Source organism: Actinoallomurus soli (assembly GCF_024055715.1).
In the GTDB taxonomy this organism is placed as follows: Bacteria; Actinomycetota; Actinomycetes; order Streptosporangiales; family Streptosporangiaceae; genus Actinoallomurus; species Actinoallomurus soli.
The window spans coordinates 1-56,973 of the sequence record NZ_JAMXMV010000013.1 but is presented as its reverse complement, the minus strand read 5'-3'; the positions used below and the strand labels follow the sequence as shown (position 1 = coordinate 56,973).

Here is a 56,973-nt window from a genome sequence, read left to right as displayed (position 1 = left end):
CGTGGAGGAGTCGGTCCGCCTGGAGCCCGCCGCCTCGGTCGTGGACCGCTACGCCACCGAGGACGTTCCGCTCGGGACCGCCCGGATCGCCAAGGGCGACCTGGTCCGCGTCTCGATCACCGCCGCCAACCGCGACCCGGCCGTCTTCGCCGAGCCGGACCGCTACGACCCGCGGCGGGCGAACGTCGACCGCCACCTGGCGTTCGCGCACGGCCCGCACTTCTGTTTCGGCGCGCACCTGGCCCGGCTGGAGACCATGACCATGCTGCGGGCCCTCATCCGCCTGCCGGATCTGCGGCTCGCCGGAACGGTCGGGCCCCGGGGTCTGGTCTTTCGGAAACCGCTCACCCTGGAGGTCGCCTGGGAGCCTGTCATCGAAGAAGATGCGTGACAGGCGAGCGCCTTTACATTGTAGATCAGCTAGCTGGGCGGCCTGACGTGCGCTGACGCGTCTCCGCTGGACAACGGACTTTTCGGACCCGATACTTGCGAGCCATGGAGGGGCTTCCGGTACGCGCGTCGGACGAGGACCGCGACCGGGTCCTTCGCGTCCTCCGCGACCGCGCCGCCGAAGGCCGGCTGTCGCACGAGACCTTCGAGCGCCGCGTCGACTCCGCACTGCGGGCCCGCACCCGGGCGGAGCTGTCCCTCCTCGTCGACGACCTGCCGCCGGGCAGCCGGGTCGTACGCGGCCTCACCGGCGCCGTCGCCTCTCTGTCGTCGATGACCGCCCGCATCGAGGCGGCCTGGCGGGCGCCTCGACTCCCCCGATTCACCCTGCCCGGGCTCGACCGGGCGCGCCTGATCATCGGGCGGGCGCCGACCTGCGAGTTCGTCGTCACGGACGTGACCGTCTCCCGGATGCACGCCGAGCTCCGCCGGACCGGCAACACCTGGCTGCTGTCGGATCTGGGCTCGATGAACGGGACCCGGGTCAACGGCTACCGCATCGCCGGCCCCACACGCGTACGCCCGGGCGACGAGATCGCGTTCGGCCGGCAGCGGTTCATCCTGACCGCCGGCTGACCCGCGTACCGCGGCCCCGGCCGACGGTCAGATCAGATGGCCGTAGACGATGACGTTGTCGTCGTAGTGACCGGTGCCGTGGTCGAACGTTCCCCCGCAGGTGATGAGCCGGAGCGCCGGGTATCCGACGCGCCCGTACACCTTCTGTGTCGGGAATGCGGTCTTGGGGACGGCCTCGACCGAGTCGACGCGGAAGGTCGCCGTCGTTCCGTCGCGACGGCCGACGCGGACGACGTCCCCGGGCCGCAGCGCCCCCAGCCGGAAGAACACCGCGGGCCCGCGGGTCGTGTCGACGTGCCCGGCGATCACGGCGGCGCCGGTGGCGCCCGGAACGGGACCGAGGCGGTACCAGCCCGCCTCCTGCGCTCGGGAGAGCGGCGGCACCTCCAGGGAGCGATCGGGGTTGAGGCCGAGGGACATGACGGCCGCGTCGACGCCGATCCGGGGGATCTCCAGGCGTACCGGCGGCGAGGCCCGTAGCGGACGGGCGGGCGGCGACACCGGCGCCGACGGACGCGCGGCCGCGGGCGGCGGCAGCGGGGCGCCCTGCCGGCCGCTGCGAACCGCGCGGGTCAGCAGGATCGTCGTCGCGGCGCCCGCCGCGAGGAGCACCGCGAGGATGGCGAGAGCGCGGCGCACCGTCCATCGCCCGGAGCGTTCCATTGAGGCCCTTGGTCCCTTCCGGTTCGTTCGTGACGGATGGTAAACCTTTCAAGCAACGACAACGTCATAATCTAGACGTTTCCCCACCAAACGGCGCGGTTCCTCCTTGTCTCTGACGCGTTCTCCCACCCCTTCCGTCCGGCCGTCCCCCGTCATCCGCCGACGGCGTGACCGGGACGGACGGCGCAGCCTTCCCCCTTCCCACCCGGCCCGGATGAGGGTGACGGTGCTGATCCCCGCCCACAACGAGGCCGACCAGATCCCAGAGACGATCTCATCGCTCCGCCGCCAGAGACGGCGACCGGATCGGATCATCGTGATCACGGACAACTGCACCGATCTGACGGAGGCCTTCGCCCGGCTCTGCGGCGCGGAGGTCGTCGCCACGCGCGGCAACCGCCACAAGAAGGCGGGAGCGCTCAACCAGGTCCTGAGTCCGCTTCTTCCGGCGCTCGGCCTCGACGACGTCATCCTCGTCATGGACGCCGACTCCGCGCTGGATCCCGGTTTCATCCAGCACGGCCTCGAGTATCTTTCGACCGGACGGTACGCCGCGGTCGGCGGCACCTTCACCGGCAAGCCCGGCGGCGGTCTGGTCGGGATGTTCCAGCGCAACGAGTACGCGCGGTACGCCCGGGACGTACGCAGGCTCAGCGGCAAGGCGCTCGTCCTGACCGGAACCGCCACCCTCTTCCGCGCCCTGACCCTTCAGGAGATCGTCACCGCGCGCGCGTGCGGCCGGCTCCCGGGCCGGGACCAGGTCTACGACGTGCGGGTCCTGACCGAGGACAACGAGCTGACCCTGGCGATCCTGCACCTTGGCCTGCGGATCCTGTGCCCGCCCGAATGCACCCTGACCACCGAGGTGATGCCCACTTGGCGCGACCTGGGCAGGCAGCGGCTCCGCTGGAAGCGCGGCGCGCTGGAGAATCTCGTCGACTACGGGTGGACCCCCGTCACCCGCCCCTACTGGGGCCGCCAGTTGCTGTCCCTGATCGGGATCATCGTGACCTTCACCTACCTGGGGACGGTCGCGTACTCCCTCATCCGGTTCGGCGGGATCCGCCTGAGCCCCGTATGGACGGCGGTGACCGTCGTGTTCATGGCCGAACGCGTGGTCACCGTACGGCGCCGAGGGCCGGCCCAGATGGCCATCGCCGCGCTCCTTCTCGTCGAGATGGTCTTCGACGTGTTTCTGCAGTTCGTTCAGGCCAAGGCGTTCTGGGAGGCTGCCTGGCGCAAGGAAAGGAAATGGTGACGGTGTACAACAATCCCGTGGGAGGCGTCGCCGCCGGCTTCGGCGGCGCGGCGGTGACCGCGCCCTGGCTCGGCATGCAGGCGGTGTGGATCGGCCTGGCGGCCTTCACCCTGGTTTCCGCGGCCCTGGCGGTCAAGCGGATGCTGCCCAAGCGCGAGCACTGACGCACGCCGACCGCGGCGGCGCGGGCGACCGCGCCGCCGCGGGTGCCGTACGCCGCGGGCGAGCCGCTCACCCCCAGGGCGGGACCGGCCGACACGGTCCTCCCGCGACCGACGCCCCCTTGACACGGCACTAGGACGGCTCGACCGCTGCCCGACGGAGCCGCAAGTCCATGAATATCCCTATAAACGTCGATTTGATCGGGCTAGTCGGAGGATGGCGCGGTGCATCTCCGGAGCCGGAGCAGCCTATATCCCGATTCAGCCCGATAGGTCCGATTCCATATCCTCTGCCTTTGTTGCTTACTTACCTGTCAGTTGTCTTGTCCGGAATGAGACGGGGAATGGTATTAGTCACGGTACAGTCCCGAAAATCGGGAAGTGCCGCCTGGAAGGTGTTCTGCGCGGTACCGACTAGAAGGAGACTGACGTGCTGAAGAAGACCTGCGCCACCGGCATCCTGATGCTCACCACCGCCGCGGGCGCCCTGCTGGCGGCCTCACCCGCGTCCGCACAGGCCCCGGCCTGGGGCGGTGGCTGGGGCGGCTGCTGCGGTGGCTGGGGCGGCGGTGGCTGGGGCGGTGGCGGCTGGGGTGGCGGCGGCTGGGGCAGGAACAGCAACTTCAACAACAATCAGCTTTCCAACTTCATCCCCATCCGCGTCCACAACCGGAACAACAACGTCGCCATCGCCACCAACAACCAGAGGCAGGGAGGGCGCGGTCTCGGAGGCGACGGCCTGTTCTCCGGTGGGTTCGGGCTCGATGACGACGACTAGCCCTCACCACGGCCGACCCTGAGCGTCGCCGCGACCTGATCGGCCGGCCTGCCGACGGCCCGCACCTGCCCGCCCTGGAACGAGCGGGCAGGTGCCGGCCTCCCACCCGAGGCACACGATCACCGGCGCGCCCCCGCGCGGACGCGCGGATGATTTGTCCGAACCGCGAGGATAGTCGGGGAATATGCGCATAATGGCTAGCTGATCGCCCCACAAGCTGATGCGTGCAGTCATTGCGCCACGTCTTTGTCGCCATCTTACCTGGCGCATGTCTTGTCCGGATTACGGCGGGGAATGTTACGAATCGCGGCGCAGTCCGCGATATCGGAAAAGCGCCGTCCGCGACGGCTATCGTGCGGTTCCGACAATAAGGAGACTGACGTGCTGAAGAAGACAAGCGCTACCGGCGTCCTGGTATTCGCCGCAGCCGCGGGGACCCTGCTGACCAGTTCACCCGCATCCGCCGGTGGGTGGGGCGGCGGCGGCTTTGGCGGATGGGGCGGCGGATGCTGCACCCGCGTCGCCAGCAATTTCCGGACTTTCCACAACCAGAGGAGCTTCAACTGGAACAACAACAACCTCTGGAACTACATCCCGATCCGGATCCGCAACCGGAACAACAACGTCGCCATCGCGCGGAACGGCCAGGCGCAGAACGAGCGCCAGAACGAGTTCCAGAACCAGCGCGAGAACGAGCGTCAGCGGGCCTTCGGACTGGATGACTGATCCGCACCTTCGCTGACCGCAGACGCTCGCGGCGCCCGGCTCCGGCCACGCCCGCCGGCCGAGGCCGGGTAGACGCGAGAAGCGGCTCGTCGCCTGCCGCCCCGCCCTCCCTCATCGAGGGCGGGCGGGGCGGCGGGGCGAGAAACGACGAAGGCCTCAGGCCGGGTCGTAGGCGAGGTTGGGCCGGAGCCGGCGCTCCACCTCCGCGAGGGGGACGCCACGGCGCCGGGCGTAATCCTCGGCCTGGTCCCGGCCGATGCGGCCCACGGTGAAGTACCGGGACGCCGGGTGGGCGAACAGCAGGCCGCTGACACTGGCCGCCGGGGTCATCGCGTACGACTCGGTCAGGCCCATCCCGATCCGGTCGGAACCGAGCAGCTCGAACAGCGTGCCCTTCTCGCTGTGGTCCGGGCTGGCCGGGTACCCCAGAGCCGGGCGGATCCCGCGGAAGCGCTCGGCGTGCAGGTCCTCGATGGCCGGGTCGGCGTCCGGTTCGTACCACTCGCGCCGCGCCTTGAGGTGCAGGTACTCGGCGAACGCCTCGGCGAGGCGGTCGGCGAGGGCCTTGACCATGATGGCGCGGTAATCGTCGCCCGCGGCCTCGTACCGCGCGGCGAGGTCGTCGGCGCCGTGGATCGCGACGGCGAAGCCGCCGAGGTGGTCACCGGCCGGGGCCAGGTAGTCCGCGAGGCTGCGGTTGGGACGGCCCTCCGGCTTGGCCGTCTGCTGGCGCAGCATCGGGAACCGTACGCCGCCCTCGAGCACGATGTCGTCGCCGTCGGAGTGGGCGGGCCAGAACCCGTAGAGTCCCCGGGCGCGCAGGGATCCGTCCGCGATGATCTGGTCGAGCATGGCGTTGGCGTCGTCGAACAGCTCGCGCGCCACCGGCTGCTCCAGGATCGCCGGGTACTTGCCCTTCAGCTCCCACGCGAGGAAGAGGAACTGCCAGTCGATCATCGCGCGCAGCTCGGTCAGGTCCGGTTCGACGGTCCGCACGCCGGTGAACGCGGGAACGGGCAGGTCCTCGTACGAGACGCGCTCGGCGTTGGCCCGCGCCTGCTCGAGGGTGAGCAGGGGGCTGCGTTGCCGGGTCTCGTGCTGGACGCGCAGCCGCTCCTGCTCGGCGCGGTTCTTCGCGTCCAGCTCCTCGGCCCGGTCGGGGTCGAGCAGGTCCGAGACGACGCCGACGACGCGGGAGGCGTCGAGCACGTGGACCGTGGTGCCGTCGTACGCGGGGGCGATCCGCACCGCCGTGTGCTGGCGCGAGGTGGTGGCGCCGCCGATGAGCAGCGGGATCTTCAGGCCGCGGCGGTCCATCTCCGCGGCGACGGCGACCATCTCGTCCAGTGACGGGGTGATCAGCCCCGACAGCCCGACGGCGTCGGCGCCCTCGGCGACGGCGGTGTCGAGGATGGTGGCGGCGGGGACCATGACGCCCAGGTCGATGACCTCGTAGTTGTTGCAGCCGAGGACGACGCCGACGATGTTCTTGCCGATGTCGTGCACGTCGCCCTTGACGGTCGCGAGCACGACCTTGCCGTTGCCGCGCTCGGCTTCGAGGCGGCCCTCCAGCCTGGCCTGTTCCTTCTCCGCCTCCATGTACGGCTCGAGGTAGGCGACGGCGCGCTTCATCACCCGGGCGCTCTTGACGACCTGCGGCAGGAACATCTTCCCGGATCCGAACAGGTCACCGACGATCTTCATGCCGTCCATCAACGGCCCCTCGATCACGTCGAGCGGCCGCGCGGCCCGCTGCCGGGCCTCCTCGGTGTCCTCCTCGACGAAGTCGACGATGCCGTGCACGAGCGCGTGCGCCAGGCGGTCCTCGACGGGCGCCTCCCGCCAGGACAGGTCCACCGTACGCTGGGTGCCCTTCCCGTTCACCGTCTCGGCGAAGGAGACGAGCCGGTCCGTGGCGTCCGGACGCCGGTCGAACAGCACGTCCTCGACGAGTTCGAGCAGGTCGGCGGGGATGTCCTGGTAGACGGCGAGCTGGCCCGCGTTGACGATGCCCATGTCCAGCCCGGCGCGTACGGCGTGGAACAGGAACGCCGAGTGCATCGCCTCGCGTACGACGTCGTTGCCGCGGAAGGAGAACGAGAGGTTGGAGATGCCGCCGCTGGTGCGGGCGCCGGGGCAGCGTTCCTTGATGAGCGGCAGCGCGTCGATGAACGCCTTGGCGTAGCCGTTGTGCTCGGCGATGCCGGTGGCGACGGCCAGGACGTTCGGGTCGAAGACGATGTCCTCGGGCGCGAACCCGGCCTCCCGCGTCAGCAGGTCGTACGCGCGGCCGCAGATCTCGACCTTGCGCTCGGTCGTGTCGGCCTGGCCCTGCTCGTCGAAGGCCATGACGACCACGCCGGCGCCGTAGTCGCGGATGCGGCGGGCCTGCTGCAGGAAGGGCTCCACGCCCTCCTTGAGGCTGATGGAGTTGACGACGGCCTTGCCCTGCACGCACTTGAGCCCGGCCTCCAGCACGCTCCACCGCGAGCTGTCGATCATGATCGGGATGCGGGCGGCCTCCGGCTCGGTCGCGACGAGGTTCAGGAACGTCGTCATGGCCCGCTCGCTGTCCAGCAGGTCGGCGTCCATGTTGACGTCGAGGAGGTTCGCGCCGCCGCGGACCTGCTCCAAGGCCACGTCCACGGCGGCCTGGTAGTCGTCGGCCTCGATCAGCCGCCGGAACCGCGCCGAGCCGGTGACGTTCGTGCGCTCGCCGACCATCACGAAGCCGGTGTCGGGCGCGATCTCGAACGGCTCCAGGCCGCTGAAACGGGTCCGCCGCGGCGGGGCGGCCACACTGCGAGGTGACAGCCCGGAGACGGCGGCGGCGATCCGCTCGATGTGCTCGGGCGTGGTGCCGCAGCAGCCGCCGACGATGTTGACGGACCCGGCGCCGGCGAACTCGCCGAGCAGGCCGGCCGTCTCCTCCGGCGTCTGGTCGTAGCCGCCGAACGCGTTGGGCAGCCCGGCGTTGGGGTGGCACGCGGTGTAGGTGCCGGCCAGGCGCGCCAGCTCGGTGACGTGCGGGCGCATCTCCGCGGCGCCGAGCGAGCAGTTCACGCCGACGACGAGCGGCTCGGCGTGCTCGATGGAGTTCCAGAACGCCTCGACGGTCTGGCCCGACAGGGTACGGCCGCTCAGGTCGACGATCGTGACGGAGATCCACAGCGGCAGGTGCGGAGCGACCTCGCGGGCGGCCGTGATGGCGGCCTTGGCGTTGAGCGTGTCGAAGATCGTCTCGATCAGCAGCAGGTCGACGCCGCCGTCGGCGAGGGCCTGGATCTGCTCGGCGTACGCGTCGCGGACCTCATCGAAGGACACGGCGCGGTAGGCCGGGTCCTCCACGCGCGGGGACAGCGAGAGCGTCACGTTCAGCGGGCCGATCGAGCCGGCGACGAACCGCCCGCCCGCCTCGTCGGCGGCCTGCCGGGCCAGTTGCGCACCGCGCAGGTTCATCTCCCGCACGTGGGCCTGCAGCCCGTAGTCCGCCTGGCCGATGCTCGTCGCGGTGAACGTGTTGGTGGTCGTGATGTCGGCGCCCGCGGCGAGGTAGCGCCGGTGCACGTCGAGGATGAGGTCCGGGCGGGTCAGGTTGAGCAGGTCCGGGTCGCCGGTGACGTCACGAGGGTGGTCGCCGAACCGGTCGCCCCGGTAGTCCTCCGGGGTGAGCCGCGCGCCCTGCAGCATCGTGCCCCAGGCACCGTCCAGGACCGCGATACGCCGGTCCAGGAGCTCACGCAGAGCCTGGGTCGCGTTCTGCCCGCGCGCCCGGCCGTCGTCGGTAGCGGATCCGTCCACTGGACCACCTCCCGTTGCTGGGAGGCGCCCTTGTGAACATCGCTGGCGGCCGAGCGTGGCGGGCGTGAAACCCGTTGCAGCGCCTCTCGGCCGGTGAGACCGAGAGTATCAAGATCTGGCGGCGGGTTCGACGGACGGCGGGTTGCCGGTGGTGGGCCGCCCGGTGACGTACGCCCGCGCGCGGCCAATCGGATCGCCGGCCTGGCCGAAGCCGGTCGCACGCGGATGATCCGGAGTAGTTCACGCGACGATCACTCGGCATTAGGACGGATCCATGAGGATTCCGCCCCGGCGCCGTATCCACAGCCGCCCTTCGCCGACCGATGAGGACGCCATGTGCCGTGATGGACACCCTGAGCCCGACTCCACTCCTGCGACTCCCGAGACGGGTGACACGGCTCCGGGAGGAGTCGGCCGCCGCCGGCTGCTGATGGCGGCCGCCGCCGGGGCCGCCCTCACGCTCGCGCCGATCTCCTTCACCCGCGGCCGTGCCGACGCCGCCGTCACGGGCGCCGGCACCGCCGGCGACGGTCAGGAGACCCGGGTCGTGACCGGGCACCTCGAGACCGGCGCGGCGGACTTCGTGTACCTCCCGGTGCGGGTCCCGGCGGGCGTCCAGAAGATCGCCGTCGAGTACTCCTATGACAGGCCGCCGGTCCCCGCCGGCACTCCGGGGAACTCCTGCGACATCGGGATCTTCGACGGGCGCGGCACCGGGCTCGACGGCAAGGGCTTCCGCGGCTGGTCCGGGGGCTTCCGCACCTCTTTCGAGATCAGCGACGGCGAGGCCACCCCCGGCTACCTGCCCGGCCCGATCAGGCCCGGCACCTGGCATGTCGTCCTGGGGCCGTACCAGGTGGCGCCGCAGGGCATGGACTACACGGTGCGGATCACGCTCACGTACGGCCGGCCCGGGCCCGCCTTCACGCCCGACTACCCGCCGAAGCGGGCCAAGGGCCGTGGCCGCGCGTGGTACCGCGGAGACGGGCACCTGCACACGGTGCACTCCGACGGCCGGAGGTCGCCCGCCGAGGTGGCGGCCGGCGCCCGGGCTGCGGGCCTGGACTTCATGGTGTCCACCGACCACAACACCTCCTCGTCTCACGGGGTCTGGGGGCAGTACGCCGGTGATGACCTGCTCATCGTCACCGGCGAGGAGATCACCACCCGGAACGGCCACTGGCTGGCCCTGGGCCTGCCGGCCGGAGAGTGGATCGACTGGAGGTACCGCTCCCGCGACGACGCCTTCGGCCGCTTCGCCCGGAAGGTCCGGCGCGGGGGCGGGCTGGTGGTGCCCGCCCACCCGTACTGCCCCTACGTCGCCTGCCAATGGAAGTTCGGCTACGACGACGCCGACCTCGTCGAGGTGTGGAACGGTCCGTGGACCTACGACGACGAGTCCGCCGTGGACACCTGGGACGCCATGCTCGGCGAGGCGGTGCGCAAGGGCAGGCGCTGGATCCCGGCCATGGGCAACAGCGACGCGCACAGCGAGCCCCAGGTCATCGGGCTTCCGCACAACGTCGTGTACGCCGACGACCTCACGACCGACGCCCTCATGGGCGGTCTGCGGGCGGGCCGGTCCTGGATCGCCGAGTCACAGGCGGTGCGGCTGACCTTCACCGCCGCCGGCGACGGCCGGAGCGCCGGCATCGGCGGGACGCTGACCGCACCCGCCGACGCCCCGATCGACGTCCGGCTGGACGTCGAGGGCGTGCCGAACGGCACCGTCCGGTTCATCACCGACGAGGGCCAGCTGCATCAGGAGTCGCTGCCCGCCTCCGGCTCGGGCGGCGTCGTCTGGCGGACGACCACGTCGCTGGCCGCGTACGTGCGGGCGGAGGTGCGCCATCCGATGGCCGACGGCACCCCCGGCAAGGGCAACACCATGGGCCCGAACCTGATGTGGGGCCCGATGGCGGCCCTGACCAATCCGATCTTCCTGCGGCGCTCCGGCTCCTGACGCGGCCGCCCGGCCGCTCCGAGGCCGGCCGCGGGAGCGTGCCCGCGGCCGGCCGCCTCGGCGCCCGTCACGGGCCGCCGGGCGACGCCTCAGAAGTTGATCATGTGGCCGGCCAGGCCGTGCACGGCCTCCTTGACCGCCTCGCCCAGGGTCGGGTGCGCGTGGACGTTCCGCGCGACCTCGTGGACGGTCAGGTCCCACTGCTGGGCGAGGGTCAGCTCGGGCAGCAGCTCGGTGACGTCCGGGCCGATGAGGTGCGCGCCGAGGATCTCGCCGTACTTCTTGTCGCTGAGGATCTTCACGAAGCCGGTCGGGTCGCCCAGGCCGTGCGACTTGCCGTTCGCGGTGAAGGGGAACTTGGCGACCTGGACGTCGAAGCCCCTCTCCTTCGCCTGCGCCTCGGTCCAGCCGAAGCTGGCGATCTGCGGCTGGCAGTAGGTGGCGCGCGGGATCATCACGTAGTCGAGCTCCATCGTCTCGGCGTCCGCGATGGTCTCGGCGGCGACGATGCCCATCGACTCGGCGGCGTGCGCGAGCATCAGCTTGGCGGTGACGTCACCGATGGCGAAGATGTGCGGGACGCTCGTGCGGCACCGGCCGTCGACGTCGATCGCGCCGCGCTCGGTCAGCTGAACGCCGGTCTTCTCCAGGCCGTAGCCGTCGACGTTCGGCTGGAAGCCGATCGCCTGCAGCACCTTGTCGGCCTCGATGACCTGCTGCTGCCCGTCCTTGGAGACGGTGACGCGGACCTTGTCGCCCGACTCGTCGATGCCCTCGACGCGGGTGGAGGTCAGCACGTCGATGCCCAGCTTGCGGTAGCGCCGGGCCAGCTCCTTGGAGACCTCCTCGTCCTCCAGCGGCACCATCCGGTCCATGAACTCCACGATCGTGACCTTGACGCCGTAGTTGCTCAGCACGTAGGCGAACTCGACGCCGATCGCGCCGGCGCCGGCGATCACGATGCTCCCGGGCAGGTCCTCGCTGAGGATCTGCTCCTCGTACGTCACGACCCGGTCGCTCAGCGACGTGCCCGGCAGCAGCCGGGGGGTCGCGCCCGCCGCGATGATGCAGTGGTCGAACGTCACGGTCTCACCGTTCACCTGGATGGTGTTCGGGTCGGTGAAGGTGCCCCGGCCGCTGAACTCGCTGATGCCGTTCTTCTTCATCAGGTAGTGGACGCCCTTGACGCGGCCGTCCGCGACCGTACGACTGCGGCGGAACGCCTCGCCGTAGTCGAAGCGCACCTCGCCGTCGACCTGGATGCCGAACGTCTTCGCCTCACGCGTGAAGATGTGCGCCAGCTCGGCGTTGCGCAACAGGGCCTTGGAGGGGATGCAGCCGACGTTCAGGCAGACGCCGCCCCAGTACTTCTCCTCGATGACCGCGGTCTTGAGGCCCAGCTGGGCGGAACGGATCGCGGCGACGTACCCGCCCGGGCCCGCGCCGAGAACGACGACGTCGAAATGAGTGCTCATGAGCAGTAACGATATTGCCCTGCGCGCGTCCGGCCGACACGGTCCCGGCCCGCCCGGGATCTCGCCGCCGGAGGCGGGGCAACGGCCTCCCGTGTCCGACCGTACCCGGTCATCCGTCCGGCTCGTGGGCCGGGCGACCGGTGTTCACACTGTCGGTCAACCGGCGAGTGGGCTCCTGTCAGGAGCCTCCCTCCGCCGGAACCGATCATCGGCGGGCGTGCCCCCGCGCCCGGAACCGCCGAGGAGGCCGGGATGAGGCTTCAGCGCACCGCGTCACGCCGCGCTCGCCGGTGCGGCATGACGACCGGCCTGGTCGCGGGCCTCCTGCTCGGAGCTCCCGCCGCGCACGCGGCGTCACACGTCCCGCACGGGCCCGTTCCGGCCGCGCCGCTCGCCACGGAGGTGACCGGTGGCGATCCGGTCTGCCGGCGACACCGACGCCCCGTTGTACGACGGCGGCACGGTACTGGGCGTCCTGTCGGGCCTCAGCGGCGACTGCGCCGCCGGAGGCGTGTCGTACTTCGAGCCGATCGCCAAACCGCTCAGCGCGTACGGTGTGTCGGTGTACCGACCCGGCCGGACGCTCAGGCGGCGCGGTAGACGACGAACGACACCGCGATGTACTGCGCGACGTACGCGGCGATCGTGAAGGCGTGGAACACCTCGTGGAAGCCGAACCAGCGGGGTGAGGGGTCCGGACGTCGCAGGCCGTACACCAGGCCGCCCATGCTGTAGAGCAGACCGCCGACGCACACCAGGATGAGCGCCGCCGGTCCGGCGCCGTGCAGCAGCTGCGGCATGAAGCCCGCCGCCACCCAGCCGAGGCCGACGTACAGCGCGGTGTAGAGCCAGCGCGGCGCGCGCACCCAGGCGATACGGAACAGCACGCCCGCGGCGGCGCCCGACCAGATCACCGACAGCACCACGGTGCGCGCCGTGCCGTGCAGGGCCAGCAGCGCGAACGGCGTGTAGGTGCCGGCGATGATCAGGTAGATGTTGGCGTGGTCGAACCGGCGCAGCACCGCCTCGCCGCGCGCGGACCAGTGGCCCCGGTGGTAGAGCGCCGAGATGCCGAACAGCAGCGCCGACGTCACGGCGTACACCGCGGCGGCCAGCCGCGCCGCCAGGGTCGGGCCCAGGGCGACCAGGACGATGCCGCCGATGAGGGCGGCCGGGAAGGCGCCGGCGTGCAGCCATCCGCGCAGGCGCGGCTTGACCGACTGTGCGAACTCCCCCACGCGTGCCGCCGGTCCCCCCATGAGCCCTCCTTCGTGTGCGACGACTTCCCGGGGCTCAGTATTCCGGACGGCGCGCCAGCCGTCTCCCGCCCCCCAGGCGCGAGGTGAAGTCGGTCTCCACCTCCTGGACATCCTCGACGGTTACCGCCACCTCCTCAAGGGTCGGCCGGTCCCGCAGCCGGTCGGCGGCCCTGCGCAGCGCCCGCTCGCCGACGAGCCGGCTCAGCTCCAGGCCGAAGCAGTCCAGCTTGTCGGCGTCGGTGAGGTCGTCGCGTGCTCGCAGGTCGGCGGCGAGTTCGCCGAGCCGCTGCGCCTCGGCCAGGTCGTACCGCCGCAGGGCGTGGCTGCACAGCTCGGCCAGGGCGGCGTGGTCGCGGGCGAAGGACAGCCCGTTCAGGTCGTTGCCGGCGAGCCGGCTGAGCGCCCGCTTGCGGTCCATCGCGGCGTCGACGATCTTCAGCAGGCCGGCCAGGAGGAGGATCGGGCCGATGCTGATGCCCTTGTCCTGGGCGATCATGAAGGAGGAGCGGAACACCGCGGCCGAGCCGATCGCGGCCGCCATGACCTGCGCGACGTCCGCGCCGATGGGCGGAGCGCCGGCGGGCAGCGCGAAGCGCCAGCCCATCGACTCGGCCAGGATGAGGGCCAGCGTCGAGGCGGACGCGTTGACGATGACGTACAGCATCCCGGAGGGGCAGAAGACCGCCGCCGCGGGCTTGTCCTGGTAGCGCCCCACCAGCTCCGCGACGCCGATGACGGCGCCGAGCAGGGCGGCGAAGAGCATCCGCGTGACCACTAGGCCCCCCTCGCGCGTACGGGTTCGAGCCCGGTGGCGATCATCCGGCCGGCCCGTGCCGCCTCCAGGAAGACCAGGAGCCACTCCCCCGGTCCGGTCGCCGTGCCGTGCCAGCGGCGCGGCGGGGCGTCCCTCGCCTGGAGGAACACCAGCAGCCAATCCCCTGTGCCCGAGGCCGTGCCCCGGCGCATTCGCGTAGACATGGCGAGTACTCTCGCGAGCCCGCAGCCCGAAGGCGACGACCCGGCGACCACGGGTTGGCGAACGTGCTGTCCACGGCGTCCACGAGGCTCAGTTGTGGCGAGTCCGTGGCATCACGGCGGATTCTTCGCGGACCGGAGACGGCACCGCCCTTTACAAAGTAAGTCCGCCGCGAGCGCGCGGGGAACGGCCCGGGCCGCCCTCCTCACAGGCGGGGCGGACGGCCCTCGTAGGGGGTGCTCAGGACGACCGTGGTCCGGGTCGAGACGTTCGCGGCGGCCCGGATCTGCTGGAGCAGCTCCTCCAGCGCGAACGGCGAGGCCACCCGCACCTTCAAGATGTAGCTCTCCTCGCCGGCGACCGAGTGGCACGCCTCGATCTCCTGAAGGTGGGCGAGCTTCTCCGGCGCGTCGTCCGGGGCCGCCGGGTCGATCGGCTTGATCGAGATGAACGCGGTGAGCGGCAGGCCGACCGCCTCATGGTCGAGCACCGCCGAATAACCCTTGATCACGCCTCGTTTCTGCAGCCGCCGCACCCGCTGGTGCACGGCCGACACGGACAGGCCCGTCTCCCGCGCCAGGTCCGTGAAGCTCATACGGCCGTCCTCGGCGAGCAGGCCCACGATCTGCCGGTCGATGTCCTCCACGCCTCAGAACCTATCGCGATGGACGGTTTCGCGGCGGAAGTGCCCGCGGCCACTTCCGGGCGGCACGTCGCCGGCCATGCCGCCGCCCCCGGGCCGCGCCACCCCGCGTCACCGCGGATCGGCCAGGTGCCGGCCGATCACCATCCGCTGGATCTGGTTCGTCCCCTCCACGATCTGCAGGACCTTCGCCTCGCGCATGAACCGCTCGGCGGGGAAGTCGCTGACGTACCCGTAGCCGCCGAGCACCTGCACCGCGTCGGTCGCCACGCGCATGGCGGTGTCGGTGGCGAACAGCTTGGCCATCGCCGCCTGCGTGCCGTAGGGCCGGCCGGCGTCGCGGCGGCGGGCCGCGGACAGGTACAGCGCCCGTGCCGCCGCCACACCCGTGGCCATGTCGGCGAGCATGAACCGCATCCCCTGGAAGTCGGCGACCCGCTGCCCGAACTGCCGGCGCTCGCGGGCGTAGGCGACCGCCGTGTCCAGCGCCGCCTGGGCCACGCCCACGGCGCAGGCGGCGATGCCGAGCCGCCCGCCGTCCAGGGCCGACAGCGCGATCGGGAGACCCTGGCCCTCCGCGCCGATCCGGTCGCCCTCGGCGACGCGGACGTCGTCGAAGTGCACCTGCGCGGTCGGCGACGAGCGCAGGCCCATCTTCTTCTCCGGCGGGGCCGCGCGGACGCCGCGTGCGTCGCCGGGAACGTGGAGGCAGGAGATGCCGCGGCTCTTGTCGGGGGCCGTCCGGGCGAAGAGGGTGTAGAAGTCGGCGTGCCCGCCGTGGGTGATCCACGCCTTGGTGCCGTTGACGGTGTACGCACCGCCGTCGAGGTACGCCTTGGTGGCGAGCGCGGCCGCGTCGGACCCCGAGTGCGGCTCGGACAGGCAGTACGCGCCCAGCGGTTCGCCGCCGATCAGCTCGGGCAGGAGCCGTCGCCGTTGTTCGTCCGAGCCGTACGCCGCGACCGGGAAGCACGCGAGCGTGTGCACGCCGACCCCGAGGCCGACCGCGAGCCAGCCCGCGGCCAGCTCCTCCACGACCTGCAGGTAGACCTCGTACGGCTGGCCGCCACCGCCGAACTCCTCCGGATACGGCAGCCCGAGCAGTCCCGCCCGGCCGAGCGTGCGGAAGACGTCGCGGGGGAACCGGGCGGCCTCCTCGTCGGCGGCGGCCCGCGGGGCGAGCTCCGCGGCGACCAGGTCACGGGTCAGCTCGAGCAGCTCATACGCCTCCGGTGTCGGCAGTTCGCGATCAACGCCCATCGTCCACTCGCCTCCGGCATCGAGCCCCTCCACGCTGAGGGGCGCCGCAGAAATAGTAGGACGTCCAACTAAGTGGGCGCTATCACCCAGAGGAGACGTACGGTACGTCCTGGGCTATCACCGGCTGTCGTTCCGGCCGGGTCGAGGAGGCGCGATGCGGGTCCGGCTGGCGTACGGGGAAACGGGGCTGGAGATCGAGCTGCCGGACGCGGCCACGACCGTCGTCACCCCACGGCACCATCCCGCCGCCCCGGACCCGGCCGCCGCGCTGCGGGCCGCGCTGCGCTCACCCGTCGCCGGACCGGCGCTGCGCGACCGCATCCGCCCCGGGCAGACCGTGGCGATCTCCGCCTGCGACGGCACCCGGCCGCAGCCGCGCCACCTCATGATTCCGGCGATCATCGAGGAGCTCGCCGGCATCGTCGACCCCGGCGACGTCACGGTCCTGGTCGCGACCGGCACCCACCGCGGCAACACCGACGCCGAGCTGCGCGAGATGTTCGGCGACGCGGTGGTCGACACGGTCCGCGTCATCAACCACGACGCGCGGGACACCGCGTCCCTGACCTACGCCGGCGTCCACGGCGCCGGTGTGCCCGTGTGGCTGAACAGCGCCTGGATCGACGCCGACGTGCGCATCACGACGGGCTTCGTCGAGCCGCACTTCTTCGCGGGCTTCTCCGGCGGCCCCAAGCTCGTCGCCCCCGGGCTGGCCGGGCTGGAGACCGTGCTGACGCTGCACGACGCCGCCCGCATCGGGCACCCCTCGGCGACCTGGGGCGTCACCCACGGCAACCCCGTCCACGACGACATACGCGCCATCGCGGCCGCCACCGGCGTCACCTTCGGCCTTGACGTGATCCTCAACGGGGACAAGGAGATCGTCGCCGCCTTCGGCGGGGACCTCCCGGCCATGCACGCCGCCGCCACGGCCGCCGCGCGGGAGGCGGCGATGTGCCCGCTGGAAGCGCCGTTCGACGTGGTGGTGACCACCAACGCCGGATATCCCCTCGATCAGAACCTGTACCAGGCCGTCAAGGGCATGTCCGCGGCCTACCAGGTCGTCCGGCCCGGCGGCGTGATCGTCTGCGCGGCGGAGTGCCGCGACGGGTTCCCCGACCACGGGTCGTACCGCGAGGTGCTGGCCTCGGCGCCGTCCCCGCAGGCGCTGCTCGCCGGCATCTCCGCGCGCCCGCGCACGGTCCCCGACCAGTGGCAGGTGCAGATCCAGGCCCGCATCCAGGCGGGCGCCCGGGTGGTGATGCACACCTCCCACCTCGGCGACGAGGAACTGGCCGCCGCGCACCTGGAGCAGACCCGCGACATCTCCGCGACCGTCGCGGACGCCCTCGCCCAGGCGGGCCCCGGCGCACGGGTCTGCGTGCTGCCCGAAGGGCCCCAGACCATCCCGTACCTCACCGGAGGGACGGCCTGAGGATCTCCTGCGGCGGAGTGGTCAGGCGTCGACCACGATGAGGTCGCGGGTGATGTGGTTGACGCTCTCGTGGCCGTCGGCGGTGCACACGACGATGTCCTCGATGCGCGCCCCGTGCGGCCCCGGGTAGATCCCCGGCTCGATGGAGAAGGCCATCCCCGGCTCGAGCGGCTCGGCGTTGCCCGCCACGATGTAGGGCTCCTCGTGCGTCTCCAGGCCGATGCCGTGGCCGGTCCGGTGGATGAAGTACTCGCCGTACCCGGCGGCCGCGATCACCTCGCGGGCCGCGGCGTCGACCGCCTCGGGCGCGACACCGGGACGGACGGCGGCGCGGGCGGCCTCCTGCGCCTCCTTCAGCACCGCGTAGTAGGCGTGGAAGTCCGCCGGCGCCTCCCCCACGGCGTACACGCGGGTCTCGTCGGAGCAGTACCCGCTCGGCATCGTGCCGCCGATGTCGACGACGACGGGCTCGCCGGCCTGGATCACCCGGTCGGACAGCTCGTGGTGCGGGCTGGCGCCGTTGGGCCCGGATCCGACGATGACGAAGTCCACGGTCGCGTGCCCCTCGGCCAGGATCGCCTCGGCGATGTCGCGGCCGACCTCACGTTCGGTACGGCCCGCCTTCAGCAGGGCCGGGACCAGGGCGTGCACCCGGTCGATCGCCGCGCCCGCCTCCCGCAGCGCCTCGATCTCGGCTGCGCTCTTGCGCTTGCGCAGCTCGCCGAGGACGCGGCCCGCCGCGACCTGCTCGACGCCGGGCATGGCGGCGCGGAAGCGCAGGGCCATGACCGCCCACATCCGGTCCGCGACGCCGACCCGGCCGAGGTCACGCGGCAGCCGCCCGGCCGCAAGCGCGTACGGGTCCTCGGTCTCGTCCCAGGGCACCAGCTCCACGCCGAGCCCGCCGGCCGTGGACGCCTGCGCGGCCGCCAGCTCCAGCCGGGGCACGATCAGGAAGGGATCGTCCGCGGCGGGCACGACGAGGCACGTGAGCCGCTCCAGCGGGATGGCGTCATAGCCCGTGACGTAGCGCAGGTCGGGCCCCGGCGTCAGCAGGAGCGCGCCGAGTCCGGCGTCGGCGGTCGCCTGGCGCACCCGGGCGAGGCGGTCGGGCTCGAATAGTGCTGTCGGGCTGGTCACACCGTTCCCTCTCCTTTGAGGATCCACATGTCGGCGGCAATCTACTCCCGCGGGGCCGTCCGAGCGTCACCCGCGTGGGCGTCCCGCCGTCTCCTGACGAGTATCCGCCGGGGCGGGCGGCGCGCGTGCGACCGCCCCCGGGGGACGGCGGCGGCGAGGCGGCCGTGGCGGGGCGGCGGCGATGCACAAGACGCGCACAAGCCCGATGGATGATGCTCGCTGTGTGCGATAACCCCATCACGGACAGCGAAAATCGCTACGATGACGTACACGCTCACGGCGTGCACAAGGCGAGCGCGACGTCTCGCTGGCCTCGTGTGTCACACCGACCTCAATCCACCACAACCTCCTCACCGAAGCAGATCCACCATCGCCCTCGCAGACGATCACAATCGAAAGTGGTCTCCATGGGACTCCCTCACACCACGGGCGACAGGCCCTCAGACGAGCAGGCGGACACGTCGGAGGCGACGATCGAACGGCTCCGCGCCGAGCTCGAGCAGCTGCGTGACAAGCTCCGGAACACCGCCGCGATCGAGCGGGCCAAGGGCGCGCTGGCCGAGCGTCTCGGCTGCGGCGTCGACGCCGCCTACACCCATCTCCTCCAGCTGGCGCGGGACAGCGGCATCACCCCGCTGGACGCCGCGTCATTACTGTTCACCCCGGAGGCGCGCGACGACGACCCGCTTCCCGCGCCCCGCTCCCCCGCCGACGACGCCGACGCCGACGACGACGGCCACGGTGACGGCGGTGACGGGGACGTCGGCCGGCCCGCGTCACCGGTCGCGGGACGGCGGCCGCCGGCGGCGGTCGCGGCGGACGGCCCGCCGCCCGATGGCGGCGTGTGTCCCCGGCCCGTCTTCGACGACCTGGCCGAGCAGTTCGAGCACGCCCAGCGCCTCGGCAACCTCGGCTGCGGGATGTGGGAGCCGGCGACCGGCGCGAGCCACTGGTCCGACCAGGTGTACGCGATCTTCGGGCGTGATCCGGCGGAGGGACCGTTGCCGCTCGACCGGCTCGCCGCGGTCGTCGTGCCCGAGGACGTCCCGCTGACCGCCCACCTGATCAGCACGCTGGTCGACGGCCGGGAGCCCGTCGACAGCGAGATCCACATCCGGCGTGACGGGGAGACCCGTGAGCTGCGGCTGATCGGTGAGCCGGTGGTCGACCGGGCGGGCCGGCCGGTGGCCGTCCGCTGCGTCTACCAGGACGTCACGGGCTGGCGGCGCGGTGAGCGCGCGCTGACGGCGTCACGCCGGCAGCTGGAGCAGTTGCGGGTCGACGAGGAGCGCCGGCAGGCGATCGACATGCAGCGCTCGATCCTCCCCCTGCCCGAGCGCGTCGTCGACAAGCCGGGCCTGCGGGCGGCGATCCGCTATCTCCCGGCCGGGATCCTGTCCCGCGTCGGCGGCGACTGGTACGAGACCAGCGCCATCGACGGAGAGGGCGTCTTCCTCGCGATCGGCGACGTCTCCGGGCACGGGCGGACCGCCGCGGCCGCGATGGCCCGGCTCCGCAACGGCCTGAGCGGGCTCGCGTTCACCGGCGCCCCTCCCGACCGGCTGCTGGCCTGGCTCAACCGCCTCACCCTGCACTGGCCGACGTCGCTGACCGCGACCGCGCTGGCCGGCCGGTTCGATCCGGAGACCCGCACGCTGACGTGGGCGCAGGGCGGCCACTTCCCGCCGCTGCTGATCCGCGACGGCAAGGCCACGACGCTCGATCCGCCCGAGGGAATGCTGCTCGGCGCGATCGATGACGCCGAGTTCGGCGTCGCGACGACGTCGCTGGAGCCCGGAGACCTGCTGCTGCTCTATACCGACGGGCTGATCGAGCGGCGGGACCGCGACCTGCAGGTCGGCCTGGACCTGCTGCTGCGGGTCGCCGAGACGGCGGCCAGCAACGACCCGGAGACCGTCCTGGACCGCGTCCTGTCGGCGTTCGGCGCACCCAACCCGAACGACGACACCTGCGTCGTGGCCATCCAGATCGTCTGATCGGCGGGAGAGATCTCCGGCCCGGGCCACGACGGGCCGGAAGCTGAGAGGATGGCGGCGTGGGTGGACTCATGCTGCTCGATACGCCGTCGCTGTACTTCCGCGCCTTCTTCGGGGTGCCCGAGACGGTGACCGCGTCCGATGGCACGCCGGTCAACGCCGTGCGCGGCCTCCTCGACATGATCGCGCGTCTGGTACGGGAGCGCTCACCGCGCTCCCTCGTCGCCTGCATGGACGCGGACTGGCGGCCGGCCTTCCGCGTGGAGGCGCTGCCGTCGTACAAGGCGCACCGGGTCGCGCCGGACGGTGGCGACCAGACGCCGGACGCTCTGGCCACGCAGGTCCCGGTGATCGAGGAGGTCCTCGACGCGTTCGGGATCGCGCGGATCGGCGCCGCCGGGTACGAGGCGGACGACGTGATCGGCACGCTCGCGACCACGGAGGACGGCGAGGTCGACATCGTGACCGGCGACCGCGACCTGTTCCAGCTCGTCCGTGACGACAAGCCCGTACGGGTGCTGTACACCGCGCGGGGCATCAAGGCCCTGCAGATCGTCGACGAGGCGGAGGTGACGGCGAAATACGGCATTCCCGGTCGTGCGTACGCCGACTTCGCCACACTGCGCGGCGACCCGAGCGACGGGCTGCCCGGCGTGCCGGGAGTCGGCGACAAGACCGCGGCCGCGCTCATCACCCGGTTCGGATCCTTGGAGGGCGTCGAGGAGGCCCTCGACGCGGGAGAGACGGCGGGCTTCCCCGCGGGCAGCCGCCTGAAGCTGGAGAAGGCGCGCGACTACCTCGCGGCCGCACGGACGGTCGTCCGGGTCGCCACCCGCATCCCCCTGCCGGCGTTCGAGGCGGGCGTGCCGCGCAAGCCGCACGACCCCGAGCGTCTCGTCGCGCTGACCGACCGATGGGGTCTGGACAGCCCGGTCGACCGTCTCCTCAGCGCGCTCGCGGACGAGTGAAACGCCCGCCGAAGGTGGAGGACCGGCCTTGCGGCAGATGACCGATCCCCGCGGCAGATGACCGGCCCTGCCGTAGATGACCGTTCTCGCAGGAGGTGACCGACTCCTGGCGATCCCGGCAGGTGACCGCTAGGTGACTGTTTGCATTTCTTGCGTCATTTGGCGCACTCCGGGGGACTATTCGGCGTTCTCATTTCAGTGACAGGGTCGGTGAAAGTTGCGGCCCGCACGGGGAGGAAGGCTGCCCATGACGTTCACTGTCAGCCGCCGAACGCCGGTCTCGCCCGGGGACGACGAGGCCGCGTTCGCCACCGTGACGGAGATGTTCGCCATGACGCAGCGCTCGAACCACGCCACGGCCTTCGCCGGGTGGGTGGTCACGACGAGCGCCATGGGTGTGGTGCTGCAGTGGGACACGATCCGGTCGCTCACCGGGTCGGCTCCGGGCCTCGTCCTGCTCGCCGCTCTCGGCCCCGTGGCCGCCGCACTCGGCTACGTCGTGGTGCTCCTCACACGCGCCCACACCGTCACCGCCGGCGCCCAGGAGGACTTCCACCGCTTCATCGCGAGAACACCGCCGGACGAGCCGGAGTTCGCCGCGCCGGCGTTCCGGCGGCTGCGGCGGCTCACCGCGGCCGCCCGTCACCGCGCGATCCTGACCCGCACCGCTCTGGCCTGGGCGTACGTCGCCGGTGCCGCGTTCCTGACCTGGAGCGCCGCCGCGGTGGCGCTGGCCTCCGGCCACCGCTGACACCCCTCGGCCGGCCGGCGTCCGGGGCACGGAACTCCGCCCCCTCCCCGATGCCCCCGGGCGCCGGCCTCTAGACAGATTTCCCCTTTATTAGGTCCACTGGAGGTAATGAGGTTCAATAGCGAACCTCTGCCGTCACGCGCAGACGGAGACCGGGTGCAGGAGATCCTCGCGAACAGACACGGGTTTTGGCAGGCGTTGCAGGAGTCCGAACGAGCCGCGTTGCGCGCGGCCGGTCGGACTCGTGAGTATGCGACCGGCACGCTGCTGTGCAGCCAGGGCGCCGACCCCGACCACGTCCTGATCATTCTGGACGGGTGGGTGAAGGTGACGGCCGGCCGTGCGGACGGTCAGGAGGTCATGCTCGCCATCCGGGGCCCGTCGGACACGATCGGCGAGAGCGGCTGGCTGAACGGCCGGCCGCGGTCGGCCAACGTCAAGGCGCTGGGCCGGGTCCGTGCCCTCGCGATCCCCGCCGAGCAGTTCGCCTCCTTCCTCAACAGTCACGCGCACGCGGCGCAGGTCCTCGCCCGGGTGATGGTCGGTCGGATGGACGACGCCGACCGCCGGATGACCTCACAGGTGGGCACGAGCGGTCCCAAGCTGCTCGCCCTGCTCCTCCTCGACCTGGCCGAACGCTACGGCGTCCCGGGCGCCGGCGGCGCCGTCACGCTGCCGCTGCCGCTCACCCAGCAGGAGCTGGCGACGATGATCGGCCGGGCACGGGAGACCGTCGCACGCGCGCTGACGGTGTGGCGGCGGGAGGGGATCGTCGTCACGCGCCGGATGCGCATCGTCATCCTGCGCCTGGATGCGCTGCGCGACATCGCCGAGCGCGACGAGGACGCCTGACGCACGGCGAACACGCCCGTGAACGGCGGACGTGTGTCATACGGCACATTCGCCATGCGACCGCCGCGTTAAACTTCAGGACCCCGATCACCCTTCAGCGCTGAGGGGAGCATCCTCGCCAGATGACGAGCGATCGACCGTCAGGCGGCGGATCGGGACGCTCGCGGTTACTGCGCGAGCTGCTCGAGGTCGTCACCAACCTCTGGCAGTTGATCGTCTTCCTGCTCCCCTTCGCCGGTCTCGGCGCGGCCCTCCTCCTGCGACACCTGCGGCAGATCTCGATCGCACTGGCCTGGGTGATCGCCGTGGCGAGTTCGCTGTCCGGCCTCATGATCCTGGCCGGTCAGAAGGACCGGATCACCGAGTGGCTCTCCGGCTGGGCCGCACACACCCGCGAGCAGGTGACGAAGCTCGGCCGGACGCTCCTGGCATTCGTCCTGACGGCCGCCGCGGTCGCCGCCGCCGGCTGGGCCGCCACCGGCGCGGTGGCCGTGCTGGCCGGATCCTGCTCCCCTCCCCTGGACCTGCGCGTCCTGACCGCGCCGGAGAACCTCACCGCGCTGCGGCGGGCCGCCGCGGACTACACCGCCGCGCACTCCTCCCGATGCCGGCCGGTGCGGATCACCGTCGCGCCCTCCGGCAGCGTCCTCAACGTCGCGTCCGGCTTCCAGAACGGCTGGTACTCCGATCCGGGCGCCGGCGAGAACGGCCGCGGAGCCCTGCAGCCCGACGTCCTGATCCCGGCCTCCTCCGGCGAGGCGGACCGGCTCCTCGCGGCACCCCATCCGGGCGTGCGGCTGAAGGACGAAGGGTCGATCGGCAGCTCGCCGCTCGTCGTCGGGATCTCCTCCTCCGCGAGCGGCGACCTGAACAACGCGCTGGCCGGCCAAGACCGTCTCCGCCTCGCCGAACTGCTCGACGCGGCCCACCGCAACGGCGTCCAGGAGATCCTCCGCGCGAGCCCGGACGTCTCAGAGGTCGGCGCCCTGGCCAGCGTCGACCTCTACGCCGGCCGAGCCTTCGGCGGTCCCGGGCCGGCCGAGCACATCCTCGGCAGCGCCGCCCTGCCGCTCAGCGACTCCGCCGCGCTGCTGTGCGCGTTACGGCACCGTCCCGCCTCCGACGAGCGCCTCGCGGTGATCGCCCCCGAGCAGGTCCTGGCCGACTACATGAACGGCCGGGCACTGGGCACCGCCTGTCCCGCCCCCGGCGCGGGAGGGCCACAGCTGACGATTCACCGGGTCTCCGACACGCACTCCTTCGACTATCCGTTCATCCGCGTCTCCTGGGACGGCCAGTCGTCGACGCGCCGTGACCGCCGGATCGACGACTTCCGCCGCTGGCTCGGTCACGGCGGGCTGCGCGGCGAGGCGTTCCGTGACGCCGCCGGCCGCCCGGGCATCGGCGACTCCACCGGCGGCCGTCTCTACCTCGGCACGGCCCCGAGCGTGTCCGTCCGGCCCTACGGGCGCGATGAGATCAACGACACGCTTGCCCGGTTTGCCCTGCTCAGGCCGCCTCTGCACATCATCATGGCCCTCGACGTGTCCGGGTCGATGAGCGGCGGCCGCCCGCAGGGCGGCTCCCGCTTCACCGCCGCCGTGCAGGTCGCCCGCACCGCGGCGCAGACCGTCATCCATGACAACAGGGACACCGTCGAGCTCGGCGCCTTCTCCCGGATTCAGGGCAAGTCCTCGTTCCGCACGGTGGCGCCCCCGGCGGGGCCCGGCACGATCGGTGCCGCGCTGGACGGCCTGACGCCCCAGGGCAGCGACATTCCCCTGTACGACGCGATCCGCGCGGCCGCCGACCGGGTCGCGGCGTACCAGGACGCCACCGTGGTCGTCCTCACCGACGGAGGGTCCGAGGAGGCCGATCCGCGCGACCGGGCCGCGGCCCTGCGCCGAGTCCTCAAGACCCGGCCGATCATCGTCCTGACGGGGACCGTCACCTGTGGGGCCTCCGCGGCGCTCAAGGCGCTGGGGCCGTCGGTGCGCTGCGTGGACGCGGGCGACCAGGAGCCGACCGACGTGGTGACGGCCGTCTTCGACCCGGCGACGCCCGCCGGTGGAGGGTGATGCGGATGCTCGGAGGCCGTCTCCGCGGACACCGCACCGCCATGCTGGCCGGTCTGGTGGTCGGCGTCGCCGCCGTCCTCGTGCCACGGGCGCCGTGGAGCGACTCGGCCGGCCGCACCCCCTGCCCGGGTCACGCGGGCATCGTCGTCGCCGCCGGCACGGACGTCAGCGCGGGGGCCGAGCGCCGGGCGCTCGTCCGCGAATGGAACCTCCGGCATCAGGACGACCCGGATCTGCAGGCCCGCATCGTGGAGATCTCCAGCCTCGCCGACCTGCAGCGCAGCCAGCTCGCGGCGGTCTCCGAGGGACGCGGCTGCGACTATGACGTGCTCACGCTCGACGCGCCCTGGACCGCGGAGTTCGCCGACCGGAAGGAGATCATCCCGTTCCCGCTGCCCCACGGCTGGGACGACGACTTCCTGCGGGAGCTCCGGCCGTCGGTGACCCGGCATGGCACGGTGTACGCGCTGCCGTTCAACGCCGACGTCGGCCTGCTGTACTACTGGAACGACGCGCGGCGGCAGGCTCCCGTGGGCCTGCCGGACCTGCTGGGCCAGGCCGCCGAGGCGGTGACCGCGCACGGTTTCCAGGCCGGATACTCCCTCCAGCTCGCCGACTACGAGGGCGCCACGGTGAACGCGCTGGAGCTCATCTGGGGTTTCGGCGGCGACGTGGTGCGGGACGACCGGGTCGTCATCGACACGTACGCCGCCCAGGTCCGATCCGCCCTGGCGGCCGTGCACGCCAACCTGCCGCCCCAGGTCGCGGGCATCGACCCGACCGCGGGTGACGCGACCGAGGAGTCGAGCATCCAGGCGTTCGAGGCACACCGTGTCGCCTTCATGCGGAACTGGCCGTACGCCTTCCGCACTCTCGCCGCCGACCCGCGGATGCGCTCGGGCGGCCGGTTGCGGTTCGGGGTGTCCCCGCTGCCGGGACCGAGCGTCCTCGGCGGGCAGAACCTCGCCATCTCGTCGTACAGCCGGAAGAAGGAGGAGGCGCGCCGCCTCATCGAGTTCCTGACCGACCGGGACGCGGAGAGCCGGTTGTTCGCCTGCGGAGGGTTCGTGCCGGCCCGCGAGTCGGCGTACCGGGCACCCCGGCCCTGCGCGGACGCATCGCCGGGCGAACAGCCGATCGGCCAGGCCGATCTCACCCAGCTCGCCGCGCAGATCCGGCAGGCCATCGCCAGGGCGCGCCCACGCCCGCTGACCCCGGCGTACCAGGAGTTCAGCGAGGTGTTCCGGCGTTGCCTCCGCGCGGCGGCGTTCGAGGCCGGGGAGGTGGACGTCGACTTCGGCGCGTTCGCCCGGCTGCTGAGCGCGGCCTACTCCGGGCGGCCGGTCCGCACCGAGCCGGACCGGCCGTGCGGATGACCGGACCGGCCGTGCGGATGACCGGACCGGCCATGCGGATGACCGGACCGACCCCGCCGGACGAGCCGGCGCGGGCCTGCCGTCCCCATGGCGCCGAAACGCGCGGCCGGTGACCCGACCGCCCCGGCGGGCCGGAACGAGAAGCCGTCCCGGCGGCCCGGTGAGCGGCCCATCCCGGTCGGCCGGTGCGAGGAGCCGTGCCGGTCAGCCGACGGAGGAGTAGGCCACGACGCCGCGCCGGATCGCGTCCATCGCCCGCCCCGCGATGTCCCGGACCCCGCCGCCCGGTGGGGCCGCGTCCGCGATCTGGCCGAGCATGTCGAGCAGCTGCTTCATCTGGCGCACGAAGTCACCGGCGGTCAGGTCGGTGTCGACCAGCACGACGTCGAGCGGGGTGCCGCTCGCCCAGCGGTACGCGGCCCAGGCGAACCCCAGGTCCGGCTCGCGCAGGAACGCCACCCGGTGATCCTTCTCGACCTCCTGCAGGTCGCCCCACAGCCGGATCATCTCGGTGAGCGCCTCCCTGACCGGTCCGGCCGGCACCCGTGGCGCCCGCCCGTCCTCCGGCGCCCGCGACTCGTACACCAGCGCGGACACGGTCGCGGCGAGCTCCGCGGGCCCCAGGTCGTCGAAGAGCCCGTCGCGCAGGCACTCGGCGGTGAGCAGGTCGAGCTCGGTGTAGATCCGCCCGAGGCGGCGCCCCTCGTCGGTGACCCGCTCGCCGTCGAGGTAGCCGAGCTGGTCGAGGACCGCGCAGACCCGGTCGAACGTCCGGGAGATCACCTGGGAGCGGCCCTCCACGCGGCGGCGGAGCGCCGTCGTCTCCTTCTCCAGCCGGAAGTACCGCTCCGCCCAGCGCGCGTGGTCCTCCCGGTCGGCGCAGCCGTGGCAGGGATGCTCGCGCAGGTGCCGCCGCAGCTCGGTGATCTGCGGGTCCTCGCGCGTCGCGTCCGGGCGTTTCTGCGGGCGTGGCTTGTCCAGGTGCGCCGTCTTGTTGCGCAGTGTGGAGGCCAGGTCGCGGCGGTGCTGCGCGGACCTGCGGTTGAACCACTGCGGGATCTTGATGCGCTCGACCGGCTCGACGGGGCCGCGGAAGTCGGCCAGGGCGAGCTGCTTGACCTGCCGGTTGATGGTCAGGACGAGCGGCGACGGGTCGTCGGAGCGCTTCGCGGAACCCGGCTCCAGGACCACGGCCGCCCCGGCGAACCGGCCGTGCGGGATCATGATGACGTCGCCGAACCGCAGCCGCTCCAGCGACCGCGCCGCCTCGGCGCGCCGGGCTCCCGACCGTTCACGGGACAGCTCGCGCTCGCGTTCGGTGAGGCGCTGCCGCAGGCGGGCGTACTCCATGAAGTCGCCGCTGTCGCAGGTGGCCGCCTCCAGGTAGCCCTCAAGGGCCTCCTCGTTGCGGCGCAGTTGCTTGGCGAGCCCGACGACCGCGCGGTCCGCCTGGAACTGCGCGAAGGACTCCTCCAGGAGCGTGCGGGCGCGTTCGCGGCCGACCTGGCCGACGAGGTTCACGGCCATGTTGTACGACGGGCGGAAGCTGGAGTTCAGCGGGTACGTCCGCGTGCCCGCCAGGCCGGCCACCGCCGCCGGGTCGACGCCGGGCACCCACAGGACGACGGCGTGGCCCTCCACGTCGATGCCGCGCCGCCCGGCTCGCCCGGTGAGCTGGGTGTACTCGCCGGGGGTCAGGTCGACGTGCATCTCGCCGTTCCACTTCACGAGACGCTCGATCACGACGGTGCGGGCGGGCATGTTGATGCCCAGGGCGAGCGTCTCGGTGGCGAAGACGGCCTTGATCAGGCCTTCGGTGAACAGCTCCTCGACGACCTCCTTGAAGGTCGGCAGCATGCCCGCGTGGTGTGCCGCCAGCCCGCGCTCCAGCCCGGCCAGCCAGGTGCCGTACCCGAGGACGTCGAGGTCGGCGCGCGGGATGTCCGCGGTGCGCGCCTCGACATGCGCCCGGATCTCCTGGGCCTCCTCCTTGGAGGTGAGCCGCAGCCCGGAGTACATGCACTGCTCGACGGCCGCGTCACAGCCGGCCCGGCTGAAGATGAAAGTGATGGCGGGCAGCAGCCCGGCACGGTCCAGGCGCTCGACCACGTCGGCGCGCGACGGCGGCCGGTACCGCTCGGGGCGGCGTTCGCGCCGCCGTCCGGAGCGGCGGCCCTGGTTGACCCGCGTGCGCCGCAGGTCGTCCAGTGCCCACCGGCGCAGGTCCGGGTTGACCTTGGTGTGCTCGTCGTCGACGAACAGGTCGTACAGCCGGTTGCCGGCGAGCATGTGCTGCCACAGCGGCACCGGCCGCTCCTCGTCGACGATGACGGTGGTCTCGCCGCGGACCTCCTGCAGCCACTCGCCGAACTCCTCGGCGTTGCTGACCGTCGCCGACAGCGCCACCAGCCGCACCGACTCGGGAAGGTGGATGATCACCTCTTCCCAGACCGCGCCGCGGAACCGGTCGGCGAGGTAGTGCACCTCGTCCATCACGACGAACGCCAGCCCGGCCAGCGTCGAGGACCCGGCGTACAGCATGTTGCGCAGGACCTCGGTCGTCATGACGACGATCGGCGCCTCACCGTTGATGGCGTTGTCGCCGGTGAGCAGGCCGACCTTGCCCGCGCCGTAGCGGCGGACGAGGTCGGCGTACTTCTGGTTGGACAGCGCCTTGATGGGCGTGGTGTAGAAGCATTTGCGGCCGCCCGCGAGCGCCAGGTGCACGGCGAACTCGCCGACGACGGTCTTGCCCGACCCGGTGGGCGCGGCGACGAGCACGCCGTGGCCCTCCTCCAGCGCACGGCAGGCGTCGACCTGGAAGAAGTCCAGGTCGAAGTCGTACAGGCTTTGGAACTCGGTCAGCGCGGGCGTGAAGAGCGCCATGCGCTGCCGGTGCGCCGCGTAGCGCTCCGCGGGGGTGGTCATGGCTCAAGCCTACGGACCACCGCCGACCGAAACGGTGGCACTCCGTGGATTATGGACCCCGTCGGTCCGGATCGCGGAACCGGCGGAGACGGCCGCCTGCGGCCCGCGCCTACACGCGCTCGCCGTCCTCCAGCTCGCCGTCGGGCAGGTCCAGCGGGGAGGCCTCGTCGTCCGACAGGCCCGCGTACGGGTCGGGCCGGGCGGCCTTACGCCGATCGTGGATGTAGGCGATGACCTCGGCGACCTCGAAGAGCACGACGGTCGGCAGTGCCAGCGCCAGCATCGTGAACGGGTCCTGGCTGGGGGTGGCCACGGCGGCGAACACGAACAGCCCGAAGATGATCAGGCGGCGGGACTTGCGGATGCGGGCGTGCGTCAGCACCCCCGCCAGGTTGAGGATCACGACGAACAGCGGCAGCTCGAACGTCACGCCGAAGATCAGGAGCATCGCGACGGCGTAGCCGAGATAGCTCGAGACCGTGATGAGGGCGGTGGTGCCGTTCGGGACGAAGCCGAGCAGGATGCCCAGCCCCTTGTCGAGCGTCACGTAGGCCAGCGTGGCGCCGCCGACGAACAGCGGAACCGAGGCGGCCAGGAAGGCGTACGTCCAGCGGCGCTCGCGCTGGTACAGCCCCGGAGCGACGAACGCCCAGAGCTGGTACAGCCAGATCGGAGAGGAGATCACCACTCCGACGATCAACGAGATCTTGAGCTCGAGGAAGAAACCCTCGGTCAAGCCGTTGACGACCAGGCCGCACCCCTTGCCCAGGCGGTTCTTCTCCGGGAGCTGGCAGTACGGCTGCTGTAGGAACTTCCAGATCGGGTCGAAGAACCACAGCCCCACGCCCGTGCCCACCAGGATGCCCAGCAGGGCCTTGAGCAGGCGGTTTCTCAACTCGCGGATGTGCTCGATGAGCGGCATCCGCCCATCGGGGTTCGTGTTCCGCGACGGTCTGATCGTCATGGTCGTCGATTGTGCCGGACGGTCAGGACTTCCTGCCGGGCTCCGTCTGGGACAGCGGCACGCCGCTGACGGTGGTGCCGTCGTCGGCCGGGGCGTTCAGCTGCGGCTGCTGGGCCGCCGCCTGCTGCTCCAGCAGCGCCGCCTGCTCGCGGAGCCGGGCCGCCTGCGCGCGGGCGTCCTGCGGCTGTCGCGGCTGGTCGTCGTCGTCGCTGATCAGACCCTTGGTCTCGGACTTGAAGATCCGCATCGACCGGCCGAGCGAACGAGCGGCCTGGGGCAGCTTGGCGGAACCGAACAGCACCAGGATGACGACCGCGATGATCGCGATCTCCCACGGACCAAGATCCATTTGAAGTCCTCTTCAGCAGGAGGGGTGTTACTCCCCCCGATCGTACGCCGTCGAGCCGGATGTCTCACTCCCCTGATCGTTCCAAACGGTGCAACTCACGGGCGAAGGCCTCCTGTTTCGGCTCCAGACGCGCCCGCGTCCGCCGCAGTTCACGGCCCAGACCACGGACCGCCAGGCCCACCTTGACCGCGCACACGCTCAGAACCACCAGCCCGGCGAAGGCCAGCCCGACGTACAGCATCATCCACGGCACACGCCGACCATAGCGGGGTTCGCCGACGCGGGCGGCGTCACGGTCCGCCGGCGGTCACGCGTCGTACAGCTTCAGGGCGCGGGCGGCGTCCTCGCGTACCTGGGCGGCCAGTTCGGCGGGCTCGACGATGCGGCCGCTGCCGGCGAGCCGCAGCGCCAGCCGGCGCACCCAGCGCACGTCGCGGGTCCGCAGCACGACGCGGAGACGTCCCTCGCCGAGCTCCGCGACGCTCTCGCAGGGGTAGTGGTCGGCGACCCAGCGCCCGGCCGGGGACAGCTCCAGCGTCACCCGTACGTCCTCCGGCGAGGGACGGAACAGCCCGGCGTCCAGGTCGAGCGGCTCGGCCTCCTCCGGGATGCTGGCGGCGACGTCGAGGACCCGCAGGTCCACGATCCGGTCCAGGCGGAACAGCCGGACGGCCTCGGCACGGCGGCACCAGCCCTCCAGATAGGACCAGCCGTCGACGAGGAGCAGCCGCATCGGGTCGACGTCGCGCACGGTGTTCTCGTCCCGGCCCGGCACGTAGTAGGTCATCCGCAGCCGGCGGCCCTGGTCGAGGCCCGAGCGCACCTGGACCAGGACGTCCGGGCGCACGTCGAGCTCGACGGCGACCTGGCTGCTCGGCCGCGCGGCGGTGCCCGCCGCGTCCTCCAGCTTGGCGATCACCCGGCTCACGGCGTCGCCGTGCTCGGGGAGCCCGGCGATCGTGCGCAGCGCGACGAGGAGGGCGGCGGCCTCGTCGACGTCGAGCCGCAGCGGCCGGCTGATCGACTCCGCCTCGCAGACCACGATCTCGCCGCCCTCGTACGACAGGTCGATCGGGCAGTACGGGTCGGGCGCGCGGAGTTCGACGCACCACAGGAGGTTCAGGTCGTCGATGATCTGCTTCTCGGTCACGCCGAACGCCTCCGCGGCCTCCTCGACGCTGACCGAGCTGCGGTTGATGACGTACGGGACGAGGGCGAGCAGCCGCCGCAGCCGTTCCGAGGAGCTCACTGGCACACCGCCTTCAGGTGCTGGATCATCGCGTCGCGCACGTCCGGCGGCTCGATCACGACCACGTCGTCGGCGAACCCGGCGAGGTGGTCGGCGAGCTTGTCCACCTCGGCGAACGTCAGCTCCGCCAGGTCCCACTCGTCGTCGTCGCGGCGGATGTTCGCCGCCCAGCGCCGGATGCCGTCCGCCGCGCCGCGCCGCAGGCGCACGGTCGCCGTACGCCGCCCGGGCGCTGGACCGCCCATGGAGGTGACGACCTCCCGCACGTCGACGCCGTCCGGAACGGTCACCGTGCCGGCGGGCCCGTCGGCGACGACGTCGCCCCTGATCCGGCTGAGGCGGAAGACCCGCGCCTCGCCGCGGTCGCGATCGAGGCCGGCGACGTACCAGCGGCCGTGCCTGCTGACCACTCCCCAGGGCTCCAGATGGCGGCGCTGCGGCGCGCTCCGGCCCACGCCCTGGTATTCGAAGGCGACCGGCCGCCGGTCCCGTACCGCGCGCCACAGGGCCGGGAAGGCCGGCTCGTCGGTGCCGACCCTGGGCTCGATGCCGAGGGAGGCCGCCTCGTCGGTGTCCACGCCCGCGGCCCGCAGCTTCAGGAGCGCCCCGGAGGCCGCCTCGGCCAGGCTGGCCCGCTGCCACACCCGGGCGGCGAGCCCGAGGACGGCGGCCTCGTCGCGGGCCAGCTGGATCTCCGGCAGCTCGTACGCCTGGCGCTGGATGCGGTAGCCCGGCTCCTCGTCGCCGTCGCTGCCCATCTCGAGGGGGATGCCGAGCTCGCGCACTTCCTCCTTGTCGCGCTCGAACATCCGCTTGAACGCCTCGTCCCCACCGGGATAGCCCGGTACGGCCTGGCGGATCTGCTCAGCGGTGAGGTACCGCCGGGTGGCCAGCAGGCACACCACGAGATTGAGCAGCCGCTCGGTCTTGCGGCGCGACATCGTCCACTCCTTCTGGCCCGTCCCCGTGGCCTCCGACGCTACCGTTGGCGGGTGATCCGATGGCGCAAAGGCACGGTTGTCAAGATACGCCGCGAATGGCCCGGAGCGGTCGAACTCGACGTCATGATCGACGACGAGGGCGAAGCCCGCGCACTGGCCTACCCGGCCCTGGTGGGACGGCCCCGGCCGGGCGACGCCGTGCTGCTCAACACGACGGCGCTCGCGATGGGGCTCGGCACCGGAGGGTACGCCATGGTGGTCGCGGTCCCCGACCGTTTCCCACCGGATCCGTCCGGCCCGGGCCATCTGGTGAAGGCACGCTACACCCCTCTGCAGGCCACCGTGCTCGGCGCGGACGAGCAGGACTCCGCACATCACGAGGTCCTGCGCGACGCCGAGTCGATCGACGGGATGCCGGTGGTCGTCGCCGACCTGCACTCGGCGCTGCCGGCGATCATCGCCGGGCTGCACCTGGACCGCCCCGGCACCCGCGTCGTCTACGTCATGCCGGACGGCGGCGCGCTGCCCGCCTGGTTCTCCCGGACGATCGCGACGCTGCGGGAGACGGGCGCGCTGACCGCGACGGTGACGGTCGGCCAGGCGTTCGGCGGCGACCTGGAGGCGGTGACTCTCCACACCGGCCTGCTCGCCGCCCGTCTGGTGCTCGGCGCCGAGGTCGCCATCGTCGCGCAGGGCCCGGGGAACCTCGGCACGGGCACCCGCTGGGGCTTCTCCGGGGTGTCGGCGGGCGAGGCGGTGAACGCCGCGGCCGTCCTGGAGGGCCGTCCCGTGGCGTCCCTGCGGGTCAGCGAGGCCGACGCGCGCGAGCGTCACCGCGGGATCTCCCACCACAGCCTGACCGCCTACGGCCGCGTCGCCCTGGCGCGGGCCCAGGTGGTCGTGCCGGATCTGCCGGGGGAGTTCGGCGACCGGGTACGGGCCGAGGCCGGGCCGCTCGGCGCACGGCACGAACTCGTCACCGTGCCCGTGGACGGCCTGGAGAAGGCGGTCCGCGACTCGCCCGTGCGGGTCTCGACCATGGGCCGCGGGCTGGACCAGGACCTCGCGGGCTTCCTGGCGGTCGCCGCCGCCGGACGCCACGCCGCGGGTCTGCTGAGCCGGCGCCCCGACGGCGCCGATCGATAGCCCGGGACCGCCGACCTCACGAGAAATGCCCTGGTCGTTACCGTTCGCTTGCTCTACCGGGAACGTCGCCGAGGATCCTTGGAAGCGGGAGGCGAGGAAAGGCGATCGCGGGCTGCTCACGCCCTTCTCGTCTTCGGCAACGAGGAGATCATCGTGCTCAGCAGGACACGCGTCTCTGCCGGCCTCGTCGTCGTCGCCGCAACGGCCGGCGCGGTGTTCGCCACTCCGCCCGCGTCCCACCAGAGCGTCCCCGCGGCGCACGTCGGCGCGGCCGTGGCGCGGGTGAGCGCGAGCACCTCACCCCGCGACGGCCGGTGGCGGCACGACGGCCACATCCGGCACCAGAGCCACCGGCACGACCGCTTCCAGCGCCACCGCCTCGACTCGCGGCACTTCGGTCATTCACATCGCGGGCGCGTGCATCGCCATGGCGGTCACGAGGGGAGCTTCGTCCGGGCCGTGGAGATCGTCGTGCACGGGGGTTGAGACGGAGACACAGACGCCGGAGCACGCGCTCCGGCGTCTCGTCGTGATCGCCTCGACCCCCGGGCGGGCGCACGCGATCAGGAGTTGAGCTGCTCCAGTGTCCGGCCCTTGGTCTCCACGGCCGCCAGCGCGACCAGGGCGCCGATCATCGAGGCGATTCCGAGGACGGTGAACACCGAGGCGATGCCCTCGTTCCGGTCGAGGAGCGCTCCGACGACGATCGGGCCGACGATGACGCCGAGACGGTTGGCGACGCCGCCGAGCGAGGCGCCCAGGGCGCGGTTCTGCGTCGGGTACAGCTCCGGCGTGTAGAGGTAGAGGCTGACGTTCGTGGCGTAGACGAACAGCGACGTGACCGACGCCCAGACCGCGACCTGCCCGCCCGAACCCGTCCCCCACGCGGCCAGGACGAGCAGCGCCACGCCGGCCCCGCCCAGCCCGATGGCGAGAATGGGCCGGCGGCCCAGCCGGTCGACGAGCAGTGCGACGACGAGGCACCCGACCAGGCCGGCGACGTTGCTGACGACGTTGTAGGTCAGCGCCGTCTGCAGGTCCAGCTTGAAGACCTTGGTGTAGAGCGCGGGCAGCCAGGCCGTGATGCCGTAGTTGACGAAGTAACCGAAGAACCACAGGACCGCGACGACCACGGTGCGGCGCAGGTACCGGCCGGTGAAGAGGTCGCCCAGGCCGCCCCGGGTCACGGGCTCCGCCACCGTGACCGCGGGCGGTGCGCCGAGCGGCTCGCCGGTGCGTCGGGTCACCTCCTCCTCGATCCGGGCGATGACCCGCCCGGCCTCCTCCAGGCGGCCTCGGGCCGCCAGCCAGCGCGGCGACTCGGGAACGTCGCGCTGGAGCAGCGCCACCAGCAGGGCGGGAACCGCGCCGATGAGGAACATCGCCCGCCAGCCCCAGTGCGGCACGACCCACGCGGCGACCAGCGTGGCCACCGTGAGACCGGCGGGGAAGATGAGCTCGTACAGCAGGACGAACCGGCCGCGGTGACGGCTCTTGGCGATCTCGTTGACGTAGGTGGCGGCCACCGGAACGACACCGCCGATCCCGAGGCCCTGGACGAACCGCAGCGCGGCGAAGTACGCGAAGCCGGGCGAGAACACCAGCGCCAGGCTGGCCAGCGCGGTGACGACGACGCCGAGGGAGACGGTCCGCACCCGGCCGATCCGGTCGCCGAGCCAGCCGGCCGCGAGGGCGCCGGCGAGCATTCCCACCGAGCCGCTCGTCACGGCGAACGTGGCCTGGCCGGTGGTCAGGTGCCACTGCTTGATCAGGACGGGCAGCGCGGACGAGACCAGCAACTGGTCGAACGCCTCGAAGAAGGTGACCGCGCCGATCAGGCTGCGGACCTTCAGATGCCAGCGGGAGTTCGGCAACCGCTCGAGCCGAGCGGCGATGGATGCGAGGGAGGGTCCGGCGGCCACGGTCGTCATGGGGTTCCTTCCGTCCAGCGGGTTGCCGCGACCCTACGAGGAGATATCTTAGTGGTCAATAGATTAGGACAAAGGTTTTTTCTCCAGGAAGCACCCGATCCTACGCCGGATCTCCGCGGCCGCGTCTGGATCATGTTCGGGGTGGCCGCTCCGGTAGAAACCGTGCCCGGCCCCGGCGATCACCTCGACGGCGGCCGCCGGGCCCGGCAGCCGCGCCGCCATCTCCAGCAGGCCGACGTCCACCCTGGAGTCCGCGCCGCCCACGACGCCCAGCCACGGCGTCCTCCGTTCGGCGATCAGGAGCTCGGCCGGCGGCACGCCCGGCCACGGGGACGCCCCGACGCCCGACGGGCTCACCGCGACCACCGCCGCCAGCTCGTGCCGGGCCGCCGCCCACGTCGCCAGGTGGGCGCCCATGCTGAACCCGACGACGAGCACGGGGCCCGCCGTACGGGCGCGCAGGTAGCCCAGCGCGGCGTCGATGTCGGCGGCCAGGTCCTCGGCGGCCAGCTCCGCCATATGGCCGCGTGCGGCGCCCAGCTCCTCGGCGTCGAAGGCCGGACCGCCCCGCTGGTAGTACAGGTAGGGGGAGACCGCCAGCCGGCCCGTGCGGGCCAGCGCGCGGCAGACGTCCTCGGCGTATTCCGTGACCCCGAAGACGTCGTGCAGGACGACCGCGCCGCCCCGGGGCTCACCGTCCGGTTCCCGCACGAAGAGGGGCGCCGCCATGGTCAGCACCCTCCGCCCGCGGTTCGCGGGCCCGTGCCCGTGGCTCACGGCACCTCCACCGGCGGCACGAACGGAACCGGCGTCGGGCCGATCGCCGTCACGTCGACCTCCACGACGTACGGCGCGCGCGCCGCCACCGCGGCCGCGAACACCTCCTCGAAGCGGTCCGCGGAGCCGACCAGGGAGTACGGCAGCGCGAGGGAGGCCGCGAGCGTACGGAAGTCCGGCGTGTAGAGATCCACACCGGAGCGGCGGCCGGAACCGGCCTCCTGCATGTTGCGCAGCACGCCGTACCCGCCGTCGTTGAACACCACGAGCACCAGCCAGGGGGCCTCCTGGGCCAGCGTCGCCAGCTCCCCCAGGTGCACCGCGAGGCCGCCGTCACCGGCGATGACGAGCGTCGGAACGTCCGGACGGGCCAGGGCGGCCCCGATCCCCATCGCCAGCCCCTGCCCGATCCCCCCGCCGAGCGGGAAGACGTTGGTCGCCGGGTCGAGGATCGGCAGCAGCCGGTTGCCCCACTGACTCGACGGGATGGTGACGTCCCGCGCGACCGGAGATCCGGCCGGAAGGTGTCTCCGCATGGCGTCGCAGATGAGGGCGTAGTCGCCGATGTCAGAGCGCAGCCTGGCGCGGACCGCCGACCGCGTGGCGACGGCGCGCTGCCGCCAGCCGTCCGCGACCGCCGGCTCGCCCAGGGCCGCCAGGAGCGCGGTGAGCGTGGGCGCCGCGTCACCGCACAGCCCGGCGGTCGCCGGATACACCCGGCCGATCGCCGCCGGATCGACGTCGATCTGCAGGTGCCGGGCGGGCAGCGTGAGACGGTAGTGCCGGGTCTCGTTCGACCGGAAGTGCGTGCCCACACTGATCAGCAGGTCCGCCTCCGCCAGGAGCGGCGCGGCCGCCGGGTTGACCGCGAAATTTCCCACGACCAGCTCGTGGTCCTCTTCGATCACGCCGCGGCCCGCGTTGGAGGTCAGCACCGGCGCGCTGAGGCGTTCGGCCAGCTCCCGCACCTGCGCGCGGGCCTCACGGGCACCGCCGCCCGCCCAGATGACCGGCCTGCGCGCGCCGGCGACCAGCCGGACCGCCGCACCGACGTCGGGGACCGGGATCGGCTCGTGCCGTTCCGGCTCCTGTGGTGTGGGCGTCTGCGCGGCGTACTGCAGGTCGATCGGCCACTCGACGCTGACCGGCCCGTACGGTACGGCCAGCGCGCGGCGGGCGGCGTCGCGCAGCACGCCGGGCGCCGCCTCGGCCGACGGCACGGTGACGGCGAACTTCGAGACCGCCGTCAGCATGCCGAGCTGGTCCTTGGTCTCGTGGATCACGCCCCGGCCCTGGCCGAGATGCCCGCTGTCGATCTGCCCGGTCACGTGCAGGACCCGGCTGCCCGCGGTGAGCGCCTCGACCAGCGATCCGGCCGCGTTGCCGGCGCCCGTTCCGGTGCTGGTCAGCGCGCAGCCGAGCCCGCCTCGCACGCGGGCGTGGGCGTCGGCGGCGTTGACCGCCGCCGCCTCGTGGCGGACCGCGACGAACCGCAGCCCGCGGTCCACGGCCTCGACCAGCGGGAGGTTGTGCACGCTGACGACACCGAAGACGGTGTCGACGCCGTGCTCGCGCAGCACCTGGACCAGCAGGTCCCCTCCATCAGACATATCTGGCAACTCCTCCACCGACGTCGAGCGTCGCGCCGGTGACGTAGGACGCGTGCGGGGACAGCAACGCGATGATCGGATAGGCGATCTCCTCGGCCCGGCCGAACCGGCCGAGCGCGATCCCCCGGTCGGCGGCGATCCGCGCGGACCACTCCGCGTAGCCCCGCCCGTCGGCGGCGGCCTCGTAGCGCCGCCGCCACTGCCCGGTGTCGATCAGGCCCAGGGCCACCGAGTTCACCCGGATGGGGGCGAGGTCGGCCGACAAGGTCTTGGTGAGGTTCAGCAGCGCCGCGCGGGCGGCCGAGGTCGCGCCCAGCCGCGGCTCGGGCTGACGCGCGAGGATGGCGTTGACGTTGACGACGGCCGGGGCGTCGGACGCCCGCAGGTACGGCCCGGCGGCGCGGACCGTGTTGAGCACGCTGAAGATCTTCAGCTCGAACTCCTCCCGCCACTGCTCTTCGGTGGTGTCGGCCACCGGCGCCATGAGCGACCGGCCCGCGTTGTTGACCACCCCGTCGAGACGGCCGAGGCGCGCATGCGCCGCCGCGGTGAAGTCCGCGACCGCCGCGCCGTCGACCACGTCGCACGCGCCGACATGCGCCTGCGCCCCGCCCGTACGCGGCAGCCGGTCGAGCGCGTGGCGCAGCCGTTCCCCGTCGCGGGCGCAGGCCGCGACCGAAGCGCCCTCCCGCAGCAGCGCCGCCGCCGTGGCCAGCCCCACCCCGGAACTGGCGCCGGTGACGAGGTAGACGCGGCCGCTCAGACCGAGATCCATCGCGAAGCCCCCTCGATCAAGTCAGTTGAAGACGAATCCGCCGTCCACCACGAGCGTCTGCCCGGTGATGTACGACGCGGCGTCCGACAGCAGGAACAGGACGGCGCCGGTCAGGTCGTCCGGGCGCTGCGGACGGGTCAGCGCCCGGTTGATCCGGTACAGCTCGTGCCGTTCGGCCGGGATCAGGTCGGCCGCGTCCCCTTCGGTGAGACCGGGCGCGACCGCGTTCACGGTGATCTCGTGCGGCCCGGCGTCGCGGGCCATCGCACGGGTCATCGCCATCACCGCGCCCTTGGAGGTCACGTAGTGCGCGAGCCGCGGCGAGCCGTAGATCGCGGCGTCGGAGGCGAGGTTGACGATCCGGCCGGGCCGCGCCAGGTGCGGGAACAGCGCGCGTGAGACGAGCCACGGGCCTCGGACGTTCACGGCCATCAGGCGGTCCCACTCCGCCACGTCGATCTCGTGGAACGGCTTGCCGCCGACCCCGTCGGCGAGGGCCGCGTTGTTGACCAGCCCGTACGCCCCGCCGAGGTCACGGACCGCGTCGGCGAGGGCGGCGACCGAGTCCGGATCGGAGACGTCGGTGTCGATCCGGTGCGCGGTGACGCCCGCCCCGGTCAGCTCTGCGTGCGCGGCGGCCGCCCGCCCGGGGTCGCGTTCGGCGATCACGATCCGGGCGCCGGCCTCGCCGACCGCCCGTGCGATCGCCAGGCCGAGCCCGCGGCCCGCGCCGGTGACGACGACCAGCCGATCCTTCATCGGATACCTCCGGGGAGACCCCCGCCTTGAGGCGGGGGAGGAATCGAACCTCTGCGGAGCAAAGCAGGGATCGGAAATCCGCCTGGGTGGATTTCCGCGACCTTCCGCCCCGCTTGTGAGCGAGTGCTAGCGTGAGTGCCGCTCGGCGGGCGGAGACCAAGCTCGCCGGGTCTACCGCCGGGCTGGCGGGATGTCAGGTCTGTGGAGCTTGTGTAGGACCGATGGGCGGCACTCCGTCCCTCGCCGGTGATCCGGGTCGGCAACGGGCCGCGAAGCAGAAAGCTCAACCCGCGAGGGGTGGATCCCCCTGCTTCAGCTGGGGGAGAGGTCAAGTCAGGAACTCCAGGAGGAGACGGTTGAACGCCTCGGGGCGTTCGACGTTGGACAGGTGCCCGGCGCCCGCGATCACCTCGAACCGGGCTCCGGGCACGGCCGCCGCGATGGCCTCGCTCTCCGCCACCCCGGTGACGACGTCACGGTCGCCGGCGACGACCAGCGTGGGGACGGAGATCCGACCGAGCACCCCATCGTGATCGGTCTCGGCCATCGAGGCGGCCGCGTAGGCGTAACCGGGCAGCCGTATCGACCGCGCCATCGCGGTCGCGACCCGGTCCACCAGCTCGTGGGGGGCCTCGGCGGACACCAGCTTGGGCGCGCGGGCGCGGGCGAACGCCTCCGGCCCGGCCGCGGCCAGTTCGCCGGCGCGCCGCCGCATGCCCGCGGCCTTCTCCTTCGTACGGCCCGAGCCTCGCGTCGAGTCGGCGAGGACGAGGGTCCGCACGAGCTCCGGGTGGTCGAGTGTGAGGCGGGTGGCGATGACACCGCCCCAGGAGACGCCGACGACGTGTGCCGGTGAGGCTCCCCGCTCACGCAGCAGCGCGGCGGCGGCCGCGGCGTAGCCCGCCATGCCGGGGGCGTCCGCCGGGTCGGCGGACCGCGCGTAACCCGGGGCGTCCCAGGCGAGCACCCGGTGCCGGGCCGCGAGCGCGGCGAACTGGTCGGCGAAGGAGTCGGCGCTGCCGCCGATCCCGTGCAGCAGCAGGACCGGATCGCCGGACCCACCGTGCTCGGTGACGTGCACTCCACCGCCCGTACGGACCGTCACCGGAGCGCCCGGCCCGCCGTGCTCGGTAACGTGCACTCCACCGCCCGTACGGGCCGTCATCGGGCCAGGTCCCGGAGGGTGGCCAGCACCGCGTGCGGGACGACCTGGCTGCTGGCCGGGTTCGCCGCCGACGGCCGGTTGCGGATCTCGAAGCGGTACTCCCCCGCCGGTCCCGACGCGGTGATCACGTGGGAGGTCAGCGTCGCGGCCGGGTCGGCGACGACGACCGCCTCCACGACGTCGAAGGAGCCGACGGCCAGCGCGACCGCCGCCGCGACGTTCGTGGACCTGGGGAAGGCCGCGGCGACCTGCCGGGCGGGGCCGCGCATGACCTCGACCGGGCCGGTCGCGTCCGGCACGCCGAGGGTGGCGGGCTTCTTGGTGGTGACGATCCGCACCTGGTCCAGCGGCGCCATCGCCGCCGCCGCGCGCAGCAGGTCCAGGCCCCCGACCGCCCCGGAGGTCAGGAACAGCCGGCCCGGCCCGCGGCGCAGCCGCTCATGCAGCGCGTCGTCGGTCAGGGCGCCGATCGAGACGACGAGCAGGTCACGGCCTGCCGCGATGACGTTCGGGCCGTGTTCGGCGAGCGCGGCCTGCCCGGCGCACTCGACGACCAGGTCCGCCACGGCGAGCGCGTCCGCCAGGGGATCGCCGAGGTCGACGACGGCCGTGAGCCGGGCGCCCGGCACCTCGCCGCGTTCCAGCGCGCCGATGACGACTCCGCCGATCGCGCCCCGGCCGATGACGGCGACGCTCCTCACTTCTCCCACCACCGTCCGGTGTCGGGCACGCCGGCCATGTGCGACCGGACGTCCGCCGAGGGCGGCCCGGCGGTCCCCCACAGGTCCGACAGCTCGGGCACCCGCCGCCACACCCGGCAGAGCCAGGCGTCCTCGTCGACCTGCTCCACCTCGGAGGTGTACTCGCAGACGAGTCCGGCGGGGTCGGTGAAGTAGGAGAAGGTGTTGTTGCCGGGACCATGCCGCCCCGGCCCCCACTTCGGCGTGATGCCGTGGTGCCGGAGGCGGCCGATGCCGCGCATGAAGTGGTCGACCGACGGCAATTCGTACGCGACGTGGTTGAGCGACGTCCAGGGCGCCTGGTTGAACGCGATGACGTGGTGGTCGCCGTTGCACCGGAGGAACACCATCTGGTGCTCCGACCAGTCCGACACGCGCATGCCCAGGACGTCGGTGTAGAAGGCGCAGGCCGCGTCGATGTCGGTGGTGTTGAGCACGACGTGGGCGAGCTTGCGCGGGACCGCCTCGTGGCCGCCGGCGTCCCGGGGCGTCACGGCCTCGACCTGGGTGGACACCTCCACCAGACGGCCCTCGGGGTCGGCGAACCGCAGACCGTACCCGCCGCCGGCCTGGTCCAGGAGCCCGGGCTCGGTGACCAGCGGGATGCCGCGGGCCGCGAGGCGGAAGGCCGCCTCGTCGACCTCACGGGGAGTGGCCACGGCGAAGGCGATCTTGCCGAGGGCGTTCCGCTCGGCCTCGCGCACCTCGAGGATGTGGTGCTCGGGGCCGCTGCCGCGCAGCCAGGCGACGCCGTGGTCGCCCTCGATCCGCGACAGCCCCCACACGTGCTGGTAGAACTCGGCCGCCTCACTCGCCTCCGGGGTGCGGAGAGCGACGCTGCGCAGCGTGCGCAGGCGGGCGATCGGCTCCTGGGACGCCTCGGTCACGCCCGCACCTCCGCGCCCTGCTTCGCGTGCTCCTCGCGGGCGGCGAGCTGACGCTGGGCCTCGGCGCGGATCGCGCGGCGCAGCCGGACGAGCGCCAGATCGTGCTGGTAGAGGGTCTCCCGCGACCAGGCGTCGAGCGGCATCGCCTCCTCCATCAGCCGGTCCTGTTCGAGCACCGCCCAGTGCCGGGCCTCCAGCCGCGCCTTGTACAGGAACCGCCAGGTGTCGCGCTCCCAGCCGGTCACCTTCCGGCAGCGCCAGAAGAAGGCCGCGTGCTGGGTCTCGTTGATCGGGGTGGCGGTGCAGACGATCGTGAACGGGCCGCCGGGACCGGCGGTCGCCGGGTAGGGGATGTCCAGCCGCACCCACGGCGTGCCGCCGGCGATCCACTCCGACCAGTCGAAGTTCACGCCGGCCTGGTCGGTCTTCTCGAAGACGAACCCGGTGTCGGTGTCGCGGATCTGGAACAGCGCCTCGCGCCTGCCGCCGCTCATCGTGTGGGACTTGCGGTGCAGGAAGGCGCCGTGCATGGGGTCCATCAGGTTGTCGAGGGAGTAGATCCAGGGCGCGTCCCACTCGACGTAGGCCAGGAAGTGGTCCCATTCCGGCGACGCGAGCTGCTCGGGCACCTCGAACGGCAGCGGCTCGGCGTCGTCGGGATCGCCGAACCAGGCGAAGACCGCCCCGCCGTGCTCCCGCGCGGGAAAGGTCCGCAGGGCCCGCCGCCCCTCCAGGGCGCAGCCGGGCACGCCGGGCACGGACACGACGACGCCCTCGGCGTCGACCTGCACGCCGTGGTAGTTGCAGGCGACCCGGTCGCCCATGTGCACGCCCTGGGTGAGCCGCGCGCCGCGGTGCGGGCAGCGGTCCTCCTGAACGTGGACGGCGCCGTCGGCGTCGCGCCAGAGCATCAGCTCCTCGCCGACGCGGTCGAGCCGGATGAGGCCGCCGGCCGGGACCTGGTCCGACCGGCACAGGGCGTACCACTGGTTGCGCAGACCGAGCCGGATGAGCCCGTCGACGGTGTCGAGGGCGGCGTTGGCCGGATGTCTCGTCATTCTGGCGCTCCAAGTCGGGCGATCTCGGCGGTGAAGGATTCCTCGGTCCAGTCGGCGCCGCCGGCCGGGCGCACGCCGGTCTCGTTGAGCGCGGCGACCAGTCCGGGCAGGTCGTGCACCCCCCGGCCGAAGATGGCCTCGAGCTCGTCGGCCAGCGCGTGTTCGTAGCTGGTCAGCTCACGTTGCCGGGACTGGACCGGCTGCAGTCTCAGGGTCATGACGCTCCCTTCCGGGATCGGGGCGGACCGGACGGCCGCCGGACGAGGGTGGACCGGACGGCCGCGAGGGCGGACCGGGCGGTCGGGTCAGGGGCGGACCGGGCGGCCGCCGGGGCGGGCGGCCGGGGGCGGCCGCCGTCAGAGGTCGAGGACGAGTTCGGGGCCGCGGGAGCGGGAGACGCACAGCATCATCGAGCCGCCCGCCGCCCGTTCCGCGTCGGTGAGCAGGAAGTCGCGGTGGTCGGGCTCGCCGGTCAGCACCCGTGTCTCGCAGGTGCCGCAGATGCCCTCCTCGCACGAGGACGGCAGGTCCATCCCGGCGGCGCGCAGCGTCGCGAGGACGGAGACGCCGGGTTCGACGGTGAGGCTGCGCCCGGACCGGCCGCAGGTCACCGTGAACGCCGTGTCTCCTCCGGTCTTCGGCGGCTCGGGCGCGCGGAACCGCTCGACGCGCAAGCGCGTGGGATCGGCCATGGCCGCCTCGACCGCCTGGATCAGCGGTTCGGGGCCGCAGCAGTAGACCAGGGCGTCGGCGGGAAGCCCGGCGAGCACGGCGGCGAGGTCCGGCGGGCCGCCCGCCTCGTCGTCGGCGTGGACGACGACGTCGCCGAGCGCGCTCAGCTCGTCGGTGAAGGCCATCCGAGCACGGGCGGCGCCGCAGTGGAACAGCCGCCACCGCGCTCCGCGGGCCGCGAGCGTCTCCGCCATCGCCTTGATCGGGGTGATGCCGATCCCGCCCGCGACGAGCACGTACGCCGGTGCGTCCTCGAGCGGGAAGTCGTTCTGCGGCCCGGCCACCTCGACGAGGTCGCCGACCCGCAGCCTCTCGTGCACGCAGGCGCTGCCGCCGCGCGAGCCCTTCTCCCGCTGCACCGCCACCGCGTAGCGGCGGCGGTCGCCCGGGTCGCCGCACAGGGAGTACTCCCGGGTCAGGCCGTTCGGCAGGCGCAGGGACAGGTGGGCGCCGGGCTCCCAGGCCGGCAACTCGGCGCCGCCGGGGTCGGTGAACTCGAGCCGCACGACGCCCTCGGCCAGCCAGGTCACCTGGGTCAGGCGGAGCTCACGCATGTCAGTCCCGCGTGATGCCGTGCATCGGGGAGGTCGGCGGGTAGGTCGGGACCTGGGGCTTGCGCGTGCCGATGATCACGCAGAAGAGCGCGTCGGTGTCGCCGATGTTGCGCAGGCTGCGGGGCACCCCGGCCGGCACGCGGATCAGGTCGCGGTAGCCGAGCACGCGGCTCGCGGTCTTCGTGCCGTCCTCGACGTCGTGGACGGTCACCTCGAGGGTGCCCTCGAGGACGAAGAACGCCTCCTCCGCGTCGTGGTGGGTGTGCTCGGGGCCGACGGCGCCGGCCGGGAGCCTCATGTTGGAGAAGGTGAAGCCGCCCGACGGGATGATGCGGCTGTCGGTCTCGTGGTTCCCGGTGGCGCCGGAGCCGATGTAGCGGATCTGCGCGCGCCGGAACTCGTCGCCGGCCTTGGCCTGGAAGCCGAGGGTGTCCCAGTCCTCGTACCGGCTGTCCTTGCTGGCGATGCAGGAGTCGATCAGGGCTTCCAGGTCGGTCGCGCCGGTGGTCGGTGTGTCGCTCACTGCCCTCTACCTCCGTTGTTGTGCGGAAAAAATCTTAGCGCAAAGATATCACGCGATGAGCATCTGAGCACTAAGTAAATTTGGCTCTCCCGATCTAGCGGGTCTGGAGCGCGTCGAACACCCGCTCCGGCGACAGCGGCAGGGTGCTGATCCGCGCCCCCGTCGCGTCGTGCACCGCGTTCGCTATGGCCGCGGCCACCGGGACCATGGCCCCCTCGCCGGCGCCCTTCGCGCCGAACGGCCCGGGGCCGTGCCCCTGCTCCTGGGTGATCGAGACGAACCGCTCGGGCAGGTCCTCCGCCATCGGCACCCGGTAGTCCAGCGCCTCGCCGTTCAGCAGGACGCCGTCGTCGAAGCGCATCTCCTCGAAGAGCGCCTGGCCGAGGCCCATCACCGCCGCGCCCTCGTCCTGTCCGCGGCAGACCAGCGTGTTGACGGCCTTGCCGACGTCCCCGCTGGCCACCAGCTGCAGCACCGTGACCTTGCCGGTGTCCGGATCGACCTCGACCTCCGCGCCCGCCCAGCCGATCTCCCAGAACACGCACGGCGCGTCCAGCGGCGCCTCGCGGGAGTTGGGCGCCTTGAAGAAGCCCGAGCCGGAGAACTCGAAGCCCGTGCCGCCGAAGACGGCCGTGATGAGGCCGGGCAGCGGTGTGACCTCGTCGCCGCGCCGCACCGCCCAGTCCCGCAGGGTCAGCTCGGCGGCCGTACAGCCGAGCCGCTCCGCCGCGAACTCCAGCACCTGCGCGCGGACCGCCTCGGCCGCGCGCAGGACCGCCTGCCCCATCACGGTCATTCCCGAGGAGGCGTTGGTGCCCTGGTCGAAGGGGGTGACATCGGTGTTGATCGGGGCGTAGACCACCCGCCGGAGCGGGACGCCCAGCACCTCGGCGGCGACCTGGCACAGCGTGGTGGACGCGCCCTGCCCGATCTCCACCGTCCCGCAGCTGACGTACACGTCGCCGGCCGTGGAGACCTTCACCCGGGCCTGCGCCGGCTTGTTCACGCCGCCGCCGTCCTTGAACCCGATGGCCAGTCCCATCCCGCGGTTCGGCGTGCGCGGGCGCGCGTGGTAGCCCAGCGCGCCGGCGACGACCTCCAGACCCTCGGCCAGGTCGCTGTCGATGCCGCTCTCCCCCGGCACGAACGGCTCACCGAGCGCTTTGAGGTTCTTCATCCGCAGGTCGTACGGGTCCATGCCGAGCCGGCGGGCGATCATGTCGACCTGGCTCTCGCTCGCCCAGGTCGACTGGGTCGCGCCGAAGCCGCGAAACGGACCGGTGGGCGTCGTGGTGGTCATCACGCACGCGCAGGACGACTCGACGCGCTTCCAGCGGTACGGCCCGGGCATCCGGTAGGCGGCCTTCTCCGCGACGAGCGGGCTGCCGTCGGAGTAGGCGCCCGCCTCCAGCAGCACCGTGCTGTCCCGTGCGACGAACGTGCCGTCGGCCCGCACGCCGGTCCGCACCGTCAGCACGGCCGAGTGCTGGCTGAGGGTGAGGAAGCCCTCCTCGGTCGTGAGGCAGTAGCGCACCGGGCGCCCGGCCAGGCGGGACAGGAGGATGGCGATCGGCTCGGTCTTGCAGTTGTGCTTCGCGCCGAACCCGCCCCCGACGTACGGCACGTGCACCCGGATGCGGTTCTCCTCGACCTGGAGGACCCGGGCCAGCTCCCTGCGCAGCGGGAACGGGTTCTGGGTCGAGGTCCAGATCTCGATCTGCTCGCCGCGCACGTCGGCGACGGTGACGAACGGTTCCAGGTGGAAATGGTTCATCCGGGAGAAGACGAACGTGTCCTCGAAGACGTGGTCGCATTCGGCCCAGGCGTCCTCCGGGCCGGTCTCGTAACGGAACTCGTAGCAGACGTTCCGGCGCGGCCGCAGGCGGCCCGAGGCGCCTGTGCCGTACGGCGGGACGATTCCGGGCGGCGCGTCCTCGAACAGCTCCGGCGCGTCGGCGGCGAGCGCGGCGTCGATGTCCGGGACCGCGGGCAGCGGCTCGTACACCACGTCGATCAGCTCGAGCGCGCGCAGCGCGACCCGCTCGTCCACGGCGGCGACCGCCGCGACCACGTCACCGACGTAGCGGACCCGGTCGATGGCCACGACGGGCTGGTCCTTGATGAAGTAGCCGTACGTCGGGGACAGCCCGCCGAGGTCGTCGCGAGTGAGGACGGCGTGCACGCCGTCCAGCGCCCGCGCCCGCCTCGCGTCCACCGACACCACCCGGGCGTGCGCGTGCGGGCTCCGCAGCACCTTGGCGTGCAGCATCCCCGGCAGCCGCACGTCGGCGGTGTACCGTGCCCCGCCGGTCACCTTCGGGGCGGCGTCGCTCCGGCGCGCCCCGGTGCCGACGACGGCGTGCCGCTCGCGCTGGGCCGTCCCGGTGCCGACGACGGCGTGTCCCGCACTCATCCGCGCTCCTCACGGACCAGCTCGGCCGCCCGGCGCACCGAGTCGATGATCATCTGGTATCCGGTGCAGCGGCAGATGTTCGAGGAGATCCACGACCGGATCAGCTCGTCGTCGGGCTCGACGTGCTCCCGCAGCAGAGCGGTGGTCAGCATGACCATCCCCGGCGTGCAATAACCGCACTGGAACCCGCCGCATTCGGCGAAGGCCCGTTGCACCGGGCCGAGATCGTCCGCGCGGCCCCGGCCCTCCACCGTCTCCACCGACGACCCGTCCACGCTGAAGGCGAAGACGCCGCAGGACGCGACGGGCACCCCGTCGATCAGGGTCGTGCACGCGCCGCAGACCCCGCGCTCGCACGACGCCTTCACGCCGAGCCGGCCGCAGCGGTCGCGCAGCAGGTCGAGCAGGACCGTGTTCGGCGCGATGCGCTCGCGCCTTCGCTCCCCGTCCAGGCCGAACTCGATGGTGATCGGATCGCTCATCCGAGGTGCTCCTCTCCGGCGGTGAACCGTTCCAGCAGCCGGCCGAGCAGGACACCGGCCGCGTGCCGCCGGTATCGCGCGCTCCCGGCCGCGTCACCGATCTCCTCGGGCAGCATCGCGGCGATCTCGGCGGGCGCGGTGCCGATCGGCGCCTCGACGGCGTACGGACGCGTGTACTCCGAGCCCACGCTCATCCGGACGGTGTCCCGGCGGACGGCGGCGGCCACGGTCAGCAGCGGCCGCAGCGAGCGCTCGTAGCCGAACCACGTGCCCGGCACCTCGGGGATCCGGATGGTGTGCAGCAGCGCTCCCCGCGGCTCGCGCCGGTGCCACAGGTCGGCGGGGGCGAGCGTGTGCCCGCCGTCCGGCGCGGCGAACGACAGCTCCGCGCCCAGGGCGTCGAGCATGATCGACATCTCGTAGCGCGTGCGCCGGGCCATGAGATTGCCTCCGATGGTGGCCCGGAGCCGGATGCGGTGGTTGGCGATGCGCCGCCAGCCGGCCGCGAGGCCGGGCAGGGCCGCGCGCACCGCGGCGTCTCCGGAGCCGGCGTGGTGCCCGACCCCCGCGCCGATCTCCAGCGTCCGGCCGTCCCAGCCGATCCGGGTCAGCTCATCGATGTCCGCCAGCCAGACGAGGGAGGAGCAGTCCAGTCCCTCGCGGAACCGCGCGAACAGGTCGGTGCAGCCCTGGGCGTAGACGGCGCCGTCGGCGGAACCGGTCTGGACCGCTTCGGCGATCGTGCGCGGCCGCCGCAGCCGGAAGTCCGGGATCGTGCGCTGCGTGGGAGCCACGAGCCCGGTGGAGAGCACGCGCATCGCTGTCGCCTCCTGGGGGGATTCGTCCGGGCGCGCAGGTCGGTCTCGGTCGCGACGACCCGATTAGACTTAGCGCTAAATAGTTTGTCGCTAAGGTTTTTAGCATCGTGGCGAGGCGCGCACAAGGTTTCGCACCTGCCTCCCCCGCCTCCCGGTACGTTGGGCACTGGCTTTCACACCCCTCAGATGCCTCACCGGAAGGAGGAGGGAGAGGAGCGCCCGCGCCCGTCTTCCCGACCGACAATGACGAGCAGACCATCGGGACGACCTGACGCGGTCGACCTGATCTTGGAGCAGTGGGAGCGCGAGCTGCCCTCCATCGACGCCACGCCCATGGAGGTCCTCGGGCGGCTGCATCGCAGCTTCATCCGCTACCAGGGCCTGCTGGCCGATCTGTTCGACCGCTACGGCATCAACATGGCCGCCTTCGACGTGCTCGCGGCCCTGCGCCGCTCCGGCGCCCCCTACCGCAAGACGGCCGGCGAGCTCGCCGAGATCGCACTCGTCACGACCGGCGGCATCACGCTGCGTCTCGACCGCCTGGAGAAGTCCGGCCTCGTCATCCGGGAACGCGACCCGGACGACCGGCGGGTCGTCTACGCCCGGCTGACCGACAGGGGCCTCGAAGCGATCAACACCGTCGCCGCCGCCCATTTCGCCAACGAGAAGCGGATGCTGGCCGGGCTCACCGACGCCGAACAGCGCCAGCTCGGACGGCTCCTCCGGAAGCTGGAGCGCTCCCTCGAACTGGCCGAGCAGACACCGCCCGAGACCGGACCGGACCAGCCCTGAGCTCCGCCGCCGGGCGCGGCCGCCACCCCGGTCAGACGCCCGCCCAGGGAAGCGGTTCGGCGGTCAGGCCCCAGTAGAGGCTCTTCTGGCGCGTGTAGGCGCGGATCCCGTCCCGGCCCTTCTCCGTGCCGAGGCCGCTCGCCTTCATCCCGCTGAACGGGGTGGAGATGCTGAACTGCTTGTAGGTGTTGATCCAGACCGTACCGGCCTCGATCCGGCGGGCCACGCGCCACGCCCGCCGGTGGTCACCGGTCCAGATGCCGCAGGCGAGGCCGTAGACCGTGTCGTTGGCCTGCGCGACCAGGTCGTCCTCATCGGCGAACGGCAGCGCCACGAGCACGGGCCCGAAGATCTCCTCCTGGCAGGTGGCCGAGTCGTTCGGCAGGCCGTCGAGGATGGTGGGCAGGTAGTAGGCGCCGCGGCGGAACTCCGGCCCCTCCGGCGCGCGGCCGCCGCACAGCACCCGGGCGCCCTCCCGCCGGGCACGGTCGACCATCGCCGCGACCCTGTCCCGGTGCGCGTGCGTCACCAGCGGGGCCACCTGGGTGGCGGGGTCCGTCCCCGGCCCGACGCGCAGCCCGCCGGCGTGGCGCACGAGCCGCTCCAGCACATCGGCGTACACGTCGGCGTGGATGAAGACACGGGAGCCGGCGATGCAGCTCTGGCCCGAGGAGGAGAAGATCCCGAACAGCACCCCGGCCACCGCCTGGTCCAGGTCGGCGTCGGGGAAGACGATCGTCGGCGACTTCCCGCCGAGTTCCAGGGAGACCGGCATGATCTTCTCGGCGGCGGCCGCGCCGATGCTCCGCCCGGTGGCCGTGCCGCCGGTGAAGGTCACCTTCCCGACGCCGGGGTGCCGGACGACGGCGTCGCCGATCACACGCCCCGGGCCGGGCAGCACCGACAGCAGCCCGGCGGGCAGCCCGGCGTCCGTGATGAGCCGCCCGAGCGCGAGGGAGACCAGCGGAGTCCACTCGGCGGGCTTCAGCACCACCGCGTTCCCGGCGGCGAGCGCCGGCGCGATCTTCTGCGCGTCGCTGGCGATCGGGGAGTTCCACGGAGTGATCGCGCCGACGACGCCGATCGGCTCGTGCAGGCTCATGGTGAGGTACGGCCCGCGCGGCGGGGTGAGCGCCTCCTCCATGGTCTCCAGCGCCGCGGCGAAGTAGCGGAACGTCCCCGCCGCGCTGGACACGAGGGCGCGGGTCTCGTTGATCGACTTTCCGGTGTCCGCGGTCTGCAGTCCCGCCAGGGCCTCCGCCCGCTCGGCGATCAGGTCGGAGATCCGGACGAGGTACCGCGCCCGTTCGTGCGGCAGCAGGTCGCGCCAACCGGCCGCGGCCGCCGCGCGCACGCCCTCCGCCACCGCGCACTCGACGTCCTCAGGGCTCGCACCGTGCACGCGGGCGATGACGTCTCCGGTGGCGGGATCACGGGTCGCGATGACCTCACCGCCGCCCTTCCGCCAGTGGCCCCCGACGAGGATCTCATCTGCGACGTCCAACACCGGATCCGCTCCCACCACTCGGCGACAAGGCGGATATATCTTAGCGCTTAAATTTCTACCGTCACACCCGCCGGGTCGTACACCTCCCGGAACGTGAACGCCTCCGGCCCGGGGCCCTCACGCCGCACGCGCTCCAGACGGTCCCGCGCCTCCTCCACCGACGGGATCCGGCCCGCCGGCACCCACCACATGACGATGGAGGGCTCGGCCATGCGCAGGAACCATTCACGGCGCCGGCGCAGCACGTCGAGGTGGCCCGACCGGTAGGTGAAGTTCCACAGCGCCTCGCGCGACTCCCAGACCGACATGTTGATGATGACGTCGTCGCCGTACGGGCGGATGGTCGTCGCGTCGTCCGCGTCCCCGTCCGTCAGCCGCCAGACGAAGCCGGGAGCGGAGTCGGCCAGGGCGTTGACGGGCTCGAACAGGGCCAGGAACTCGGCCATCGACGGGGCGTCGAGGGGCTCGCGAAGGCGGGCGACGTTGAGCTGCGCCAGGTGGTGTTCCGTCATGCCCGCCAGCAGATCATCGCCTCTGCCTCTATGTCAACTCTCATTGTTTTTAGAAACCAGCACCACGCAGCACTCCCCCGGCCTCGGATCCATGCGCGCCGCCACCCCCGTCGTTCCCAGCCCCTCGATCAGCCCTTCCAGCAGCGCCAGGTTCATCCCGCAGACGACAGGGGGGAACTCCACGGCCAGCGCGTGGAACGGGCAGTTGCGCAGCCGCAGGTCCGTGCCGTCGCGGTACGGCTCATAGCCCCGCGCCCGCAACGCGGCCGCCATTCCCTCGTCCTCCAGGCCCTCATCCGCGCGGGGACCCGCCTCCCCGGCGGCGGCCACTCCGGCCGACCGGCCGCGGCGCCGCGCCAGCCGCTCCAGGATCTCCTCGCCGCCGGCCTCCTCCACGACCTCGGCCAGCAGCTCCGCCGGCACCCGGTAGTCGCGCGGTGGCACGCTCACCACCCGTTCCGCCGCCGAACGCCGGTACAGCTTGGCGGGCCGGCCGGCGCCCGGCCCGCTCCGCCCGGCGGGCCGCCGGAAGACCGCGTCGAGAAGGCCCGCCTCGGTCAGGCGGTCGAGATGAAAGGCGGCCAGGGTGCGCTGGACCCCGGCCGCGTCCGCGGCCTCCGCCCGGCCCACCTCGTGATCCTGCGCGGCCACGTAGTCGTAGAGCCTCCGGCGTACCGGATCCTGCAGGGCCGCGATGGCATCGACATCGTCCACGTCGCGAGTCTAGGGACGCGGCTCCGGCCGGCCGCCTCAGGACGCCGCGAGGACCTCGACGACGAACGGCCGAGTGGCTCAGAACACGCGGCGAGGACCTCGGTGACGAACGGCCGGCCGGCTCAGTAGGCGGCGAGAATGTCGATCACGAACGCGAGCGTGTCGTTCTTCTTGATCCCCGAGGCGGCGTGTCCGTTCGCCCCGTAGCCGTCCTTCGGCGGGATCACGACGAGCACCCGGCCGCCGACCCGCTGCCCGACCACGGCCTTGTCCCAGCCCTTGATCATCTGGCCGGCTCCGGCCATCGCCGAGTCGGGACGTCCGCGGGCGCGCGTGGACTCGAAGACCTTGCCCGTCCGCCAGATCTGCCCCAGGTCGTGGAAGACGACGAGCTGATGCGCCTGGACCGGCGGCCCACCGCCCTGGACGATCGTCTTGACCCGCAGCCCTCCGGGAGGCGCCGTCGATGGGATCTTCATCGTCGGCGTGGCCCCCGCGGTGACCTGCGGAAGCGTCCGGTCGTTCTGCGGCTGCGGCTGCCCGTGCGCGCTCGCTCCGTTGTGGTACGTCGCGAGCACGTCGAGCACGAACACCATGGTGTCCCCGGCGCCGATCTGCCACGGCGCGTACCCGCTCGGCCCATACCCCTGACCCGGCGGGATCACGGCCAGCACCCGGCCGCCCGGCCGCTGGCCCGCGAGGGCCTTGTTCAGGCCCGTGACCAGACGGCCGTACGGGAAGATCGCGGGCCGGCCCGCCTCGTAGCTGCTGGCGACCAGCTTGTGGTCACCACCGTTCCAGCGGTACCCGACGTAATTGGCGACCACGAGGTCGCCGTCGGTCACCTCCGAGCCCTTCCCCTTCCGCAGGGTCTCGACCTTCAGCCTCCCCGACGGGGCGGACGCCGGGATCGTCACCGTGGGCCGGCGGCCCACGATCCCGGCGACCTTCAGCCCGTCGGGCAGGCCACCCCCGCTGCACGCCGTGGCGGCGACCAAGGGGAACAGGGCCAGCGCGGCGACGCGCCGCATGCGCGAACCTCCGAACACCGGGCGATCAGTACGAACCGAGGACGTCGACGACGAACACGAGCGTGTCGGTGCCCTTGATGCCGCCCTGCGGCGAGCCCTTCGAGCCGTAGCCCTCCTTCGGCGGAACCACCAGGAGCACCCGGCTGCCGGCCTTCTGACCGACCAGGCCCTTGTCCCAGCCCGGGATGACCTGTCCGACGCCGATCGGGAACGACGCGGGCGCGCCGCGCTGCCACGACGAGTCGAAGACCTTGCCGTTCCGCCACAGCACGCCGTGGTACTGCGCGATCAGCGTCTGGCCCTTCTGCACCACCGGGCCGTTGCCCTGGATCAGCGTCTTGACCTGCAGCGTGCCGGGAGCGTCCGCGGACGGGATCTTGACCGTCGGCGCCTTGCCCGCGTCGGCGGTCACCGTCGGCAGCTTGGGATCGTCGAGCTTCTGCGGCGTGCCCTGCGCCGAGGCGGTCTTGCCGAAGCTGTTCAGCACGTCGACCGTCACGACGAAGTCGTCGGTCTTGCCGAGCTGCAGCGACTGGGCGATCTGGTCGCCGACCGCCTGGTACGGCAGGGTCATCACCAGCCGCGTCCCCGCCTTACGCCCGGTGATCGCCTTGTCGAGCGGGGCCAGCCCGGTCAGCTGACCCGCCTGACCGACGACCGGCTGCTTCTTGGTGTAGGTGTTCAGCAGCTCCTTGCCGCCACCCTTGGCGCCCCACTTGTAGGCGACCAACTGCGCGACGACGAGGTCGCCATTGGCCACGGCATTGCCCGAACCGGCCACGACATCCTTCACCTGCTGCTTCACGGGCGGCTTGTCCTTGGGCACCTTGATCGCCGGTGCCTTGCCGAACGCGCCCGTCACCTTCACCGACGGCGCCGGGCGGGTCTCGTACCAGACCGCCGCGCTCGTCGCCAGCGCCACGAGCACGACCCCGGCCGTCGTGAAAAGGATCTTGCGGCGTTTCGCCTGGGCTCGGGTGCCCGAGCGGGGAGCGCCACGACCCTTGGCGCCCAGCGCGTGCGGCGTGAACTCGTTCCGCGTGATCTCCTGGGCCGCCGGGATCTTCAGCTTGATCGGATCCGGGTGCGCGAACCGGCTCTTCGGCTCGTCGCCGGAGTCGCCCTCGGCCGCGGCCTCCTCGGCGGCAGACGTCTGCGTCCCGTTCGCCGCCTTCCCGGGGTCCTCGCCCTCGTCCTCGGCTCGCACCTCGCCCGACTCGGCGTCCTTCCCGCCGCTCACGGCCGCCTCGGTGTCCTCCGTCTCGGGCCGCTCGGCGGCTCCGGGCTCACCGCTCGCCGTGAGGTCCGCCGCGGAGGCGTCCCGCCCCTCGGCGTCCTGCGGCTCGTCCGTCCGCGTCTGCTCGCGGCCTTTGACTTCAGACATCTTCTCCACCGTTTCGCGGGTCGACGACGTTCGCGACAAGCACCCCACCCTGTCAGCGGGCATCTAAAGGTAGCGTGAGAACGCGCTACATTCCCGCGATCAGCTTGTCGACGCGGTCATCGACCGACCGGAACGGGTCCTTGCACAGGACCGTCCGCTGCGCCTGGTCGTTCAGCTTCAGGTGCACCCAGTCGACCGTGAAGTCCCGCCGCTTCTCCTGCGCCTTGCGGATGAACTCCCCGCGCAACCGGGCCCGCGTCGTCTGCGGCGGCACCGACTTGGCCTGGAAGATGTCAAGGTCACGGGCGACCCGCTCGACGGCGCCCTTGCGCTCCAGCAGGTAGTAGAGGCCCCGGCCGCGGTGCACGTCGTGGTAGGCCAGGTCGAGCTGGGCCACCCGCGGCGAGCTCAGCGGCAGATCGTACTTGTGCCGGTACCGCTCGATCAGCTGGTACTTCGTCACCCAGTCGATCTCACGGGCCACCAGGTCCAGATCGCCCGTCTCCACGGCGCGCACGGTCCGCTCCCACAGGTCGAGCACGCGCAGCACCACCGGATCCGCGCCCCGCCGGTCGATGAACTCCCGCGCCTTGTCGAGGTACTCCTTCTGGATCTCCAGCGAACTGGCCTCCCGGCCGTTGGCCAGCCGCACCTTGCGCCGGCCGGTCATGTCGTGGCTGACCTCCCGGATCGCCCGGATCGGGTTCTCCAGCGTCAGGTCGCGCATCACGACCCCCGCCTCGACCATGCGCAGCACCAGGTCGGTCGCGCCGACCTTGAGCAGCATCGTCGTCTCGCTCATGTTCGAGTCGCCGACGATGACGTGCAGCCGCCGGAAACGCTCGGCGTCCGCGTGCGGCTCGTCCCGCGTGTTGATGATGGGCCGCGAACGCGTCGTCGCGGACGACACGCCCTCCCAGATGTGCTCGGCGCGCTGGCTCACGCAGTACACCGCGCCGCGCGGCGTCTGCAGTACCTTGCCGGCGCCACAGATGATCTGCCGCGTCACCAGGAACGGGATCAGCACATCGGCCAGCCGGCCGAACTCGCCGTGCCGCCCGACCAGGTAGTTCTCGTGGCACCCGTAGGAGTTGCCGGCCGAGTCGGTGTTGTTCTTGAACAGGTAGATGTCGCCCGCGATGCCCTCCTCGCGAAGGCGCCGCTCGGCGTCGACGAGCAGACCCTCCAGGATCCGCTCCCCCGCCTTGTCGTGCACGACGAGCTCGTCGACGCTGTCACACTCGGGCGTCGCGTACTCAGGATGACTGCCGACATCGAGGTACAGCCGTGCCCCGTTGCGCAGGAACACGTTGCTGCTACGGCCCCACGAGACGACCCTGCGGAAGAGGTACCGGGCCACCTCATCGGGTGACAACCGCCGCTGCCCGCGAAAGGTGCACGTTACGCCGTACTCGTTCTCCAACCCGAAGATGCGCCTATCCACATCCGCAAGGCTATGCGTCCGGAGGCCGCGGTTGGTAGAGATCAGGTTGCGGTATGCGGCCACCCGCTCCCGCGTCCGGCCGGTACGGCGACCGGACGACCGCGCCCGTACGGCGCGTCGTGGCTCCGCCGCCGGCAGGCGACACGCCGAAGCGGCGGCCGGCGCGACCGCCTTTACGTTGTAGATCAACAAGAGCCGCGCC

At 72.3% G+C, this 56,973-nt stretch carries 53 protein-coding genes and 1 riboswitch (1 of these 54 only partly in view); of the genes, 17 read left to right on the top strand and 36 right to left on the bottom strand.

Annotated elements, in window-relative coordinates; all coding sequences use genetic code 11:
* Together NDW01_RS28090 and NDW01_RS28085 are read left to right on the top strand one after the other, a co-directional pair.
* Positions 1–391, top strand: the 3' portion of a protein-coding gene (locus tag NDW01_RS28090) for a cytochrome P450 (RefSeq protein ID WP_252825987.1). It extends 770 nt beyond the left edge of the window; only the last 391 of its 1,161 coding nucleotides appear in the window; its start codon lies beyond the left edge, outside the window; its stop codon occupies positions 389–391.
* Between the two features lie 104 nt (positions 392–495).
* Positions 496–1,026: a DUF1707 and FHA domain-containing protein gene (locus NDW01_RS28085; protein ID WP_252825985.1), complete on the top strand. Its 531-nt coding sequence runs from the start codon at positions 496–498 to the stop codon at positions 1,024–1,026.
* A gap of 27 nt (positions 1,027–1,053) precedes the next feature.
* Here the strand turns inward: NDW01_RS28085 and NDW01_RS28080 are convergent, their stop codons facing one another.
* Complete coding sequence (locus NDW01_RS28080; RefSeq protein ID WP_252825982.1) at positions 1,054–1,689, bottom strand: class F sortase; 636 nt, start codon at positions 1,687–1,689, stop codon at positions 1,054–1,056.
* Positions 1,690–1,915: 226 nt separating this feature from the next.
* Between NDW01_RS28080 and NDW01_RS28075 the strand changes: the two genes are divergently transcribed.
* From NDW01_RS28075 to NDW01_RS28060, 4 genes are all read left to right on the top strand, one after another.
* Complete coding sequence (locus tag NDW01_RS28075) at positions 1,916–2,947, top strand: glycosyltransferase family 2 protein (protein ID WP_252825980.1); 1,032 nt, start codon at positions 1,916–1,918, stop codon at positions 2,945–2,947.
* On the top strand, positions 2,941–3,111 hold the full coding sequence (locus NDW01_RS28070) for a hypothetical protein (RefSeq protein WP_252825967.1): 171 nt from the start codon (positions 2,941–2,943) through the stop codon (positions 3,109–3,111). The genes NDW01_RS28075 and NDW01_RS28070 overlap by 7 nt, the downstream gene beginning before the upstream one ends.
* Positions 3,112–3,538: 427 nt before the next feature.
* Complete coding sequence (locus NDW01_RS28065; RefSeq protein ID WP_252783512.1) at positions 3,539–3,886, top strand: hypothetical protein; 348 nt, start codon at positions 3,539–3,541, stop codon at positions 3,884–3,886.
* Between the two features lie 381 nt (positions 3,887–4,267).
* Positions 4,268–4,612 carry a hypothetical protein gene (locus NDW01_RS28060; RefSeq protein ID WP_252825959.1) on the top strand — a complete coding sequence of 115 codons (345 nt, stop codon included), beginning with the start codon at positions 4,268–4,270 and terminating at the stop codon, positions 4,610–4,612.
* Between the two features lie 156 nt (positions 4,613–4,768).
* Here NDW01_RS28060 and metH read toward each other — a convergent pair whose 3' ends face one another.
* Positions 4,769–8,413, bottom strand: coding sequence for a methionine synthase (gene metH, locus NDW01_RS28055; protein WP_252825957.1), 3,645 nt, complete (start codon positions 8,411–8,413; stop codon positions 4,769–4,771).
* Positions 8,414–8,428: 15 nt separating this feature from the next.
* Positions 8,429–8,507: riboswitch (S-adenosyl-L-homocysteine riboswitch) on the bottom strand.
* 240 nt (positions 8,508–8,747) lie between these two features.
* Between metH and NDW01_RS28050 the strand changes: the two genes are divergently transcribed.
* The gene (locus tag NDW01_RS28050) at positions 8,748–10,376 is read left to right on the top strand and encodes a CehA/McbA family metallohydrolase (RefSeq protein ID WP_252825943.1); all 1,629 of its coding nucleotides are present in this window, start codon (positions 8,748–8,750) and stop codon (positions 10,374–10,376) included.
* A gap of 89 nt (positions 10,377–10,465) precedes the next feature.
* Here NDW01_RS28050 and lpdA read toward each other — a convergent pair whose 3' ends face one another.
* From lpdA to NDW01_RS28020, 6 genes are all read right to left on the bottom strand, one after another.
* The gene (lpdA, locus tag NDW01_RS28045) at positions 10,466–11,851 is read right to left on the bottom strand and encodes a dihydrolipoyl dehydrogenase (protein ID WP_252825942.1); all 1,386 of its coding nucleotides are present in this window, start codon (positions 11,849–11,851) and stop codon (positions 10,466–10,468) included.
* A gap of 584 nt (positions 11,852–12,435) precedes the next feature.
* Positions 12,436–13,110 carry a PAQR family membrane homeostasis protein TrhA gene (trhA, locus tag NDW01_RS28040; protein WP_252825941.1) on the bottom strand — a complete coding sequence of 225 codons (675 nt, stop codon included), beginning with the start codon at positions 13,108–13,110 and terminating at the stop codon, positions 12,436–12,438.
* A 34-nt stretch (positions 13,111–13,144) separates the two neighbouring features.
* The gene (locus NDW01_RS28035) at positions 13,145–13,885 is read right to left on the bottom strand and encodes a hypothetical protein (RefSeq protein ID WP_252825940.1); all 741 of its coding nucleotides are present in this window, start codon (positions 13,883–13,885) and stop codon (positions 13,145–13,147) included.
* Positions 13,885–14,088, bottom strand: coding sequence for a hypothetical protein (locus NDW01_RS28030; protein ID WP_252825939.1), 204 nt, complete (start codon positions 14,086–14,088; stop codon positions 13,885–13,887). Before NDW01_RS28030 ends, NDW01_RS28035 begins: the two co-directional genes overlap by 1 nt.
* A gap of 203 nt (positions 14,089–14,291) precedes the next feature.
* On the bottom strand, positions 14,292–14,732 hold the full coding sequence (locus tag NDW01_RS28025) for an Lrp/AsnC family transcriptional regulator (RefSeq protein ID WP_308206120.1): 441 nt from the start codon (positions 14,730–14,732) through the stop codon (positions 14,292–14,294).
* A 108-nt stretch (positions 14,733–14,840) separates the two neighbouring features.
* Complete coding sequence (locus tag NDW01_RS28020; protein ID WP_252825938.1) at positions 14,841–15,989, bottom strand: acyl-CoA dehydrogenase family protein; 1,149 nt, start codon at positions 15,987–15,989, stop codon at positions 14,841–14,843.
* Between the two features lie 154 nt (positions 15,990–16,143).
* Between NDW01_RS28020 and larA the strand changes: the two genes are divergently transcribed.
* Positions 16,144–17,424, top strand: a complete 1,281-nt coding sequence (gene larA, locus NDW01_RS28015; protein WP_252825937.1) for a nickel-dependent lactate racemase — start codon at positions 16,144–16,146, stop codon at positions 17,422–17,424.
* Positions 17,425–17,445: 21 nt separating this feature from the next.
* On the opposite strand, the gene NDW01_RS28010 is transcribed toward larA, so the two are convergent.
* Positions 17,446–18,564: a M24 family metallopeptidase gene (locus NDW01_RS28010; protein ID WP_252825935.1), complete on the bottom strand. Its 1,119-nt coding sequence runs from the start codon at positions 18,562–18,564 to the stop codon at positions 17,446–17,448.
* A 407-nt stretch (positions 18,565–18,971) separates the two neighbouring features.
* On the opposite strand from NDW01_RS28010, the gene NDW01_RS28005 reads away from it, so the two are divergent.
* The 6 genes from NDW01_RS28005 (at position 18,972) to NDW01_RS27980 (ending at position 26,586) form a co-directional block, all read left to right on the top strand.
* Positions 18,972–20,561: a SpoIIE family protein phosphatase gene (locus tag NDW01_RS28005; RefSeq protein WP_252825933.1), complete on the top strand. Its 1,590-nt coding sequence runs from the start codon at positions 18,972–18,974 to the stop codon at positions 20,559–20,561.
* 59 nt (positions 20,562–20,620) lie between these two features.
* Positions 20,621–21,529, top strand: coding sequence for a 5'-3' exonuclease (locus NDW01_RS28000; RefSeq protein ID WP_252825931.1), 909 nt, complete (start codon positions 20,621–20,623; stop codon positions 21,527–21,529).
* A gap of 247 nt (positions 21,530–21,776) precedes the next feature.
* Positions 21,777–22,280: a hypothetical protein gene (locus tag NDW01_RS27995; RefSeq protein WP_252825929.1), complete on the top strand. Its 504-nt coding sequence runs from the start codon at positions 21,777–21,779 to the stop codon at positions 22,278–22,280.
* A gap of 222 nt (positions 22,281–22,502) precedes the next feature.
* Positions 22,503–23,132 (top strand): Crp/Fnr family transcriptional regulator, encoded by a 630-nt coding sequence (locus NDW01_RS27990; RefSeq protein WP_252825926.1) that lies wholly within the window; start codon positions 22,503–22,505, stop codon positions 23,130–23,132.
* A gap of 122 nt (positions 23,133–23,254) precedes the next feature.
* Positions 23,255–25,210: a vWA domain-containing protein gene (locus NDW01_RS27985; protein ID WP_252825924.1), complete on the top strand. Its 1,956-nt coding sequence runs from the start codon at positions 23,255–23,257 to the stop codon at positions 25,208–25,210.
* Positions 25,210–26,586: an extracellular solute-binding protein gene (locus NDW01_RS27980; RefSeq protein WP_252825922.1), complete on the top strand. Its 1,377-nt coding sequence runs from the start codon at positions 25,210–25,212 to the stop codon at positions 26,584–26,586. The genes NDW01_RS27985 and NDW01_RS27980 overlap by 1 nt, the downstream gene beginning before the upstream one ends.
* A gap of 204 nt (positions 26,587–26,790) precedes the next feature.
* On the opposite strand, the gene NDW01_RS27975 is transcribed toward NDW01_RS27980, so the two are convergent.
* From NDW01_RS27975 to NDW01_RS27950, 6 genes are all read right to left on the bottom strand, one after another.
* Complete coding sequence (locus NDW01_RS27975) at positions 26,791–29,514, bottom strand: DEAD/DEAH box helicase (RefSeq protein ID WP_252825920.1); 2,724 nt, start codon at positions 29,512–29,514, stop codon at positions 26,791–26,793.
* 109 nt (positions 29,515–29,623) lie between these two features.
* Positions 29,624–30,478 carry a twin-arginine translocase subunit TatC gene (tatC, locus tag NDW01_RS27970; protein ID WP_252825908.1) on the bottom strand — a complete coding sequence of 285 codons (855 nt, stop codon included), beginning with the start codon at positions 30,476–30,478 and terminating at the stop codon, positions 29,624–29,626.
* Between the two features lie 22 nt (positions 30,479–30,500).
* The gene (gene tatA / locus NDW01_RS27965; protein ID WP_252825905.1) at positions 30,501–30,827 is read right to left on the bottom strand and encodes a Sec-independent protein translocase subunit TatA; all 327 of its coding nucleotides are present in this window, start codon (positions 30,825–30,827) and stop codon (positions 30,501–30,503) included.
* A gap of 64 nt (positions 30,828–30,891) precedes the next feature.
* A complete protein-coding gene (locus NDW01_RS27960; RefSeq protein WP_406567078.1) occupies positions 30,892–31,080 on the bottom strand; it encodes a hypothetical protein in 189 nt (62 codons plus the stop codon).
* Positions 31,081–31,134: 54 nt separating this feature from the next.
* Complete coding sequence (locus NDW01_RS27955; RefSeq protein ID WP_252825903.1) at positions 31,135–32,076, bottom strand: helix-turn-helix transcriptional regulator; 942 nt, start codon at positions 32,074–32,076, stop codon at positions 31,135–31,137.
* Positions 32,073–33,017: a helix-turn-helix transcriptional regulator gene (locus NDW01_RS27950; RefSeq protein WP_252825891.1), complete on the bottom strand. Its 945-nt coding sequence runs from the start codon at positions 33,015–33,017 to the stop codon at positions 32,073–32,075. The genes NDW01_RS27955 and NDW01_RS27950 overlap by 4 nt, the downstream gene beginning before the upstream one ends.
* Positions 33,018–33,068: 51 nt before the next feature.
* Here NDW01_RS27950 and NDW01_RS27945 point away from each other — a divergent pair, with 51 nt between their 5' ends.
* Positions 33,069–34,163, top strand: a complete 1,095-nt coding sequence (locus NDW01_RS27945; protein WP_252825889.1) for a DUF3866 family protein — start codon at positions 33,069–33,071, stop codon at positions 34,161–34,163.
* A 153-nt stretch (positions 34,164–34,316) separates the two neighbouring features.
* Positions 34,317–34,649 (top strand): hypothetical protein, encoded by a 333-nt coding sequence (locus NDW01_RS27940; RefSeq protein ID WP_252825886.1) that lies wholly within the window; start codon positions 34,317–34,319, stop codon positions 34,647–34,649.
* 77 nt (positions 34,650–34,726) lie between these two features.
* On the opposite strand, the gene NDW01_RS27935 is transcribed toward NDW01_RS27940, so the two are convergent.
* From NDW01_RS27935 to NDW01_RS27865, 15 genes are all read right to left on the bottom strand, one after another.
* Entirely contained in the window at positions 34,727–36,094 is a 1,368-nt protein-coding gene (locus tag NDW01_RS27935; RefSeq protein ID WP_252825884.1) for an MFS transporter, read from the bottom strand.
* 63 nt (positions 36,095–36,157) lie between these two features.
* On the bottom strand, positions 36,158–36,823 hold the full coding sequence (locus NDW01_RS27930; RefSeq protein WP_252825882.1) for a dienelactone hydrolase family protein: 666 nt from the start codon (positions 36,821–36,823) through the stop codon (positions 36,158–36,160).
* A 44-nt stretch (positions 36,824–36,867) separates the two neighbouring features.
* Complete coding sequence (locus NDW01_RS27925) at positions 36,868–38,481, bottom strand: thiamine pyrophosphate-binding protein (protein ID WP_252825868.1); 1,614 nt, start codon at positions 38,479–38,481, stop codon at positions 36,868–36,870.
* The gene (locus NDW01_RS27920; RefSeq protein ID WP_252825866.1) at positions 38,474–39,256 is read right to left on the bottom strand and encodes an SDR family oxidoreductase; all 783 of its coding nucleotides are present in this window, start codon (positions 39,254–39,256) and stop codon (positions 38,474–38,476) included. The genes NDW01_RS27925 and NDW01_RS27920 overlap by 8 nt, the downstream gene beginning before the upstream one ends.
* 21 nt (positions 39,257–39,277) lie before the next feature.
* On the bottom strand, positions 39,278–40,015 hold the full coding sequence (locus NDW01_RS27915; protein ID WP_252825863.1) for a 3-oxoacyl-ACP reductase family protein: 738 nt from the start codon (positions 40,013–40,015) through the stop codon (positions 39,278–39,280).
* Positions 40,016–40,343: 328 nt separating this feature from the next.
* Positions 40,344–41,180, bottom strand: coding sequence for an alpha/beta fold hydrolase (locus NDW01_RS27910; RefSeq protein ID WP_252825861.1), 837 nt, complete (start codon positions 41,178–41,180; stop codon positions 40,344–40,346).
* Positions 41,177–41,881, bottom strand: coding sequence for an aspartate dehydrogenase domain-containing protein (locus tag NDW01_RS27905; protein WP_252825859.1), 705 nt, complete (start codon positions 41,879–41,881; stop codon positions 41,177–41,179). Before NDW01_RS27905 ends, NDW01_RS27910 begins: the two co-directional genes overlap by 4 nt.
* Entirely contained in the window at positions 41,878–42,807 is a 930-nt protein-coding gene (locus NDW01_RS27900; RefSeq protein ID WP_252825857.1) for a VOC family protein, read from the bottom strand. Before NDW01_RS27900 ends, NDW01_RS27905 begins: the two co-directional genes overlap by 4 nt.
* Positions 42,804–43,865, bottom strand: a complete 1,062-nt coding sequence (locus NDW01_RS27895; protein WP_252825853.1) for a Rieske 2Fe-2S domain-containing protein — start codon at positions 43,863–43,865, stop codon at positions 42,804–42,806. Before NDW01_RS27895 ends, NDW01_RS27900 begins: the two co-directional genes overlap by 4 nt.
* A complete protein-coding gene (locus NDW01_RS27890; protein ID WP_252825851.1) occupies positions 43,862–44,083 on the bottom strand; it encodes a recombinase-like helix-turn-helix domain-containing protein in 222 nt (73 codons plus the stop codon). The genes NDW01_RS27895 and NDW01_RS27890 overlap by 4 nt, the downstream gene beginning before the upstream one ends.
* Before the next feature lie 138 nt (positions 44,084–44,221).
* Positions 44,222–45,151 (bottom strand): PDR/VanB family oxidoreductase, encoded by a 930-nt coding sequence (locus NDW01_RS27885; protein WP_252825849.1) that lies wholly within the window; start codon positions 45,149–45,151, stop codon positions 44,222–44,224.
* A gap of 1 nt (position 45,152) precedes the next feature.
* Entirely contained in the window at positions 45,153–45,674 is a 522-nt protein-coding gene (locus NDW01_RS27880) for a cupin domain-containing protein (RefSeq protein ID WP_252825847.1), read from the bottom strand.
* Positions 45,675–45,768: 94 nt separating this feature from the next.
* The gene (locus NDW01_RS27875; RefSeq protein WP_252825845.1) at positions 45,769–48,087 is read right to left on the bottom strand and encodes a xanthine dehydrogenase family protein molybdopterin-binding subunit; all 2,319 of its coding nucleotides are present in this window, start codon (positions 48,085–48,087) and stop codon (positions 45,769–45,771) included.
* Positions 48,084–48,569 (bottom strand): (2Fe-2S)-binding protein, encoded by a 486-nt coding sequence (locus NDW01_RS27870; protein WP_252825842.1) that lies wholly within the window; start codon positions 48,567–48,569, stop codon positions 48,084–48,086. Before NDW01_RS27870 ends, NDW01_RS27875 begins: the two co-directional genes overlap by 4 nt.
* Positions 48,566–49,387 (bottom strand): FAD binding domain-containing protein, encoded by an 822-nt coding sequence (locus NDW01_RS27865; RefSeq protein WP_252825839.1) that lies wholly within the window; start codon positions 49,385–49,387, stop codon positions 48,566–48,568. The genes NDW01_RS27870 and NDW01_RS27865 overlap by 4 nt, the downstream gene beginning before the upstream one ends.
* Before the next feature lie 243 nt (positions 49,388–49,630).
* On the opposite strand from NDW01_RS27865, the gene NDW01_RS27860 reads away from it, so the two are divergent.
* Positions 49,631–50,179 (top strand): MarR family winged helix-turn-helix transcriptional regulator, encoded by a 549-nt coding sequence (locus tag NDW01_RS27860; protein WP_252825837.1) that lies wholly within the window; start codon positions 49,631–49,633, stop codon positions 50,177–50,179.
* Between the two features lie 31 nt (positions 50,180–50,210).
* Here the strand turns inward: NDW01_RS27860 and NDW01_RS27855 are convergent, their stop codons facing one another.
* From NDW01_RS27855 to pafA, 6 genes are all read right to left on the bottom strand, one after another.
* On the bottom strand, positions 50,211–51,683 hold the full coding sequence (locus NDW01_RS27855) for an aldehyde dehydrogenase (protein ID WP_252825836.1): 1,473 nt from the start codon (positions 51,681–51,683) through the stop codon (positions 50,211–50,213).
* Positions 51,684–51,733: 50 nt separating this feature from the next.
* On the bottom strand, positions 51,734–52,198 hold the full coding sequence (locus NDW01_RS27850; protein ID WP_252825834.1) for a DUF3291 domain-containing protein: 465 nt from the start codon (positions 52,196–52,198) through the stop codon (positions 51,734–51,736).
* A gap of 33 nt (positions 52,199–52,231) precedes the next feature.
* Complete coding sequence (locus NDW01_RS27845) at positions 52,232–52,912, bottom strand: helix-turn-helix transcriptional regulator (RefSeq protein WP_252825833.1); 681 nt, start codon at positions 52,910–52,912, stop codon at positions 52,232–52,234.
* Between the two features lie 122 nt (positions 52,913–53,034).
* A complete protein-coding gene (locus tag NDW01_RS27840; RefSeq protein ID WP_252825832.1) occupies positions 53,035–53,943 on the bottom strand; it encodes an FKBP-type peptidyl-prolyl cis-trans isomerase in 909 nt (302 codons plus the stop codon).
* A gap of 25 nt (positions 53,944–53,968) precedes the next feature.
* Complete coding sequence (locus NDW01_RS27835; RefSeq protein WP_252825829.1) at positions 53,969–55,327, bottom strand: FKBP-type peptidyl-prolyl cis-trans isomerase; 1,359 nt, start codon at positions 55,325–55,327, stop codon at positions 53,969–53,971.
* An 85-nt stretch (positions 55,328–55,412) separates the two neighbouring features.
* The gene (pafA, locus tag NDW01_RS27830) at positions 55,413–56,771 is read right to left on the bottom strand and encodes a Pup--protein ligase (protein WP_252783541.1); all 1,359 of its coding nucleotides are present in this window, start codon (positions 56,769–56,771) and stop codon (positions 55,413–55,415) included.
* Positions 56,772–56,973: the final 202 nt, after the last annotated feature.

Bases quoted from the DNA above. Each gene is read 5' to 3' on its own strand.
- NDW01_RS28050 (WP_252825943.1), top strand. From the start codon at position 8,748: ATGTGCCGTGATGGACACCCTGAGCCCGACTCCACTCCTGCGACTCCC.
- larA (WP_252825937.1), top strand. From the start codon at position 16,144: ATGCGGGTCCGGCTGGCGTACGGGGAAACGGGGCTGGAGATCGAGCTG.
- NDW01_RS27865 (WP_252825839.1), bottom strand. From the start codon at position 49,387: ATGCGCGTGCTCTCCACCGGGCTCGTGGCTCCCACGCAGCGCACGATC.
- NDW01_RS27835 (WP_252825829.1), bottom strand. From the start codon at position 55,327: ATGTCTGAAGTCAAAGGCCGCGAGCAGACGCGGACGGACGAGCCGCAG.
- NDW01_RS27840 (WP_252825832.1), bottom strand. From the start codon at position 53,943: ATGCGGCGCGTCGCCGCGCTGGCCCTGTTCCCCTTGGTCGCCGCCACG.
- NDW01_RS28020 (WP_252825938.1), bottom strand. From the start codon at position 15,989: ATGGGCGTTGATCGCGAACTGCCGACACCGGAGGCGTATGAGCTGCTC.
- NDW01_RS27950 (WP_252825891.1), bottom strand. From the start codon at position 33,017: ATGTCGCGCCGCAAGACCGAGCGGCTGCTCAATCTCGTGGTGTGCCTG.
- NDW01_RS27895 (WP_252825853.1), bottom strand. From the start codon at position 43,865: ATGACGAGACATCCGGCCAACGCCGCCCTCGACACCGTCGACGGGCTC.
- NDW01_RS28080 (WP_252825982.1), bottom strand. From the start codon at position 1,689: ATGGAACGCTCCGGGCGATGGACGGTGCGCCGCGCTCTCGCCATCCTC.
- NDW01_RS27890 (WP_252825851.1), bottom strand. From the start codon at position 44,083: ATGACCCTGAGACTGCAGCCGGTCCAGTCCCGGCAACGTGAGCTGACC.
- trhA (WP_252825941.1), bottom strand. From the start codon at position 13,110: ATGGGGGGACCGGCGGCACGCGTGGGGGAGTTCGCACAGTCGGTCAAG.
- NDW01_RS27875 (WP_252825845.1), bottom strand. From the start codon at position 48,087: ATGAGTGCGGGACACGCCGTCGTCGGCACCGGGACGGCCCAGCGCGAG.
- NDW01_RS28085 (WP_252825985.1), top strand. From the start codon at position 496: ATGGAGGGGCTTCCGGTACGCGCGTCGGACGAGGACCGCGACCGGGTC.
- NDW01_RS27980 (WP_252825922.1), top strand. From the start codon at position 25,210: ATGCGGATGCTCGGAGGCCGTCTCCGCGGACACCGCACCGCCATGCTG.
- NDW01_RS27925 (WP_252825868.1), bottom strand. From the start codon at position 38,481: ATGTCTGATGGAGGGGACCTGCTGGTCCAGGTGCTGCGCGAGCACGGC.
- NDW01_RS27930 (WP_252825882.1), bottom strand. From the start codon at position 36,823: ATGGCGGCGCCCCTCTTCGTGCGGGAACCGGACGGTGAGCCCCGGGGC.
- NDW01_RS27935 (WP_252825884.1), bottom strand. From the start codon at position 36,094: ATGACGACCGTGGCCGCCGGACCCTCCCTCGCATCCATCGCCGCTCGG.
- tatC (WP_252825908.1), bottom strand. From the start codon at position 30,478: ATGACGATCAGACCGTCGCGGAACACGAACCCCGATGGGCGGATGCCG.
- NDW01_RS27885 (WP_252825849.1), bottom strand. From the start codon at position 45,151: ATGCGTGAGCTCCGCCTGACCCAGGTGACCTGGCTGGCCGAGGGCGTC.
- NDW01_RS27860 (WP_252825837.1), top strand. From the start codon at position 49,631: ATGACGAGCAGACCATCGGGACGACCTGACGCGGTCGACCTGATCTTG.
- NDW01_RS27915 (WP_252825863.1), bottom strand. From the start codon at position 40,015: ATGAAGGATCGGCTGGTCGTCGTCACCGGCGCGGGCCGCGGGCTCGGC.
- NDW01_RS27920 (WP_252825866.1), bottom strand. From the start codon at position 39,256: ATGGATCTCGGTCTGAGCGGCCGCGTCTACCTCGTCACCGGCGCCAGT.
- NDW01_RS28070 (WP_252825967.1), top strand. From the start codon at position 2,941: ATGGTGACGGTGTACAACAATCCCGTGGGAGGCGTCGCCGCCGGCTTC.
- tatA (WP_252825905.1), bottom strand. From the start codon at position 30,827: ATGGATCTTGGTCCGTGGGAGATCGCGATCATCGCGGTCGTCATCCTG.
- NDW01_RS28030 (WP_252825939.1), bottom strand. From the start codon at position 14,088: ATGTCTACGCGAATGCGCCGGGGCACGGCCTCGGGCACAGGGGATTGG.
- NDW01_RS27995 (WP_252825929.1), top strand. From the start codon at position 21,777: ATGACGTTCACTGTCAGCCGCCGAACGCCGGTCTCGCCCGGGGACGAC.
- NDW01_RS27910 (WP_252825861.1), bottom strand. From the start codon at position 41,180: ATGACGGCCCGTACGGGCGGTGGAGTGCACGTTACCGAGCACGGCGGG.
- NDW01_RS28005 (WP_252825933.1), top strand. From the start codon at position 18,972: ATGGGACTCCCTCACACCACGGGCGACAGGCCCTCAGACGAGCAGGCG.
- NDW01_RS27975 (WP_252825920.1), bottom strand. From the start codon at position 29,514: ATGACCACCCCCGCGGAGCGCTACGCGGCGCACCGGCAGCGCATGGCG.
- NDW01_RS27850 (WP_252825834.1), bottom strand. From the start codon at position 52,198: ATGACGGAACACCACCTGGCGCAGCTCAACGTCGCCCGCCTTCGCGAG.
- NDW01_RS27985 (WP_252825924.1), top strand. From the start codon at position 23,255: ATGACGAGCGATCGACCGTCAGGCGGCGGATCGGGACGCTCGCGGTTA.
- lpdA (WP_252825942.1), bottom strand. From the start codon at position 11,851: ATGAGCACTCATTTCGACGTCGTCGTTCTCGGCGCGGGCCCGGGCGGG.
- NDW01_RS27870 (WP_252825842.1), bottom strand. From the start codon at position 48,569: ATGAGCGATCCGATCACCATCGAGTTCGGCCTGGACGGGGAGCGAAGG.